This is a genomic window from Burkholderia sp. LK4 (genome assembly GCF_001043615.1).
Classification (GTDB): Bacteria; Pseudomonadota; Gammaproteobacteria; order Burkholderiales; family Burkholderiaceae; genus Burkholderia; species Burkholderia cepacia.
This window is the reverse complement of the sequence record NZ_LDUL01000038.1, coordinates 1-57,671: the sequence shown is the minus strand read 5'-3', so window position 1 is coordinate 57,671 and position 57,671 is coordinate 1. Positions and strand designations below refer to the sequence as shown.

Sequence of the window (57,671 nt, the reverse complement as noted above, 5' to 3'; positions counted from 1 at the left end):
GATACACGCCAGCACGCCATACCAGGCGACAAACAGCCCCCACTGCTGCAATGTCGGCCGGCCCAATGCCCACAGGCCTGTGATTATGCCCGCGAGCATCACGAGGTACCAGTAAATGGCGGTACGCCGATGACCAGTGCCGGAGCGCACCATGCGCTGATAGTAATGCTCCCGGTGCGCCTGCCAGAACTTTTCCCCGCGTAACAAACGTCTCGCAAGTGTTACAGATGCATCAGCAATAAAGGGCGAGAACACCATCGCCGGAAACCAGATCGGCCATACCCCGCCTCGCCAGCCCCAGTAGCCGAGCGCGCCCGCCATGAAGCCGAGCGGAATCGAGCCCGCGTCGCCCAGAAACAGCTTCGCCGGATGGAAATTCAGCAGCAGGAAGCCGAATGCGGCGCCCGCAATCGCCGCGCCGCCCACGGCGAGATCCGGCGCCGGCTGCACGCCGGCCAGCGCGGCCGCGGCGTAGGCGCCGAATCCGAACAGCGCCATGCCGCCGGCGAGACCGTCCGCGCCATCCATGAAGTTGTACAGATTGGTCAGCCAGACCATCCCGAAACCGACGCCGGCAAGGAGCCACCATGGTGCGGCGGCCGGATAGACGACGATCAGCGCGACGACCGCGACAAGGTGCGCGGTGAACCGGACCCGCGCCGGCAACCCACGCCGATCGTCGAGCTGCGACAGCGCGGCCAGCCCCGTGGCGGCAACGGCAACCAGCCACATCGACGGCGCGAGCCACAGCATCGCGATCACGCACACAGGCACGATGCCCCAGCCGCCAACACGCGGCGTCGGCAGCGTGTGCAGCGAACGATCGTTCGGAATGTCGGTTGCGAGTCGCCAGGCCAGCCCGGTGGCGAGCAGCGTCCGCAGGACGAGCGTTGTGGCGACGGCGGCGGCCAGAGCCACTCCGGTCGCCATGAGCCACGTGATAATCGCGGGATGCATATTGTCTATTTCTGTTTGTCGCGCGAACGATACCACGCGGCGGTCGCTTCGAGGCCCTGCCGCGTCGTATGAGGTGGTTGCCAGTCAAGCACGCGCTTCATGCGGCCGGCATCGAGCTGCAGGCTGCCTGTCAGGCGATCAACGGCGGCGCTGCGGCCGGTCAGCCTGCCGAGCGCGAGCAGCACCGTGACGGGTACCGGGAACAGCCGCGCCGGCCGGCCGAGCGCGTCGCCGACCATCCGCAGCAATCCGGCGACCGACGGCGCATCGTCGTCGGCGACATGAAAGCATTCGCCCGCGGCCCTCGGGTCGATTGCGCAACGCAGCAGCGCGTCCGCGAGATTGTCGACGTAAACGAGGCTGCGACGGGCGGCGATCGCGCCCAGCGGAAGCGGCAGTCCGCGCGACACGACGTCCATCATCTTCAGGAAGTTCGCTCGCACGCCGGGGCCGTAGACGAGCGGTGGACGGACGATGACCACATCGACACCCGCGTGCAACCCGAATTGCGCGAGTGCCTGTTCCGCGCGCAATTTCGAACGTCCGTATGGATCCTCGGGCGCAGGCGTGACGTCTTCCGCGAGCGGTACACCGCGATCGCCCTCGGCGACCGCCTTGATGCTGCTGGCGAACACGAAACGGCGGGCGCCGTGCGCGTGCGCGGCCTCGGCCACGCGCAGCGTCCCCGCAACGTTGGTCGCCTCGAACGCGGCATCCGGATCGGGCGACTCGTCGCGCATCACGTGGACGCGCGCAGCCAGATGGATCACGCAATCTGCTTCGAGATCGGCCGGCCACGCGTCCACGAGCCCGGCGAAATCCGGTGCGTCATGTACCCATTCGCGCACCCCGGCGACACACCCGCCGGGACGGCGCACCAGCGCCGTGACCGTATGTCCTGCCGCGAGCGCCAGCCGGCAGACCGCGCGGCCGACGAAGCCGTTGGCGCCCGTCACGACGATGCGGGTCACCAGAGCCTCCAGCCGAAGCGATTGTAGAACTTGAACGCCGACGCCGCGAACATGCGGATGTGTGCGAAGCCCTTGCGTGACGCGCCGCCGCCGTGGTGGATCACGCGCGCCAGCGGCACATAGACGGTGCGCGCGCACTGGCCGGTCCGCAAGCTGAGATCGTAATCCTCAAAGTACAGGAAATAGCGCGGATCGAAGCCCTGCAGACGTGCGAGCACGTCGGTACGGAACAGCATGAAGCAGCCGCTGACGATCGGCGGATCCCACACGACGTCCGTTTCGTTGATGCTGTCGCGCATCTCGTAGCTGGCCAGCCGCCGCTCGAACGGCTGGCGCAGAGGCGACGGCAGGAAGCCCCTGACCAGGAGATCCACCAACGCCGGATAGCGGCGGCACAGATACTGGATCCGGCCCGAATCGTCGCCGATGCGCGGCGTCAGCAAGCCTGCTTCGGGATGCGTATCGAGAAAGTCGAGCGCCTGCACGAGCGCATCCGGCTCGAGGTCGATGTCGGGGTTCAGGATCAGGTGATAGCGACTACGCGCCGCTTCGATCGCGAGGTTGTGCCCGCGCCCGTAGCCGACGTTGCCGTGACCGGACAGCACGCCGTACCCGATGCCGGCCTGCTCGAACGCGGCACGATCCGCCGCGAGGTCCGGCAAGCCGCCGTTATCGACCACGCACACGCTGATCGCGCTGGCACCGCGCACGGTCCGGAGACGCGCACATGCCGCGCGGAGACTGGAGAACGTACGCGCGAGGAGCGCCTCGTCCGGGTGGTACGTCACGATGGAAATCGACAGGATTTCGTCGACGGGATGCGGAGCGTGATTGACTGCTTGCGGATGAGATGTCACGTGCTGACTATCGTTAACATTTGGCGCGAGGGGAATCCGTCAGTGTGCGCAGCGATGCCTGCGCACACAAACTGGATTGCCATTTGTAGCAATTATGCCGTGGCGGCGGGCGCCACGGGCGTCCTGGCCGGAAAAAGGGCCGCAATACAGGCGTGTGCGGCCCCGCCCCGGCCGGCTCCGAAACGCCAAATGCTTCTGTATATAATGCGTCACCTCGATACGCATCCGCCAGTTGCACCCTATGTTTGATATTTCGGTGATTCTCAACGCTCACAATGAGGGCGGCATCATCAACCGGACGCTCCGGTCCCTCGCTGAAGCGGCAGACTTCGCAAGAGCCCGCGGTATCACCCTGGAAATTGTCGTCGTCCTTGACAACCCGAACGAAGCGACCCGCTCTGTCATCGCGTCGGCCGACCTTTCCAGTTTCGACGGAGTCCAGACGATCGAGGTATCGAACCGCTCGCTGGGTCTTAGCAGAAACTCCGGTTGCGAGATCGCGCAAGGCGAATATTTCGCCACGGCCGATGCCGACGATCTCGTATCGTTCAACTTCTTCGTCGAAGCGCTGGCCGCGGCGAAGCAGTACGGCAACGATGCGCTACTGTTCCCGCAGTACCTGATCGCATTCGGTTCGATGTACTTCATTACCGAATATGGCGAAGCGGACCTGATGCCGTTCCTGCTCGCGGACATCCATCCGTACGTGTCGCGCGTGTTCTTCCACCGCTCGACGTTCGATCGCCTCAAGTATGTGCACTGCGATACGCAGCGCGGCCACGCATTCGAGGACTGGCACTTCAATTCGTGCGCGATCGCGCTCGGGATGAAGGCACACTACATCCCCGACACTGTTCTTTACTATCGCCAGCGCCAGCAGAGCATCATGGCTGCCGCGCGCAGCCTGAACGTCGAGCTCGAAACGCCGGATACCGACCTGTTCGACCCGGCCGTTTACCTGCGTGTGTTCGCGGACGACTACCGTGCGTACCGCGCCGGCGAACGCATGTTGCCACCGTGGTACGACGTCAAGCAGAAATTCCTCGGCAGCCGGCTGCTGTCGGACATGACGGAGGCTGCCAACCGGATCGACCCGGCTGTCGACACGCTGGCGCTGCGGCACGGCAGCCAGACGAGCGCGATGTGGTCGACACCCGAACCGTCGGCGGTCTACTACGAGATGTGCGAGGCCATTCGCGACGCCGGCCCGATCACGGACGTATTCCTGATCCCGTTCCTGCCCGCGGGCGGCGCGGAGCGCTACATCCTCGACGTGATGAACGGCCTGCTGGCATGCGGCGCGTCGAAGCGTATCCTCGTGGTTTCCGGCGAGCCGATGGAAAAGCACGCGTGGTTGTCGCGGCTGCCCGACGCGGCGATCTTCGTCGACGTCGCAGTGCTCGGCAAGAAGCTCGAGGACCGCCAGCGCGATCGTATCACCGCACGCCTGATTCGCGCCGCGGCGCCCGACGCCCGTCTGCACATTCGCGCATGCGTGTTTTCCCATCGCATGCTGAGCCGCCATTTCGCGCAGTTCAGCGGGCGCGACGTCACGTACTACCGGTTCTGCGACACGCGTGTCTACGAAGACAACGTATCAATCATCTCCGGCGGCGCGGTGGAGTTCCTGACGAACAACATCCAGCACATCACGCGGATCGTCACCGACAACGAACAAACGGTCGTCGACGACGAATTCATCTTCGGCGCCAGCGCGTCCCGCTGGAACAACCTCCCCGCGCTGCTGCACGGCGTCAAGGAACCGACGCTCCACGCGACGCCGCGTCGTCGCCTGCTGTGGGCGTCGCGGCTGGATGGCCAGAAGCGGCCGCAACTGGCCGTCGCACTGTCGAAGTACTTCGCGCAGAGCGGTTCCGGCATCACACTCGACCTGTACGGCGGCATCACGCCGGGGTTCGACGTCGACCTGGCCGACGCAAACTATAAGGGGCCGTTTTCGGCGTTTGCGGATCTTCCGCTACACGAATACGATGCGCTCGTCTATACGTCATGGTTCGATGGACTGCCGAACGTCATTCTCGAAGCGATGGGGTCGGGGCTCCCGGTCATCGCACCGAACATCGGCGGTATCGGCGAAGCCGTGCTCGACGGCGAGACCGGCATCCTCATCGAGGCATCGAACGACCTCGACGAAGCTGTCGACGCGTATCGCGATGCCATCGAGCGCCTTTACGCCCAACCCGATTTGCTCGGAGCGCTGTCGAAGCGCGCGTCCGACTACGTTCACGACAAGCATGGCGACGCGCAGTACGTCGCGAACATTCAGCGAATATTCGGTATGAATGCCTCCCATCACGAATCCCACGAGCCCGCACCGGCATCCGCCGGCCAGACCGCCGCATCCGCGGAAAACCAGGAAGAACTGCGTCGCTTGAGGCGGGAACTCGCGGACGCACGCGCGAAGCTGCTCGTCCACGCACGTGAAGCCGACGTCCTCAGGAGCGAGTCGGTCGAACTGCGGCAATACGCGAACCAGTGGGTCGCGTTTCAGCGCGCCCGCATTTTCATCATCTATCGCGCGTATCTTCGCCTGCACCGGATTCCCGTGCTGGGCCCGCTGCTGCGGGCGATCATGCGGCCGTTTACCGGGAGGAAGTAACTGCGGCACGGCACCGGCCGACGGGCAAACCGTCAGGCCGGGCGCGCGTGCAACGCGCGCTCCACACTCCGGTCAGTCGTGCTGCGCCCGCCCGTACGCCACCATCACGCCGGGCTCTACATACCCGAGCAGACCCGCGTAGGTTTCGGCGCTCGTCCACACGATGCGATCGAAGTACGAATTGAATTCCCGCAGGAAATTGAGCACCGGTAGCGGCGCGTCCACCGCGACGACCATCTCGCATCGCCGCCCCTGCCGCCACACTTCCTTCAGTTGTTCGATCGACGGTATCGACTTCGCGTCGCTCGAAAAACGCGTGACCGGCCCGGTTCGGTCGCGTCCTTCGCAAAGCCACCTGCCGGCAAACTGCCGCCGGACGATATTGGTCCGCCTGAACTGGCCAACGCTGTCCGACGAGGTAACGGAGCGCGTATGAATCCGGTGCCGATAGAGTGGTTCATGCAGATACCGGAAATTGCCGAACTCCGCGATCTTCAGCGCCAGCTCCCAGTCCTGGATGCCTGAATAGGCATCGACCGATCCGCCCGCCTGCAGATACGCGCTGCGCCGAATCACCTTCAGGTGCGACGCTACCATGCCGTCGAGCAGGTCGCCCCTGATGCTCGCGTCGTTCCGGAACGCGATGCCGGGATAACCGCCATAGTCCGCACGCCGGATTTCGTCGCCACTTTCGTCGATGTCGAACCGGTCGGTGAACAGGTAATCGCACGGCTGCCCCTGCGCCAGTACCTGTGCGACGCGGGACAGCGCGCCGGGCGCCAGCGCGTCGTCGCAATCGACGAATGCAACATATTCTCCAGCCGCCTGTTCGACTGCTTCGTTCTGCGTGCGCGAAATACCCCTGTTTTCGCCGTTGAGGACGATTCGCACGTTCGGATGACTGCCCTGCAACGCATGCAGCAGTGAGGTCGTGCGTGCATCGGGAGAACAGTCGTCGACACAGATGATCTCGAATGCGACGTCCTGCTGCTCGATCACGGACAGTAGGCAGCCGTCGATGTAGTCGAAGTGGTTGTATGCCGGGATCACGACGCTGATCAGCGGTGTCGCCGACACTGGCATTTTCGCAATGGCGGCCTGCAGGCGCGCCAGCTTCCGCGCAAGCAGATCCGCGGGAGCGGCCGGCGACGTGGCAGCCCCCGATCCGGTTTCATGCGCATGGCCGCGCAACTGTGCGATTTCCTCGACGTACGCCGGGTGCTTTCGATAGAAATTCTCGAACCAGTCGACCGCAGACTCAAAAAACGCCGGTTCGCGGGCGGACACCATCGCGTCGATCTTGGCCGCAGCATGCAGCCAGCTCTTGCCCATCTTCACGTACGACCGGCGCATGCTTTGCGCATGCTGCCGGTAAATCGCAATGTGCGCGTTGAGGTACGCCATGCGCGCGCCGCGCGCGCTCAGGCCGCACCAGAACAGCCAATCTTCCTTCGCGCGCGCGGACGTGTCGAACGGCGCGTCCATCAGCACCGTTCGGCGAAACAGCGCACAGTGGATCGGAATCGCGAAGCCGCGCTCCCATTTGTACAGAAAATCGGACAGGCTGAGCGACGAGTGCGCGATCGCTTCGTCGTTTTTCGAGAAGACCGAGCGTGTATCGTCGCACAACAGGAAGTTGGACACCGATACGTCAAGTGCATTGGCGACCTGGAAATGCGCAACCTGCAGGTCGAGCTTCGGCGGAACGACGATGTCGTCTGCATCCAGCAACTGCACGAATTCGCCCGTCGCGGCAGCGATACCCGTGTTGCGCGCGCCCGAAAGGCCCGCGTTCTGCTGCGAAATCACCCGCACCATGGGCGACAGCGCTTCGGCTGCACGCAGATGGCTATCGGTCCTGGGTGCCGTGCTACCGTCATCGACAACGATGATCTCCAGCGGCCCGCGATACGCATCGAGCACCGACGAGATCGATTCATTCAGATACTGCGCCTGATTGAAACAGGGGATTACCACCGATACGAGCGGCAACGACGAATCTCGCGAGTCGTCAGCGCCCGATTCTTTCCGGTCAGCTCCCATAACCTTCCAACTCCTTGACATGCTCGACGAATCGCTGCCACGTATGGCGCCCGTCGATCAGCTCGACGAGCGCGCGGGCGCGCGCTTCGGCTTCCTGCGAATTCGAAATGACCAACTCCATCGCCGCGCGATAATCCGCGACCTCCGGCTTCTCCGACAGCGGATATCCGGTCGAATCGGATATCAGTTCGCCAACACCACCCACCGACGGCGCGATGATCGGCATGCCCAGCGCCCCGATCTCGAGCAGGATGTTCGGCATGCCTTCCCACTTCGACGTGAAGATGAAGCCCGTGTACGCTCGTTCGCGCACGAGTTCCTCCGGGGACGTGAACGGCCCCATCAGATGCAGATTCGCGAGATCGGGGAGTTGCTCGCTGACGTTCACAACCGCTTGGCCATAGACGTAGAAATCAATATGCGGGCATGCCCGCACGAGCGCCAACAGCAGGTCGACACGTTTCTCCTTGTCGAGTCGCCCGGCCCACAGAAATGCCGGGCGCTGCCCCGCCAGATCCTGCCCGCGGCTCGCGATGCGCGCTAACGCGCGCGTCTTCCAGCCGTCGGTCGCCATGCGGCTGGGGTTGTACACGGCACGCAGCTTGTCACCCTGCTGCCCGAGGTTGTATTCGGCGCGCGCATCGGTCACGAAGCGCTGGTTGTCGGACAGCAGCGCGGTCAGCGCCGGCAGCCCCGGCTGAAGGAAATAAGCGGCGTAGCCGATCTTGCTCTTGCCGTCCTCGGCGAACTGGAACGCAAAAATGCTGGCGAACAGACGCGTGATTTCCTGGAGCCGGCTTCCCTGCGAGATGACCGCGTTCCACGCGACTTCGCTATTGATGTTGTGGAACACGGCGGGCCGGATTGCCAGCAGCATGTCATACAGGAGCGCCTGCTTCAGCGCGTACGAATCGTCTTCGGTGAAATCGCGCAGAACGACTACATGCACGCCATCGATCCGCGCGACGCGCTCGTCGACCAGGTCGCGATCGGCGACGACGACCAGGACCTGACGATCGGGATGGATCTCGCGCAGCGCTCTGGAGAAATTGAGCGCGACATTCTCTGCGCCCCCCGTTCCGAGAAACGGCACCGCAATGACGTGGCTGACGTTTCGCACGCCCCGCTGCGCGAGGTCGAGCAGCAGGTGCTGCAGGCGCGATTCGCGAGCGTGATCGAGCAACTTTTCGCGCCGGACCGCCGAGCGCAACGCCTGACGAATCGACTTGCCTTGACGCAACGACGTGATAACCGGCGAAATGGCCTTGCGAACGCGCCACTTCGCCTCCTGGCTCACCGGCAGGCGATGGTAGACGCGTTGTGCAAAGTACAGAAGATGCTGGTATCGCGGCATGGTTAGATATCTTGAATCATTCGCTGATAGGCTATCGGCTCAGGCGCCGGTACAGATTATCCGCCTTGCCCCAGATGGTTCCCCTGACACGATCGAGTTCCGTCTGCGCGTCGGCCAGGCTGGCGGTGAGCCGCTCTTCCCGCTCGGCCGCGGCGCGCAGCGCCGCTTTCGCGTGTTCGAGTTCCGTGGCAATTTGCTCGCGCTCGGTACGCGCCTGATCCAGTTCGGCAAGCGCGCGGTCACGTTCGCCGCGAATCATCAGTTGAAACGTCGCGGCGTCTTCGGGCGCATGCGCTGAACCAGGGTACTCGCCCTCTAGCCGCGACAGGCGCTCTCGAACGGCGGCAAAAGCTTGCGGCGACCAGCCAGATGCGAGTCTCGTCACGAACGCGGTCAGTTCGCTGTTGAAGAACAGATGCGGCGGAATCCTGAACGTGTCCTCATGACGGTCGTACACGCGCAGCATCTCGATCAGTTCCAGAAACCGCCGCCAGTCGCCGTCGATTTCGAAGAAGCGCCCGACGAACGACTCCATGCTCTTGCGCAGCAAGTCGAAGCGCTCGATCCGCGCGAGGTAAGGATGCACGACACCGCCGGAGATGTCCGCATACTCCCACATCAGCGCATCGCGATTGCGGTGCGTGATGTTGCCGCCATGCGCACGGTAAAGCAGAAGTGCGTCTTTCATCACATGAAATCGTGCACCGCCGGCGAGCGAACGCAACCAGAAATCCCAGTCCGGCGAGTAAGTCAGATCCTCCCGAAAAAAACCGATTCGATCGTGCATGGACTTCCTGACCAGCACGGTCGAATGGCACAGGTGGTTTTCCCACACCCAGCTGTCGGGCGCATTGAGGTCGAGATCCTGATTGAACCACGGCGCATAAAAGCATTTGTCGACGTCGACCGGCTGGCTCGACGCATCGATTTCCGCCATGAAGCTGCCGCAGATGTCGACATCCGGATGGGTGTCCATGAACGCGACCTGCGCCGCCAGCTTCTCGGGCACGAACACGTCATCGGAATCCAGGCTCGCGATGAATTCACCGGATGCGAGACGCAGCGCCGTGTTGTACGCCGCGCACGCGCCCTGATTCCGCTCCTGACGCACCGCGCGAATCCGCGGGTCGTCGAACTGCTGGATGACCTCCCAGGAATCGTCGGTCGAGCAGTCGTCGACTATGATCAGCTCCCATGACGCGTACGTCTGGGACAGTACCGACCGAATCGTCTCCCCGATGAATCTGCCGTAGTTGTAAGACGTCGTGAGAATGCTGACACGCGGCCGCGATTCCCCGGTCGAATAATTATTGTTTGCCATTGCAGATGTATTGAATGATGTCGACGATGCGATTCGCGCCGTCCTCCCCGAGTTCGCCGTACAGCGGCAGCGCCAGCACTTCGCGGGACACGCGCGTCGCAACCGGCAGGCGGCCGGGATCAGCGCTCGGCAGGGCGCGATAGCAATTGTGCTCGCTGCAAAGCGGGTAGAAATAGCGCCGCGAAATCACGTTGAACTGCTTCAGCGTGTCGTACAGTTGGTCGCGCGACACGCCGCATGCCTGCGGATTCACGCGCACGATGAAGTACTGCATGCTGTGGCCGACGTTCGGCGGCAGCCGGAAGCACGTGATGCCGGGAATCTCGTCCAGGCGGCTCAGATAGACCTGTGCCACGCGCTGCCGCGCGGCGTGCTCCGCATCGTAATGGGCGAGATTGACGAGCCCCAGTGCCGCCTGCACTTCGTTCATCTTGCCGTTGGTACCCGGCATGATGACTTCGGTTTCGTTCAAGATTCCGAAATTCTTCAGCAAATCGACGCGCCGCTTCGTCGCTTCGTCCGCCATCGCCAGCCCACCGCCCTCGGCCGAGTGAAACAGCTTCGTCGCATGGAAGCTGTACATCGTCGCGTCGCCGAACTCGGCGACCGGCTTGCCGTCGATTTCCGTACCGAACGCGTGCGCGCCGTCGTAGAGCACCTTGACGCCATACTGCTCGCGGATGCGCTCGAACGCCTTCACGTCGCACGGCATCCCGTACACGTGCACGCCGAGCACACCCGTCGTGCGCGGCGTGATCAGCGCTTCGGCCACGGCCGGATCGATGGTCAGCGTATCCTCGTCGATATCGCAGAACACCGGCGTCACGTTGTTCCAGTGCAGCACATGCGGCGTTGCGGGAAACGTGAACGGGGTCGTGATGACCTCACCGGCGAGCCGCAGCGCCTGGCAGGCGACGAGCAGCGCACTCGTCCCATTGTTGAACAGCGAGAAGTGGCGGGCGCCGAGCCGCTTCGCGAGCGCTGCCTCCAGCGCGACGTGCTTCGCACCGCCGTTGGTCAGCCACGCGCTGTCCCAGATGTCTTCCAGTTGCGATGTAAATTCGCCGAGCGGCGGCAACATCGGTCTCGTCACATAGATCGGATTGGCGAAACCATCCGGCTTCTGTCTCATAGGGCGCTCCTGATTGATTCCTCGTGCGAATCCGCACGCCGGCCCCGGCGCCGGATCCACTGCCGGCCAACGCTGCGTCAGGCCACCGTCTTCGACAACAGACGCGTCTGAACCTTGTTGTCGAAATGCACGGCGCCATACAGCGGCAGGTAGGTGCCGCGCGAGACATTGAACTGCACGGCGATCGGCACATGATCGCACGTGTCGACCTGGCCGATGCTCAGGTCAGTCGGCACCGAAGTCGCCGCACTGATACTGTAGTCACCTCCGCGCAGCGATACCTTGAACGTCCAGTCGACCACGTGGACTTCGCCCGCGTGCAGGTCGTACAAATGCGCATGTTCGAGACCGGTGTCCGAGTACGCGATATCGAACCCGTTCTTGTCGCGCAGGTGATAGCCGAAAGCGAGCAGCGGCAGATCCTCCTCGATGCTCACGACCATTCTCAGCGTCACGGTGTCGCCGTACGTGACCTGGCGTGTCGCGCGGCCCTGTTCGTTCAGCAATTGCACGTTGACGAAGCTCGCGCGTCCATTACGGATCCGCTGGAACGCCGCCTGTTTCTGGAACTCGTCCGCGCCATCGTTGAGGTCGGCATCGAGCTCGGCGATCTGCGCCGCGGGTGCATCGGCGTCCTCGATCACGTGCTGCTTCTTGCGGACGTAGGACGAGTAATACGACTCGATCACGTGGTCCGTCGAACCGACGGCCAGCATGTTGCCGTGATCGAGCAGGATCGCCCGGTCGCACAGCGCCTTCACCGAGCCCGGATCGTGGCTGACGAACAGCAGCGTCGTGCCGCGATCCATCAGCTTCTTCATCACTGCCATGCACTTCGCCTGAAACAGCGCGTCGCCGACCGACAGCGCTTCATCGACGATCAGGATGTCCGGGTTGACGTGGATCGCGACCGAGAACGCCAGACGCACGTACATACCCGACGAATAGGTTTTCAACGGCTGGTTGACGAAATCACCGATCTCGGAGAAATCGACGATCGCCGGATATTTCTCTTCCAGTTCCTCCTCGCTCATCCCAAGAATCTGGCCGTACAGCATCACGTTCTCGCGACCGGTGAATTCGGGGTTGAAGCCCGACCCGAGTTCGAGCAGCGCGGCGACCTTGCCGTTCGTTTCGACGTTGCCGGCGCTCGGCGCGAGCGTCCCCGAGATCACCTGGAGCAGCGTGGACTTTCCGGAGCCGTTGTGACCGACGATTCCGACCGTTTCGCCCCGTGCGATGTCGAACGAAATGTCACGTAGCGCCCAGAACTCGCGGTAATACTGCTTGCGGGAGCCGAACAACATCTGCAACAGGCGGGCCCGCGGGCTATCGTAAATATGAAAGACCTTGCTCAAATCCTTCACGCTGACTGCGAGATCAGAGGACATCTGCGAATCCTTTCCTCGTGCGATTAAACCATTGGTAGCCCAGCGCCGCGACACCGATACTGACGACCATCATCAACAACACACCGGTCCAGCTTGGCACGGTCCCAAAGATCACGACGTTTCGGCTTTGCTCGATGACGAACGCGAGCGGATTCATGCCGACGATACGCTGGTAATGGGCCGGCAGCGAGCTCACCGGATAGAACACCGGCGTGAGGAACATCAGCACCGTCGTCACGAGCCCGATCGACTGGCCGATGTCCTGGATGAATACGCCCAGCGAAGCGAGGAACCAGCAAACGCCGAGGGTAAACAGGATGAACGGCAACACGATCAGCGGGAAATACAGGATCGTCGCATGCACGGGAAAACCCAGCACGACCATCGCGAGCACCAGCACGCAAAAGCTGATCCCGGCATGGAACAACGCGACGAGCAGCGCGACGACCGGCAGCACCTCGAGCGGAAACACGACCTTCTTCACGTAGTTCGCGTTACTGATGATGAGCGACGGCGCACGGTTCACCGCTTCCGAAAACACCTGAAACATGATCATCCCGACGAACAGCACGACGGCGAATTCGGTCTTCGAATCGGAGCCGGTGTTCCAGCGCGCCTTGAAGATCACGCTGAACACGAACGTGTAGACGGTCAGCAGCAGCAGCGGGTTGAAGAACGACCAGAGCAGGCCGAGCACCGAGCCGCGATACCGGCCGACCACCTCGCGGCGCGCCATTTGGAGAATCAGGCGGCGATGCCGCCAGATAGGAAGTGATGGTTGGATGAGTTCCCGCATGACAATCTCTAGCTAAGCCATACCGCATACACGACGCGGCATGAATTGTGATGTGCGCCGCCCGAACCGGGCGGCATCAGGCATCGAACAGTTCCGCGAGGACGAGTGCAAGCCCGTCCGACCACTGCGGTCGATGCAATCCGAAACGCTCGTCGAACCGCGTGTTGTCGAGCACCGAAAAGGTCGGACGCGCGGTCTTCGCCGGATACTCGGCCGCGGGAATCGGCTTCACCTCCCGGATCGCCAGATCGATCTGTGGGGACAGTCTTCTGGCGCCGGCAAAAATGGCTTTGGCGAACGCGTGCCAGGTCGTCTCGCCCTGCGCCGTCATGTGGTACAGGCCGCTCGTGAACGATCCCGCCCGACGCTCGGCAAGCGCTTTTGCCGCAGCGTGCGCGGTCAGATCGGCGATCATGCGCGCGCTCGTCGGCGCGCCGAACTGATCGCTGACGACGGACAGCGCCTCGCGATTCGCACCCAGCCGGAGCATCGTGCGCAGGAAATTCTGCCCGCGCGAGGCGTACACCCATGACGTACGGAACACGAGCCAGTCTCCGCCGGCATCGGCGATGGCCTGTTCGCCTGCCAACTTGCTCGCGCCGTAGACGTTCAGCGGGCACACCGCGTCGCTTTCGACATACGGTGTCCGCTTGCTTCCGTCGAACACATAGTCAGTCGAGAAATGGATCAGCAATGCGCCGCGCTCGCGTGCCGCCTGCGCGAGCGAGCCCACCGCATCGCGATTGACCGCGAAAGCGGCTTCGGGCTCGTCCTCGGCACGATCCACAGCCGTATAGGCGGCCGCATTGACCACGAGATCGGGCGCGAGCGTGTCGACGTATGCGTCGACGGCAGCCGCGTCGCCGAGATCGACGACGTGGCGAGTCGCTGCGACCACCTCACCCAGCGGCTGCAGCGCGCGGACGAGCTCCCACCCGACCTGCCCGTTCGCCCCGGTCACGAGAATCCTCATGCGTAGGTCTCCAGATCCGCCAAAACGGTACCGGCGAGATCTTTCGGCGCGACCACCGGATCCCGGTCGAGCGGCCAGTCGATGGCGACCTGCGCATCATTCCACAGCAGCACGCGTTCGAATTCGGGGTACCAGAAATCGGTCGTCTTGTACTGAAACGTCGCTGTCTCGGACATCACCAGGAAGCCGTGCGCGAATCCGGCTGGCACCCACATCTGAAGGTGGTTTTCCGCGGACAGTACGCTGCCGACCCATTTTCCGAACGTCGGCGACGAACGGCGCAGGTCGACGGCAACGTCGAAAACTTCGCCTTCGACGACGCGGACCAGCTTGCCCTGCGCATGGCTGATCTGATAGTGCATCCCGCGAAGCACCGATTTACCGGAGCGCGACTCGTTGTCCTGAACGAACTCGACATCCGCAACCTGCTCTCGGAATTCCCGCTGATTGAAGCTCTCGAAGAAGTACCCGCGAGCATCGCCGAAGACCTTCGGCTCGATCAGCTTGACGTCTGGAATTGCCGTGGAAGTTACCGTGATTGCCATAGGATCTTGTCCGTCAGTAGGTTCTTCAGATATTGCCCGTACCCGTTCTTGGCGAGCGGCGCGGCGAGTTCCAAGAGGCGCTCGGCGTCGATCCAGCCCAGTCGGTATGCAATTTCCTCCGGACACGCGACCACGAGGCCCTGGCGCTTCTGCAAGGTCGCAATGAATGCCGCAGCCTCCATCAGCGAATCGTGCGTGCCCGTATCGAGCCACGCATAACCGCGCCCCATGATCTCCACCTGCAGCTTGCCCGCCGCGAGATAACGGGAATTGACGTCGGTGATTTCGAGTTCGCCGCGCGCCGACGGCTTGATGTCGGCCGCAATGTCGCACACATCGTTGTCGTAGAAATACAGGCCGGTCACGGCGTAGCGCGAGCGCGGCTGGAGCGGCTTTTCCTCGATCGACAGCGCGCGCATCTGGTCGTCGAATTCGACAATGCCGTAACGCTCCGGGTCCTGCACATGATAGGCAAACACGGTGGCGCTTTCGGTGCGCGCGTTGGCCGCGAGCAACTGCTTGGCGAGATCGTTGCCGTGGAAGATGTTGTCGCCGAGCACGAGCGCGCTCGGATCGTTGCCGATGAAGTCCCGCCCAATGATGAACGCCTGCGCGAGCCCGTCCGGCGACGGCTGGACCGCGTACTGCAGGTTCATCCCCCACTTCGAGCCATCGCCCAGCAATGCCTGGAAGCGCGGCGTATCCGCTGGCGTCGAAATGACCAGCACGTCGCGAATGCCCGCGAGCATCAGCGTCGAAAGCGGGTAGTAAATCATCGGCTTGTCGTACACCGGGAGCAACTGCTTCGACACCGAGTAGGTAATCGGATACAGTCGCGTGCCCGAGCCGCCGGCGAGGATTATGCCTTTGCGTGCCATCGATCAAGCCCTCACGTGCGTTGCGCGTAATTGGTTTCGACCCACCTGCGGTAATCGCCCGACGCGACTTCGTCCACCCATGGCTGGTTCTCGAGGTACCAGCGTACGGTCTTCGCGAGCCCCGTCTCGAACGTCTCCGCGGGCTTCCAGCCGAGCTCGCGCTCGAGCTTGCGCGCATCGATCGCGTAACGGCGGTCGTGGCCCGGGCGGTCCTTCACATAGGTGATCTGCTCGCGATACGAACCCGCCGCCTTCGGCCGCGCCGCGTCGAGCAGATCGCACAGCGTATGCACGACATCGAGATTCTTCTTCTCGTTCCAGCCGCCGATGTTGTACGTCTCGCCCGGCACGCCGCGCGCAAGCACTTCGCGGATCGCGCTGCAGTGGTCGCCGACGTACAGCCAGTCGCGCACGTTCTGGCCATCGCCGTAGACCGGCAACGGCTTGCCCGCGAGTGCATTCGCGATCATCAGCGGAATCAGCTTCTCCGGAAACTGATACGGGCCGTAATTGTTCGAGCAGTTCGTCGTGAGTGTCGGCAGGCCATACGTATGGTGATACGCACGCACCAGATGATCGGAACCAGCCTTCGTCGCCGAATAGGGGCTGTTCGGTGCGTACGGAGTCGTCTCCGAGAATTGCGGATCGGTCGCTGACAGCGATCCGAACACCTCGTCGGTCGACACGTGCAAGAAGCGGAATTCCACCTTCTCCACGTCGCTCAACCCGTTCCAGTGCGTGCGTGCCGCCTCGAGCAGCGTGAACGTGCCGACGACGTTGGTCTGCACGAAATCGGCCGGCCCGTGGATCGAGCGGTCGACGTGGCTTTCAGCGGCAAAGTGGATCACGGCCCGCGGCTTGTACTCGGCGAACAGCGCATCAAGTGCTGCGCGATCGCAAATGTCGACCCGGGCGAACACATGATCCGGGCTTCCGTCCAGTGGTGCCAGCGTCCGCAGGTTGCCTGCATAGGTCAGCTTGTCGACATTGAGCACGGCCTCACCAGAAGCAGCCATCCAGTCGAGTACGAAATTGGCACCGATAAAACCCGCGCCGCCGGTAACCAGGATCATGAAGCTTCCTCTAGTAATAGTGTGCGGCGCGCCTGGCAGGCGCTCGTCGCACTTCTTGTCATGTCACAGTGGCCAAGTCTCGGCCGATCAGGCCCGGCATTTTAACCGGTCGCCATGACCGGCAAAGTCACGAGATGTTAATTTCGGAGCGAAAATGTCAATTATAGGAATCCAGTCGACGTCAATTCCACGCTGCTAACAACTTGATACAGCGCCCCGGCCCTTTGCGTCACGAAAAATCGCATGCCTCACGGACGGCCCGATGCGGAACGACCTTTGCATTACGCCTGTGTTTATGCGACTTTTTTCTCAGTTCACCCGATTCCTCACGATCCGACCCTCATGCATTCGACCCCCATCGCCATCGGCGACATCCAGGGCTGTCATTCCGCTCTCCAGTCGCTGCTCGACAAGCTGTCCCCACCTGCCGACACCCCGCTCTGGATCGCCGGCGACGTCGTCAACCGCGGGCCCGGCTCCCTTGCCGCCCTGCGCGCCGTTGTCGACCTCGGCCCGCGCGCGACCGTCGTGCTCGGCAATCACGACCTCCACCTGCTTGCGGTCTCCGCCGGCCTGCGCACCGAGCGCCCGGGCGACACCATCGGCGAAATCCTCGACGCCCCCGACGCCGACGCGCTGCTCGACTGGGTCCGCCACCGCCCGTTCGTGCATGCGGAAAACGGAATGCTGCTCGTGCATGCGGGCGTGCTGCCGCAGTGGGACACCACGCTAGTGCTCGAACTCGCCGACGAACTCCAGCGCGCGCTGCGCGCGCCCGACTGGCGCGACACGCTGCAGCAGTTGTACGGCAACGAGCCGAATCAATGGAGTCCCAACCTGAAGAAACGCGACCGGATGCGCGTCGCGTTCAACGCATTCACGCGCGTGCGCTTCTGCACGCCCGACGGCGCGATGGAATTCAAGGCGAACGGCGGCCCCGACAGTGCGCCGCCCGGCTACCTGCCGTGGTTCGACGTACCGGGGCGCCGCACGGAGGACGTGACGGTCGTGTTCGGGCACTGGGCCGCGCTCGGCCTGATGCTGCGCGAGAACGTCGTCGCGCTCGATTCGGGATGTGTGTGGGGTAACCAGCTGTCGGCCGTGCGGCTGACGGCCGATCCGGCGCAGCGCACGGTCACGCAGGTGCAGTGCGAAGCATGCCGCTCACCGGGCGGAGAGTGACGAGAGATTGATTCGCGGGGCCGGAGGTGGATCGGCCCCAATGCGTCAGCCCTCTCGCCCCGGCACGGGCGCGTCGGCCGCCTCGTTCCCCGCTTCGCCGCCACCGACCTCGGTCGCCGGATACGCATGCTTCGCCAGTTCCGCGAGCGACTCGGCCGACGGCTTGCCGACCTTCTCCTGCAGCGTCGCGAGCGCGGCCGCGATCGCATCGCGCGCCGCGGCGGACGTCGCCCGCCGGTCGCCGCCCGGCGCGATCGGCTCGCACACGTAAAGATGCGCGACGATCGGGCCGCCGCGCAACACCATGTCGAGCGACTTGCCGAGCGCCAGCTCGCCCGTGTAGGCCGGCGCGACCGACTGCCGCCGCTGCGCGTCCTCGTACATCAGGCAGATCGGCTGCACCGCGCAGCCCGCCGATACCGCGGCCTGGAACAGGTTCGCATGGAACGGCAGCAGTTCCTGCCCGTCCGTCGTCGTGCCTTCCGGAAACACGCACATCAGCCCGCCGTTGCGCAGGCGCTCGGCCATTTCGTGCATGACCCGCATCGCCTCGGTGCGCTTCTCGCGCTGCAGGAACACGGTGTCGAGCTTCTCGGCGAGCCAGCCGACGACCGGCCATTGCCGCACCTCGGCCTTCGACACGAACGGCGTCGGCCGCCACGCGTTGATCGTGTAGATGTCGAGCCAGGACACGTGGTTGCCGACCACGAGCGCGCTCGCATCGAGCCGCGCGCCGTCGTTGTGGACGACGAGGCGCATCCCGCAGATCCGCAGCAGCTTGAGCGACCAGCGGCGCGTCATCTCGGCACGCCGCGCGGGCATGACGTGCGAAAAACGCAGCGCGACGATCGCCATGCCGCGCAACAGGTGAAAGACGAGACGCAGCTTGCGAAGGGCAATCATGGCGAAGGTCCGGCGTGGTTCAGGGGCGCTCGAACGCGATCTGTCCGGCGACGAGCGTCGTGCGCACGCAGGCGGGCAGTTCGTAGCCGAGGAACGGCGAGTTGTGGCCCTGGCTCTTCAGCGCACGCGGCTCGACGCGCCAGTGTGCGCGCGGGTCGAACACGCACAGGTCGGCCGCGCCGCCTTCGGCGAGTCGGCCGGCCGGCAGCTGCAGCACGTCGGCCGGCGCCGACGTGATGCGGCGCAGCGCCTGCGCGAGCGGCGTACGCGTCTCGTCCGCCCACTTCAGCGTCAGCGACAGCAGCAGCTCGAGCCCCGTCGCGCCCGGCGTCGCTTCGCCGAACGGCAGCAGCTTCTCGTCGTCGTCGACCGGCGTGTGGTCGGAGCAGATCGCGTCGATCGTCCCGTCGGCGAGCGCCACGCGAATCGCTTCGCGATCGCGCTCGCTGCGCAGCGGCGGATCGAGCCGGAACTGCGAATCGAAGTAGCCGATGTCGACATCGATCAGGTGCACGTGATTCACGCCGACGTCGCACGTCACGGGCAGCCCCTCGGCCTTCGCCGCGCGCACGAGTGCAAGGCCGGCCGCCGACGACAGCCGCGCGAGGTGCACGCGTGCGCCCGTCACGCGCATCAATTCGAAGATCGTGTGCAGCGCGATCGTCTCGGCCGCGACCGGCACGCCGGACAGCCCGAGCCGCGACGCAAGGGCGCCGCTCGCGGCAACGCCGCCACGGCCGATGAATGCGTCCTGCGGGCGCAGCCACGTGGTGTAGCCGTAGGTGCTCGCGTACTGCAGCGCACGCAGCAGCACCTGCGTGTCGCGCACCGGCACGTTGGCATGCGTGAAGCCGACGCAGCCGGACTCGGTCAGCGCGACCATCTCGGTGATCACTTCACCCTTGAGGCCGACCGTCAGCGCGCCGAGCGGATGCACGTTCGCCTGGTGGAGGTTGCGTGCGCGGAACTTGAGCATCTCGACGAGGCCCGGCTCGTCGAGCACGGGGTCGGTATCCGGCGGGCACACGAGGGTCGTGACGCCGCCCGCGACGGCCGCGGCCATCTCGGACGCGAGCGTCGCCTTGTGCTCGTAGCCCGGCTCGCGCAGCCGCGCGCACAGGTCGACGAGGCCGGGCGCGACGATCAGGCCCGATGCGTCGATGGTCTTCCCGGCGTTGAAACCGGCCGGCGCGGCGTTGCCGGTGTCGGCAATCGCGGCGATCTTGCCGTCCGCGACGAAAACGTCGGCCTGCCGTTCGGTGCCGGCGACCGGGTCGATCAGCGTGCCGCCTTTGATATGAATCTTCATGCGCTGTCTGTGAATGCGTTGAATGCGTTGAGTGCCTGGATCAGGATGCGCGAAAGCGGGCTCAGTCGCTGTTGCCGGCGACGATGCCCATCACCGCCATCCGCACGGCGATGCCGAACGTGACCTGGTTGAGGATCACCGACTGCGGGCCGTCGGCGACCTGCGAGTCGATCTCGACGCCGCGGTTCATCGGGCCGGGGTGCATCACGATCGCGTCGGGCGCGGCGAGCGCGAGGCGCTCGGGCGTCAGGCCCCAGGTCTTGAAGTACTCCTGCGCCGACGGCAGCAGCGCGCCGCTCATCCGCTCGTTCTGCAGGCGCAGCATGATGATCACGTCGACGCCCTTCAGCCCTTCGTCGAGGTTGTGGAACACCTTCACGCCCATCTGCTCGAGGCCGCCCGGCAGCAGCGTGCGCGGGCCGATCGCGCGCACTTCCGGCACGCCGAGCGTGGTGAGCGCGTGGATGTCGGAGCGCGCGACGCGCGAATGCAGGATGTCGCCGACGATCGCCACGCGCAGCTTCGTGAAGTCGCGCTTGTAGTGACGGATCGTGTACATGTCGAGCAGGCCCTGCGTCGGGTGCGCATGACGGCCGTCGCCTGCGTTGATCACGTGCACGTGCGGCGCGCAGTGCTCGGCGATCAGGTATGGCGCGCCGCTCGACGCGTGACGCACGACGAACAGGTCGGCATGCATCGCCGACAGGTTGTTGATCGTGTCGAGCAGTGATTCGCCCTTGCTCGTCGACGACGCATTGATGTTCAGGTTCAGCACGTCGGCCGACAGGCGCGTCGCGGCGATCTCGAAGGTCGTGCGGGTACGCGTCGAGTTCTCGAAGAACAGGTTGAACACGGACTTGCCGCGCAGCAGCGGCACCTTCTTCACTTCACGGTCCGTCACGCTGACGAACTGCTCGGCCGTATCGAGGATGTGATTGACGATCGAGCGCGGCAGGCCCTCGATCGACAGCAGGTGCTTCAGCTCGCCGTTTTTCGTGAGCTGCGGATTGCCCTTCAGGAAGCCGTAGCGGAACCGGTCGGGGCTCGCGACCGCAGCGGGATTGCCGGTGCGGCCAGTGGTGTCGGTGGTCATGGTGTGCGTGATTCCAACTATGCAAACGGGCCGCGGTGCAAACCAGCGGCCCGGGATACGGTTCGCGTGCCGCTCAGGCGCCGTGCGCCTCGACGCGCAGTGTGAACTGCGCGTCGTCGCGCGCGAGCACGAGCGTCGCGCCGGCCGGCACGTCGAGCGTGCCGCCCGCGAAGCGCGCGGCGACCGGCAGCTCGCGGCCGCCGCGATCGGCGAGCACCGCGAGTTCGACCGCGGCCGGACGGCCGTAGTCGAACAGCTCGTTGAGCGCCGCGCGCACGGTGCGCCCGGTATACAACACGTCGTCGACGAGCACGATGCGCGCACCGTCGACTTCGAACGGCAGCGACGTCGGGCTGGCCTGGCTGTGCAGCCCCTTTTTCGCGTAATCGTCGCGGTGCAGCGCGACGTTCACGACGCCGAACGCCGGCGCGCCGAGATCGCGCGCGAGGCGCTCGGCGAGCCATGCGCCGCCGCTGTGAATGCCGGCGAGCCGCGGGCCGCCCGGTTCGGCGAACGCCGTGCCGTACGCGGCGCGGATCTGGTCGAGCAGGACGCGGTAAAGCGCCTCGGCGTCAATGGTGCTCATGGTCGGACAATTGATCGAGATACTGTTGAAGGATGACGCGCGCGGCCTCGGCATCGAGCATCTCGGCCCGGGCACGGCCGCGCACGTTGCGCTCGCGCAGCCCGGCCTCGGCCTCGACCGACGAATAACGCTCGTCGACCCAGGTGACGGGCAGCCCGAAGCGGCCGTTCAGCTGGTTGCCGAAGCGCTTCGCCTGCTGCGTCATGTCGTGCGGCGTGCCGTCCGGATGCATCGGCAGGCCGACGACGAGCGCGTCCGGCCGCCATTCGGCCAGCAAGTCGCCGACCGCCTTGAAGCGGTGTTCGCGGTTCAGGTTCTGGATCACGACGAGCGCACGGGCCGAGCGCGTCAGCGCATTGCCGATCGCGACCCCGATACGTTTTTCGCCGTAGTCGAACGCGAGCAGCGTCGCATCGCGCGCGCTCGCGCCACTCATGCGTGCCCTGCTTCGCCGGACAGCATCGACGAACTGACGCCGAGCAGGCCGAGCGCGGCTTCGAAGCGCTCTTCGGCCGGCGTGTCGAACACGATGCGCGGATCGGCGGCGACCGTCAGCCAGCCGTTGCGGGAAATTTCTTCCTCGAGCTGCCCGGCCCCCCAGCCCGCATGGCCGAGCGTCAGCAGGAAGCGTTTCGGGCCGGTGCCCGTCGCGACCGCCTCGAGCACGTCCTTCGACGTGGTCATCTCCAGCCCGCCCTCGACGGACATCGACGAGTTGTAGCTCGCGCCCTCCACCGGCTCGTGCAGCACGAAACCGCGTTCGGTCTGGACCGGGCCGCCGAAATACACCGGAATGTGCAGCAGCGGCTCGATGTCGAGCTTCAGGTCGATGCGGTTGAACAGCGATTCGAGGTCGATGTCGGTGGGACGATTGATGACGAGGCCGAGCGCACCGCGCTCGCTGTGATCGCAAAGATAGACCACCGTTCCCGAAAACGTCGGATCGGCCATGTTCGGCATGGCGATCAGGAACTGGTTGGTGAGATTGATGCGATCGGAAGGCTTTGACATGGTTTGAATTTTAGCAAAGACGCCGCGGCCTGACCGGGCCGCGATCAACAAGCAACGCCGCGCCGCGCTGGCAACGGCGCGCACGGATCACATGGCACTCTAACACGCGCGCGGGCGCTGTCGGCAGCGTGTTGCGGGCCCGCGCGGCAAGGGCCGCCGCCGCGTGTTCGCCCCCTTGTTCGTCAGGCCCGGCCGAGCGCCGCGCCTAGCGCGCCGGACGCCGCGGTGAGGTCCGGCGGCGCAACGCCGGCCGCAATCTTCAGCAGCGCCGCGCGCAGCATGTCGGACGCATGCCCGTGCGCATCGAGGCCGCCGTCGGCGAGCGGCACGCCGTGCGCCGCACGCCGCCACGCCAGGCCCAGCGTGTCGGCGAGGAGTGCCGCATGGCCGAGCCCGAGCGCGCATGCGGCCGTGCCGACCCGGTAGGCGGCGGCGGACGCGTGCCATGCGGCGCCCGGGTCGGCCGCGGCCGGGTTGGCTGCGAGGTCGGCCATCGACGCATCGGCCGTCTGCAGGAAATCCTCATAGGCGTGCGCATTGACCGTCACGACGCCGAGCGCGCGGGTCGGCGCGGCGGCAACCGCATCGTGCTCGGCCCGGGCGGCATCGGCCTCCCACAGCGCCTCCGATGCGGGCGTGCCGGCGACGTGCCAGTCGACCGTCAGCCCGTAGTCGTGCAACACGTCGACGAGTGCGACATCCTCGGCTGCCGCGCCGAACAGCGCGAAATCGCGCCACAGCAGCGCCACCGTCTCGCGCACGAGTTCCGGCGGCGCACTGCGCCGGCCCTGCGCGTGCTCGCCGAGCAGCAGGTTCGTCCGCGCGAGAAAGCGCTTCAGCTCCGGCGCGCCGCTGGCGCGCAGCGCGCGCACGCACGCGGCCGCGAGCCGCCAGAAATCGTAGGGATCGTCGCCCGCGAGCGCCGCCAGCATCGCGTCGAGTTCGGCGAGTGCCGCATCGGGCGCGCCGTGCTCCGCGCGCAGCACGCCAAGCAGCGCCTGTTCGTAGCGGGCACGAATCCGGGTCGCAAACGCATCGGGCAACGCGCGCAGCGTGGCCGGCGGCACCGCGCGGCCGACGAGCGCGAGCGCGTCGAGCGGCGCGCTCGCGCGCAGGTCGGCGGCGCTTTGCGCGCGCAACGCACGGAAATGCTCGAAGAGAACGGGCGAGCACGCGAGCTCGCGCAGGTTGTGACGGCCGACGGCCGCGCGGAAATCGCGCAGTGCGGCCCGCCAGCCAGCCGAAGTCGGCTCGACGGCGACGAGCGGCACGGCGGCCGACAACTGCCCCGCGAATCGCGCGGCCGGCAGCCAGCCGGCTTCCGCCAGCACGGCCGCCGCGGCGGACAGCGGCGCGGCAGCGTCGTCGCGACGCTCGAATGCGTCGGCAGCCGCCGCAAGCCACGCGTCGGCCGCGCGCACGGCCCCGCCGCGCGGGTTGGGCAATGCGTCAGGGTGGGGAACGTTCGCCGGTTCGGGCCTCATGCACACGCGCGCCTGTCATCGTCAAGTCGCTCGCGCAGGCCTCGGCGCGCGAGCGCCGGGCCGATGCGAGGCCTGAGCGGTGTGCCGTGGGCCGAGGGTCCGGTCAGATCTGGACCATCTCGAAGTCTTCCTTGCGGGCGCCGCATTCAGGACACGTCCAGTTGATCGGGACGTCTTCCCAGCGCGTGCCCGGGGCAATGCCCTCTTCGGGCAGCCCGGCTTCTTCGTCATAAATCCAGCCACAAATCAGGCACATCCAGCTCTTGTATTCCATCTTAAGCCGCGTCGGGAAAGTCGGTAAATTCGGGAGCCATGATGGTACCGTGTCGGGGCCGGACTGCCTAGCAATCGCGCTGGAGTAAGGCGACTACGTTGCGCTGCGCTAAAAAATCCGTCGTGCGGGCCGGATTCCGCCGCATAATGGCTGAAAAGTGCGGCCTGCCGGGCAACACAGGGCCGAAAACGCCCATTTCGCCTCGCCGTCCGCATGTCCGTCGCTTTCCCGTTTTTCTCTTGCCCCATTTTTACATGTCCAGCAACGCCCCTCCGATCGTCCTCACCTTCGGCCTGTCCGATCCCACCGGCGGCTCCGGCCTCCAAGCCGATCTGATGACCCTGGCGAGCATGGGCTGTCACGGCGTGTCCGTCCTGACGGGCTACACGGTGCGCGACTCGGCCGCCTGCGACGAAGTCACCGGTCTCGATCCCGACGTGGTCGCCGCCCAGGCGCGCATGCTGCTCGAAGACATGCCGGTTGCCGCGTTCAAGATCGGCGCGGCGACGCGTGCGGAAGTCGTGAGCGCGATCGCCGAGGTCGTCGCCGACTACGACGGCGTGCCGCTCGTGCTCGCGCCGGACTTCACGCTCGACGACGAACACGTGCTCGCCGCCGACGACCTGCGCGAATCGATCGCCGATCTTCTGGCGCCGCAAACCACGCTGCTGGTTGCCGACTACGCGACGCTGATCGCGCTCGCGCAGCCGGACGGCGACGCCGAGGCACCGAATCTCGACGCGGCCGTGTCGCACCTGCTGTCGCAGGGCTGCGAGTACATCCTGTCGTCCGAAACCGGCTCGCACCGGCTCGTCAACACGCTGTACGGCGAAGAAGGCCAGCTGCGCGAGGACATGTGGGATCGTTCGCCGCATCGGCTGATGGGCATCACCGACACGCTGGGCGCGGCCATCGCGGCACTGCTCGCGAACGGCCAGGAGCCGCCCGAAGCGGTTCGTGAGGCGCAGGAATACCTGTACCAGGCCGTGCGTGACGCGTTCCGGCCCGGCATGGGCGCGTATTTGCCCGACCGGTTCTTCTGGGCGCGCAGCAATGAAGACGCGGATACGCCGCCGGCGGTCAAGGTCGACCCGGTGCCGAGGACGTCGCACCGGCATTGAGCCGGACACGGCGGGCACGTCCCGCCGTCGCGGCGAACCCGCGGCGCCATCCTTGCCGCACCCGGCCGTCTCGCGCCCGCCGCCGATTCGACGGCACCAATAAAAAAAGACCCGCATCGCTGCGGGTCTTTTCTTTTGGCTGGAACGCGCATCGCTGCGCGTTCCGGACACCATCGACCGAAGTCGATTACATGTCCATGCCCATGCCGCCCATGCCGCCCGGCATGCCGCCCGGCATCGGTGCGTCTTCCTTCGGCAGTTCGGCAACAGCTGCGTCCGTCGTCAGCAGGAGGCCTGCAACCGAAGCTGCGTTCTGCAGCGCGGTACGCGTCACCTTGGTCGGGTCGACGACGCCGGCTTCGACCATGTCGACGTACTCGCCCGTTGCTGCGTTGTAGCCGTAGTTGCCCGTACCTGCAGCAACTGCCGCCACCACGACGCTGGCTTCTTCGCCGCCGTTCGTGACGATCTGGCGCAGCGGCTCTTCCATTGCGCGCAGCACGATCTTGATGCCGGCGTTCTGGTCGGCGTTCGCGCCGGTCAGGCCTGCGATCGCGGTGCGAGCGCGGATCAGCGCAACGCCGCCACCTGCCACGATGCCTTCTTCCACAGCTGCGCGCGTTGCGTGCAGTGCGTCTTCGACACGTGCCTTCTTTTCCTTCATTTCGACTTCGGTCGCTGCGCCGACCTTGATCACTGCAACACCGCCGGCCAGCTTGGCCACGCGCTCTTGCAGCTTTTCACGGTCGTAGTCCGACGTCGCTTCTTCGATTTGCGCGCGCACTTGCTTCACGCGTGCTTCGATGTTCACGGCTTCGCCTGCGCCGTCGATGATCGTCGTGTTTTCCTTGCCCACTTCGATGCGCTTCGCCTGGCCCAGTTCTGCCAGCGTTGCCTTCTCGAGCGTCAGGCCGGTTTCTTCGGCGATCACTTGGCCGCCCGTCAGGATCGCGATGTCTTCCAGCATCGCCTTGCGACGATCGCCGAAGCCAGGCGCCTTGACCGCAACGGTCTTCAGGATGCCGCGGATGTTGTTCACGACCAGCGTTGCGAGCGCTTCGCCTTCGATGTCTTCAGCGATGATCAGCAGCGGACGGCCAGCCTTCGCGACTTGCTCGAGCACCGGCAGCAGATCACGGATGTTCGACACCTTCTTGTCGTGCAGCAGCACGAACGGGTTGTCGAGGACGGCGACTTGCTTTTCCGGGTTGTTGATGAAGTACGGCGACAGGTAGCCGCGGTCGAACTGCATGCCTTCGACGACGTCGAGCTCGTCGGCCAGCGACTTGCCGTCTTCGACGGTGATGACGCCTTCCTTGCCGACCTTGTCCATCGCTTCAGCGATGCGATCGCCGATCGACGTGTCGCTGTTCGCCGAGATCGAGCCGACCTGTGCGATTTCCTTGTTCGTCGTGCACGGCTTGCTGATCTTCTTCAGCTCGTCGACAGCCGCTGCGACTGCCTTGTCGATGCCGCGCTTCAGGTCCATCGGGTTCATGCCCGATGCGACGTACTTCATGCCTTCGCGAACGATCGATTGCGCGAGGACGGTTGCCGTCGTCGTGCCGTCGCCTGCGTTGTCGCTGGTCTTGGAAGCCACTTCCTTGACCATTTGCGCGCCCATGTTCTGGAGCTTGTCCTTCAGCTCGATTTCCTTCGCGACCGACACACCGTCCTTGGTGACCGTCGGGCCGCCGAAGCTGCGCTCGAGCACCACGTTGCGGCCCTTCGGACCCAGCGTGACCTTGACTGCGTTGGCGAGAATGTTCACGCCTTCGACCATCTTCGAACGGGCGGAATCGCCGAATACGACGTCTTTAGCTGCCATCTTCTAACTCCTTGAATTCTTGGGAATATGTACCGTCGGTGGACGCTTACTTGGCGTTGACCACGGCCATGATGTCTTCTTCGCGCATGACCAGCAGTTCGCTGCCGTCGACCTTCACGGTCTGGCCTGCGTACTTGCCGAACAGGACGCGATCGCCGACCTTCACGTCGAGCGCGATCGGGGCGCCCTTGTCGTCACGCTTGCCCGGGCCGACGGCCAGGACTTCGCCCTGGTCCGGCTTTTCAGCAGCGGCGTCGGGGATCACGATGCCCGAGGCGGTCTTGGTTTCCTGATCCAGGCGCTTGACGATCACGCGATCGTGCAAAGGACGAAGGTTCATATTCACTCCTCTCTTGACTGAGATTGAAGAACGCTTAGGGAATCTGCCCGGCTTATCGCCCGGCAGAGAATTGTTAGCACTCTCGTGCAGCGAGTGCTAATTATATGGACGGGTTTTGACAAATTCAAGAAGGGAAACCGGACGAATTTTCAGGGCGGAGACGCAGCGCAGAAAGCGCGCGGAAACGGCAAAAAATCCTTTCACAACAGCCCCTTACATTCACTTCCCGGCCAACCTGGCAGGCCCGCGCGGCCCAGAAATCTCATCCAGCCCCGTTGGGACACCGGGAAAGCACGGAGTTCCTGCGATCGACGTCATCACACAAAAACTTCCGTAACGGCACCGCTTCCGTCCGCTCACACGCTCCCTCCGGCACCAGCCGGATGCCTCCCGTGCCCCGCCCCGCGGATCCATCGCTTCACATCGAAGCATTCATTTCCATTACGCCGATATTTACGGTTTACCTCTGCACCAAACACGCCAAACGCCCTGTCCGTAAGCCTCTGGATTACATTCGGTAATTTAATGCGAATCATTCTCGTTTACATTGACTTTCCCATTTGACACTCCTACGATGCGCCGCGTTGCGCTTCGCTTCTTGCCCTGGCCAATCGGAGCCGAGCGTCCGGACAGCGATCGACAAGCAGGACTCCACACCAATTAGAAGCAGGAATTTGATATGAAGTTTGCGTCGTTCCAGGGAGACAGCGTCCGTGCCCGGATGCGCCCCGCCGCCTGCGCGGCCATCCTTGCATGCGCGTCGTTCGCGAGCGGCGCCGCTTTCGCCGACGTACCCGTCGACGCACAACCCGAAGCACCCGAGGCCGACCTGGCGATCCAGGCGAAGCCGACCAACATGTGGACCGGCATCTGGACGCGCCAGAGCCTGCTCGGCGACATGGGCGGCATCCGCCCGTGGCTCGGCAAGTACGGCGCGACGCTGCAGATCACCGAAACCAGCGAATACCTCGCGAACCTGCGCGGCGGCCTGAACCGCGGCGGCGCCTACGACGGATTGACGACGGCCACGTTGACGGTCGACACGCAGAAGGCGATCGGCCTGGCCGGCGGCACGTTCAACGTCAGCGCGCTGCAGATCCACGGCACCAACCTGAGCGCGCGGAACCTCGGCACGCTCAACACCGCGAGCGGCATCGAGGCGCAGGGCACGACGCGCCTGTGGGAGCTGTGGTACCAGCAGTCGTTCCTCGACAAGCGCGTCGACGTGAAGATCGGCCAGCAGAGCCTGGACCAGGAATTCATGGTCAGCACGTATGCGAACACGTTCGTCAACACGATGTTCGGCTGGCCCGCGCTGCCGTCGTACGACCTGCCCAACGGCGGCCCCGCGTATCCGCTCGCGGGCCTCGGCGTGCGCGTGCGCGCGCAGATCACGCCGAAGCTCACCGCGCTCGCGGGCGTGTTCGACGGCGACCCGCTCGGCAACAACCCGAACAACCTCAGCGGCACCAACTTCAACCTGCACAACGGCACGCTCTATATCGGCGAGCTGCAGTACGCGCTGAACCAGCCGTCCGACGGCGAAATGGACACCGGCCGCTCGAACGGGCTGCCGGGCACCTACAAGATCGGCGTCTGGTATCACAACGGCCGCTTCGCGGACCAGAACGTGGGCACCGACGGGCTGTCGCTCTCCGATCCCGCGTCGAACGGCAACGCGCAGCAGCACCATGGCGACTACAGCTTCTACGCGGTGGCCGACCAGATGATCTGGCGCCCCGACCCGACCGGCCCGCGCAGCCTCGGCGTGTTCGCGCGCGTGATGGGTGCGCCGGGCGACCGCAACCTGGTGAGCTTCTCGGCCAATGCGGGGATCGTGCTGAAGGCGCCGTTCGAAGGCCGCGACAACGACAGCGTCGGCCTCGGCGTCACGTACATCCAGGTCGGCAACCACGTGACCGACCTCGACCAGGCCGCGCGGACGTTCGCGACCGGCCCGTACGGCGTGCGCACCCGCGAGACGACGCTCGAGGCGACCTACCAGTACCAGGTGAACCCGTGGTGGATCGTCCAGGCCGACGCGCAGTACACGTTCAACGCGGGCGCCGGCCAGAACCCGAGCGACGCGACGCAGCCGCTGCGCAACACGTTCGTGCTCGGCGCGCGTACGACGATCACGTTCTGAGCGACGCGCCCACGCTACCCGTTTTTCGCGCGCCGCCCGGACGGCGCGCCCTCCAGGAGATTCACATGATTCAATCCGCCCCGCTTCGCCGCTTCGCGACGGGCGCATTGGCCGCCGCCGCGCTGACGGCCGCCGCCGGCGCACTCGCCGAGCCGCAAGGTTTCCTCGAGACGCTGCATCGCCACACCACGCTCGTCAACACGGTGCCCGACAACGGCGACCAGAACCCGTACGCGATCGCGGTCGCGCCAGTGTCGGCCGGCACGATCCAGGCGGGCGACGTGCTCGTCGACAACTTCAACAACTCGGCGAACCTGCAAGGTACCGGCAGCACGATCGTCGACTACCGCCCGTCGACGAAGCAGCTGAGCCTGTTCGCATCGATCCCGCGCGACCTGAAGGCGTGCCCGGGCGGCATCGGCCTGTCGACGGCGATGACGATGCTCAAATCCGGCTGGGTGATCGTCGGCAGCACGCCGAGCAACGACGGCACGACGAACACCAAGGGTGCCGGCTGCCTGATCGTGCTCGATCCGCAGGGCAAGATCGCATCGACGTGGTCGACCCCGAACATCAACGACCCGTGGGGCAACATGGCCGTGGTCGACCGCGGCGACAGCGCGACGCTGTTCGTCAGCATGGCGGGCTTCGGCGTCGGCCGCGCAGACGGCAACCCGCCGGTCTACAAGCAGGCGACCGTACTGCGCCTCGATCTCGACGTGCCGGCGGGCAAGCCGCCCGTGATCAAGCAGGAAACGGTCGTCGCGAGCGGCCTTGGCGCGCAGGCCGACAAGGGCGTGTTCCTGGTCGGCCCGACCGGCCTCGCGTTGTCCGGCGACCAGAAGAAGCTGTACGTGTCGGACGCGATCGGCAACCGGATCGTCGAGATCGACGACCCGCTCACGCGCGACACCAGCGCGGGCGTCGGCCGCCAGGTCACCGCCGACGGCTTCCTGCGCCGCCCGCTCGCGCTCGCGACCGCACCGAACGGCCACCTGCTCGCGACCAACGCGCAGAACGGCCAGGTCGTCGAGATCGACCCGGTCGCCGGCAAGCAGCTCTACGCGCGCTGGATCAACACCGACAAGGCACAGTCGCCCCCCGGCAACGGCAACCTGTTCGGCATCGCAATGACGCCCGAGGGCGACGGCTTCTACTACGTCGCGGACGACGTCAACACGCTGTTGCTCGCGAAGTAACGGAACGAACCATGGCAGACGATCACAACCAGCCGCCCCGCCCCGCACGGCGCGGCTTCCTGAAGGCGGGCGGCGCCGCGGTGGCCGCCGGCCTCGCGGCGGCGTCGATACCGGCCGCGAAGGCGGCGGATGCCGCCGCCGTACCGGCCTCCGCGCACGACGGCGTCGAGCCGTTCTACGGCCAGCACCAGAGCGGCATCACGACGCCGCAGCAGCGCCACGCGTATTTCGCGGCGCTCGACCTGACGACGGCGCAGCGCGCGGACGTCATCGCACTGCTGAAGACCTGGACCGACGCCGCCGCGCGGATGACGCGCGGCGACACCGCGCAACCGCTCGCCGCGACGGGCAGCGACGAAGTCGCGCCGGCCGACGGCGGCGACGCGCTCGGCCTCGGCCCCGCGCGCCTGACCATCACGTTCGGCTTCGGGCCCGGCCTGTTCGCGCTCGCGGGCAAGGACCGCTACGGCCTCGCGAAGCATCGCCCCGCCGCGCTCGTCGACCTGCCGCGCTTCAACGGCGACCAGTTGCTGCCCGAGAAGACCGGCGGCGACCTGTTCATCCAGGCGTGCGCGGACGACGCGCAGGTCGCGTTCCACGCCGTGCGCCAGCTCGTGCGGCTCGGCGCGAACGCAACGCAGATGCGCTGGGGCCAGGCCGGCTTCACGTCGGGCAAGCCCGGCGAGACGCCGCGCAACCTGATGGGCTTCAAGGACGGCACGATGAATCCGCCGATGTCCGATCCGGCCGCGATGAACGAATTCGTGTGGGCCGGCAGCGAAGGCCCGGCATGGATGAACGGCGGCACCTACACGGTCGTGCGCCGGATCCGCATCACGCTCGAACACTGGGACAACACGGAGCTCGGCTTCCAGGAACAGGTGGTCGGCCGCCACAAGTACAGCGGCGCGCCGCTCGGCCAGAAGCACGAGTTCGAGGCGCTCGACCTCGACGCGGCCGACAAGGACGGCAACCCGGTGATCCCGGACAACTCGCACGCGCGCCTCGCATCGCCGCAGGTCAACAACGGCGCGCAGATCCTGCGCCGCGCGTACTCGTACAACGACAGCACGAGCTTCTACATCGAGCGCTGGCCGCCGTGGCGCCAGCAGACCGAGTACGACGCGGGGCTGATGTTCGTCGCGCACCAGCGCGACCCGCGCAAGGGCTTCATTCCGATCAACGAGAAGCTCTCGAAGCTGGACATCATGAACCAGTTCACCACGCACGTCGGCAGCGCGATCTTCGCGTGCCCGCCGGGCGCGCAACCCGGTTCGTACATCGGCGCCGCACTGTTCGAGGCATGACGTCGCGCCACGCCAGCCAACGCACACCTTTTCCGGCCCGGCCGGATGCAACCTGCTGAAAACGACATGATCACTTCACCCGTTAGCCGCCCGCTGCGGCACCTGATTTCCGCGGCGGCCGCCGCGCTGATGCTGACCGGCGCGCTGCACGCCACCCGCACGCATGCCGCGACGCTCACGCTGTACAACGCGCAGCACGAGCAAGTCGTGAACCAGCTCGTCAAGGACTTCGAAGCACAGAGCGGCATCACCGTGAAGGTGCGCTCGGGCGAGGGCCCCGCGCTCGCCGCGCAGATCGTCGCGGAAGGCGACCGCACGCCGGCCGACGTGTACTTCACCGAAAACTCGCCGGAGCTCGTGCTGCTCGATCGCAAGGGCCTGTTCGCGAAGACCGACGGCGCCACGCTGCAGTCGGTGCCCGCGCGCTTCAACCCGGCCGACGGCAACTGGGTCGGCGTGCTCGCGCGCGAGAACGTGCTCGTCTACAACACCGCGAAAATCCAGCCGCAGCAGTTGCCCGCGTCGCTGCTCGATCTCGCGAAGCCCGAATGGAAGGGCAAGGTCGGCGTCGCGCCGAGCGACGCGGACTTCCTGCCGCTCGTGAGCGCGGTACTCGCGCTGCACGGCGAGGCCGCGACGCTGCAATGGCTGAAGGGCCTGAAGGCCAACGCGCAGATCTTCGACGACGACGAAGGCGTGACGGCGGCCGTCAACCGCGGCGGCGTGCTGACCGGCATCGTCAACAACTACTACTGGGACCGCCTGCACGCCGAACTCGGCGACAAGTCGACGCGCAGCGCGATCCACCATTTCGGCCACGGCGATGTCGGCGGTGCCGTCAACGTGTCCGGCGCCGCGGTGCTGAAAGCATCGAAGCACCAGCCGGAAGCGCAGAAGTTCGTCGCGTATCTCGTCAGCGAGCGTGCGCAGAAGCTGATGGCGGGCGGCCATGTCAGCTTCGAGTATCCGCTGCACCCGGGCGTCGCCCCCGATCCGATCCTGAAACCGTTCAACGAACTGAGCCCGCCGGCGCTGACGTTCGAACAGCTCGGCGACGACAGCCAGGCCGGCAAGCTGCTGCGTCAGGCCGGCCTCCTCTGAGCATGAGCGACGCCGTGTCCCGCACGGCGCGCACCGCGCGCGACGACGAGCGCACCGCGACACGGCGGCGCCCGTCGCGCGCGCTCGTCGCCGCGGCCGCGTGCGGGCCGCTCGCGATCCTGTTGCCGCTCGGCTTCACGCTGTACCGCGCGGCCACCTTCGGCGTCGACGATGCGATCGAGCTGCTGTGGCGCCCGCTCGTCGGCGAGTTGCTCGTCAACACGCTGTCGATCACGCTCGCCGCGACCCTCGCGTGCACGCTGCTCGGCACGGCGCTCGCGTGGTTCATCGAGCGCACCGACCTGCCGGCCCGGCCGCTGTGGACCGCGCTGGCGGCCGCGCCGCTCGCGGTGCCGCCGTTCATCACGAGTTATGCGTGGGTGTCGCTGAGCCTCGACCTGCAGGATTTCCTCGGCGCGCTGATCGTGCTGACCTCCGCGTACTTCCCGCTCGTCTACCTGCCGGTGGCCGCCGCGCTGCGTGAACTCGACCCCGCGCTGGAGGAAAGCGCGCGCACGCTCGGCTGCTCGCCGTGGCATACCTTCTTCCGCGTCGTGCTGCCGCAGCTGCGCCCCGCGCTGTGCGGCGGGATGCTGCTCGTCGCGCTCGGCGTGCTGTCCGAGTTCGGCGCATTCCAGTTGCTGCGCTTTCGCACGTTCACGACCGAGATCTATGCGGAATACCGCACCGCGTTCGACGGCGGCGGCGCGTCGCTGCTCGGCTGCGTGCTGATCGCGCTGTGCCTGCTGTGCCTCGCGATCGAGGCTCGCGCACGCGGCCATGCGCGCTACGGTCATACGCACCGCGCCGCACGCCGCGTCGCGATGCGTTATCCGCTCGGCAACCTGCGCGGCCCCGTCACCGTCGCGTTCGCCGCGCTCGCAGCCGCGACGCTCGGCGTGCCGCTCGCGATGATCGGCTACTGGCTCACGCAACAGGGCGCGGCCGCCGTCACACCCGCCGACGTGTCGCCCGAGCTGCTGTGGCAGGCCACGCTCGCGTCGTCCGGCTACGGCCTCGCGGCGGCGGCCGTCACGACGCTGCTCGCGCTGCCGCTCGCGTTCCTGCTGGTCCGTTATCCGGGCCGCGTCGCCACCCTCCTCGAGCGCACGGCGATGACCGTGCAGGGCGTGCCGGGCATCGTCGTCGCGCTGGCGATCGTGTCGATCACGGTGCGGCTGCTGCAGCCGCTCTACCAGAGCGCACCGGCGCTCGTCGCCGCGTACGCGATCCTGTTCCTGCCGCTCGCGGTCGTCAGCGTGCGCGCCGCGCTGTCGCACGTGCAGGTCCGGCTCGAGGAAACCGCGCGCTCGCTCGGCCTCGGCTGGCGCGCAACGCTCACGCGCGTCGTGCTGCCGCTCGCGGCACCCGGCCTCGGCGCGGCCGCGACGATGGTGTTCATCTCGGTCGTGACGGAACTCAACGCGACGCTACTGCTGTCGCCCATCGGCACCCGCACGCTCGCGACGCAGGTGTGGAGCGATACGGCGACGCTCGCGTTCGCCGCCGCGGCGCCCTATGCGGCGCTGCTCGTCGCGCTGTCGCTCGGCGCATCGGGACTGCTGTTCCTGCTGCTCGGCCGCGCGTCGGTGCGCAACTGAGCGCCGCCCTTTTTCCCCGGAACCGCCCATGAGTGAACTACGCATCCGCGGCCTGTCCAAATCGTTCGGATCGCATACCGTCCTGCACGACATCGACCTCACGGTGCGGCGCGGTTCGCGCCTCGCGCTGCTCGGCCCGTCCGGCAGCGGCAAGACCACCCTGCTGCGCGTGCTGTGCGGCTTCGAGCGCGCCGAGCGCGGCACCGTCGAAATCGACGGGCGCCGCGTGGCCGCGCTCGACCTGCACCTGCCGCCCGAGGCACGCCGGATCGGCTACGTGCCGCAGGAAGGCGCGCTGTTTCCGCATCTGTCGGTGGCCGACAACATCGCGTTCGGGCTGCCGCGCGCGGCGCGGCGGCGCCATCATCGCGTCGACGAACTGCTCGAGATGGTCGGGCTGCCCGCATCGTATGCGAGCCGCGCGCCGCAGCAACTGTCGGGCGGCCAGCAGCAGCGCGTCGCGCTCGCCCGCGCGCTCGCACCGGAGCCGTCGCTCGTGATCCTCGACGAACCGTTCTCCGCGCTCGACACGTCGCTGCGCCACGAAACGCGCGGCGCGGTCGCGGATGCGCTCGCCGCGGCGGGTGCGACATCGGTGCTCGTCACGCACGACCAGCCCGAGGCGATGACGCTCGGCGACGAAGTGGCGGTGATGTGGCACGGCCGCCTCGTACAAACCGCCGCGCCGCAGACGCTGTACCGGCAGCCGGTCACGCGCGACGTCGCGTCGTTCGTCGGGCAAGCCGTGCTGCTCGCCGGCCGCGTGCGCAGCATGCGCATCGCCTGCGCGCTCGGCGAACTGCCGCTCGTCGCGCCGCTGCCCGACGGGCCGGCCGACGCGATGCTGCGTCCCGAGCAGATCGGCATCGTGCCGGTCACGCAGGCCGACGCCGCGCGCGGCCACATGGCGCGCGTCGAAGCCGCGCAGTTCGCGGGCCAGGATGCCGACGTGGTCGTGCGCCTCGATGCCGATCCCGACGTGCTCGTGCGCGCTCGCGTGCCGGGACACCGGTGTCCGGCCGTGGGCGAACGTGTCGCCCTGGTGGTGGATGGCGCGGTGATGGCGTACGCGCGCTGAGCGGCGCGGTGCGGCGTTTGGCGTTTGGCGTTTGGCGTTTGGCGCTTTTACACGCGTTCACGCACGTTCAGGCATCGGCGCAACCCGCATCCGGCAACGGCCGGAAAATCCGGCCGTCCGTCTCGACGGCCGCGCCCAGCAGCCGCGCGAGCCCCTTCGCGCCTTCGCGCATCACGACGTCGTGATTCCATCGGAACATCGGCCGACCCAGCGGCTCCAGCCAGTTCATCCAGCGCACGTGCGTGCGGATGTGCCAGTCGTAGCTCACGATCGTGCGCGCGCCGTCGGCGGCGAACGACCAGCATCCGTCGCCCTCGATCGCGCCGCTCGCGCGGCCTTCGAGCGCATGACGCGGCTCGACGCGTCGCACGCGCATGTTGAAGGTCAGCCGGTACGGCAGCGCGCCCTTCCACGTGTACCGGTGCAGCGCGCCGACGCCGCGCACGTCGCCCGGCTCGATCTCGACGGTGCGCACGGCGCCCTTCCACCAGTCGGGCCAGCGGTCGACCTGGTAGATCGCGTCCCACACCGCCGCGAGCGGCGCGTCCACGCGCCAGGTCGTCGAGAACCTGTATTCCGCCATGCAGCCTCCGGCATGCCCGTCAGGGGCATGAGTCAGTGCACCGTTCAGGGCGCGAAGAAACGTTCGGGAAACGCGACGTCGATCTCGACGTCGTCGAGCGTCACGGTCTCCAGCGGCACGTCGCCATCGTCCGCGAAGCTGACGACCTTCAGCGGAAAACCGTCCTCGGTATCCAGCCAGAGCCGGTAGCGATGCACGCCGTCGACCGCGTGCGCGGGCGCACCCGTGACCGACACGCGCAGCGCGGTCCGGCCGCCGACGGCCTCCTCGCCTTCGGTCACCGTCGAGCCGCCTTCCTGCAGCGCATGAACGTTGCGCAACAGTTCGCCGACGTCGGACCGGTCGACCCGGTGGCCGCTGCGGTCGCGCACGAGCGGATTGGACGGCGACAGCGTCAGCGCGGGCGGTGCATGCGCGCCGAACGGGCGCAGCCGCACCTTGCCGTCGCCGGGATCGTACGCGAGCACCGCGCCGTGATGCGGCGACACGAAATCCATCCGGACGAAGCCCGGTTTCAGGTACGCGTAGCGGAATTCCGTGTGTTCGCCGCTGCGCGCGGACGAGCGGATCGTCGCGCGGTACGAGCGGACGTGGTCGAAATGCGCCTGCGCGACGGTCACGGGATCGGCGGTCATGCTCGCTCCTATCAGGCTCGCGGCCAGCAACGCGGCGATCACGGCGCCGCCTCGACATCGAGCACGCCTTCCATCCCGCGCTCGCGATGGCTGCTGAAAAACAGCAGCCGATGCGTGCAATAGTAGGCGAACCGGCCCGGCTGCGCCGGCGTGAAGCGAAACGTCTTCGGCGTCGTGCCGAGGTCCATGTGCACCACGATGCCGGCCTGCGGCGCATCGATTTCGAAACTGTGCGGCACCAGGCCGGGCTCGGCCGACACGGTCAGCTCGACCGGCACGTGCGCCCTCACGATCACGTGGTTCGGCCGGAAGAAATAGCTGCCGCCGACGATCGCGACCCGCTGCACGCCGTCGGCGTCGACGGGCACGCGCACGGGTGCGTCACCTTCCGCCCGGGCAAGCGGCGTGCCCGCGGCGAGTGCCGCCAGCAACGGGATCAGCACGAGCCCCTTCGTCATCGTCATCGTCATCTTCATCGCTTGCTCCGTACCGGCGCCGCCGCGTCACCCCTTCCACGCGTCGGTCTGGCCGCCGAGCTCACCGCACGCTTCGATCGCGAGTTCACGCAGGCGCCGTTCATCGCCCCGGCCGGACAATGCGTAACCCATCCCGCGATCCGACCAGAAATACGTGTAGCGGTCGCCGGCCGACATCGCCCGCGGTGCGACGCGCCGTGCGTCGTAGGCCGTCATGTAAAGCGTCACGCGCTCGCCGTCCGCGCGCTGGTACATGAGTTGCGCGGCCGGCCCCGCGTCGCCCGGGAGCAGCCGGCCGCCGAGCAGCGCGTAGCCGTATTCGTCGAGCGACGGCGCGCGCACGGGCCGCCCGAGACGCGCGGACAGCCACCCGGCGAGGCGTTCCGAGTCGCCCGCTCCGACTTCGACCGGATGTTCGCGATCGGCCACGTACGTCGCGTACGCGACATCCGCGCGCGCGGCGAACGCCGGTTCGCTGTCGAGCGCGACCCAGCCCGCGTGCAGCGCGATGCCGATCAGCAGCCCGGCCGCGAGCCCCGCGAGCGCATAGGCGATCCCGCGCCGACGCGGCGCGCGGCGCTGCACGAACAGCGCGGGCGCGGCACCCGGCAGCGGAAACAGCGCCTGCAGCGCGTCGCGCTGCGCCCGGTAATGCGCGAATCGTTCGGCCTCCTCCGGATCGGCCTGCACCCGCTCGAGCATCTCGTTTCGCTCGCGCCCGGACAGCTCGCCGTCCAGCAACGCGGACAGCAGTTGCGCCGACGCATCGTCGTCCCGTTCGTCGTTCGAAGGTTTGCGCGGTTCGTCCATCATGTCTTCCCGATCACCCGTAACGCGGCCGTGCCGTGCGCCGACGGCTCGTCCGACAGCATCGCGCGCATCTGCCCGCGCGCCCGTGCGAGGCGCGACATCACCGTTCCCACCGGGACACCGAGCACCTGTGCAGCATCGCGATAACTCAACTCCTCGAGCGCGACCAGCAGCAACACCTCGCGCTGCTCGACCGGCAGCCGGTACAGCGCGCGCTGCACGTCGCGCAGCACCAGCCCGCCGATCTCGCCGGCCGGCGCGGCCATCGTCTGCCACGGCGCCGTCGCATCGTCGACCGCGATCTCGTGCCGCGCGCGCAACTGGTCGATGAAGCGGTGCCGCAGCAGCGTCAGCAGCCACGCGCGCAGGTTGCCGCCATCGCGCGGCGGGCGGTTCAGTGCACGCTCGAGCGTGTCCTGCACGAGATCGTCCGCCCAGGCGCGGTCGCCCGTCAGCGCACGCGCATAGCGCGTGAGATGCGGCAGCCACACCAGCAGATCCGATTCATAGCTCATCAGGATGCCTCGCGCACCGCCACGCGGTCACGGGCGCGCAACGTGCCACATGCCGCCGATCCCGTCGCCGCCCGCGTCGCCGGGCTTGCGATCCTGCTTCCAGCGATACAGCGGGCGCCCGCGATACGCCCATTGCTTGCGGCCGGCGTCGCGCGCGACGAGACTCAGCGCACCCGCGGCCTTGTCGTACGCGTCGGCGAGCGCGGGCGGCCAGTTGGCCGCGCACGCGCTGTCGCACGCGCTCTTGCCGGGCGCGTCGCGATCGAACACGTAGAGCGTCATGTGATCTTCGTCGACCAGTTTGCCGTCGCCGGCACGGGGCGGTTCCGCGGCAGCCGGCCGCACGATAGCCGCCGTCAGCGCGGCGGCAACGAGTATCCGTTTCATGTCCTTTCTCCTTGGCACGGCATCGCGACACGGCGGCACCGGCAGGAACGATCGGCTTCGTCACGACGATTATCCCGCCGGCCGGCGCTGCCGGGATTCGGTATGTAAACGGACGAAGGAGGCCGAATATTCCGCGTCGGCCGCGACCGTTCATGCCGCGACCATTCATGCGACAAAAGAAAGCCCGCCCCAAAAAGGACAACGCGGCATGACATCCCTGTCATGCCGCGTTGCGCGACCCGTTGCGCTCGGCGGCCGATATCGCGCCGCCGAGCGTGTCCGGCCGTTTACTTCGGCAGTGCGCCCGTCAGCGACTGGAGCAGCGACGACACCGGTGCGAGCGGGTTGCCCGGCGCGCTGTTGCCCGAATGCGGCGTGACCGACAGGCCCGGCGCGGAGCCGAGCGCCGTGCCCACCGTCGTGCCGACCGCGTTGACAACAGTCGCCGTCGCGTTGCCGCCCGTCGTCAGCAGCGAGCCAACCGCACCCGCCGTGCCGCCGGCTGCGTTCGCGCCCGAGCCGAGCAGGCTGCCGCCCGCCGCTGCCGTCGAACCGGCCGCGCCCGACAGCGCGCCGGCCGCCTGCCCGAGGGCCACCGGACCGTTCGCGAGTGCGCCCGTCACCGAACCGAGCGCACCGGTCAGTGCGCCGGCCGCGTTGCTGCCGCCCGTCAGGCCGCTCACGAGGTTCGTGATCGGTGCGATCGGGTTGTTGCCCGCCGCGCCCGACAACGTGCCGACGACCTGGTTCACGACGCCTTGCACCGGCGCCAGCGGGTTCGACCCGCCGAGGTTGCCGAGCGTACCGACCACCTGGTTCACGACGCCCTGCACCGGCGCCAGCGGGTTCGTGCCGCCGAGGTTGCCGAGTGCGCCCACGACGGAGCCGACCGCGTTACCCAGTGCATTCGTGGCCGTGCCGACCGCATTGCTGTTGCCCAGCGTGCCGACGACCTGGTTCACGACACCCTGCACCGGCGCCAGCGGATTCGAGCCGCCGAGGTTGCCAAGGCTGCCGAGTGCGCCCGTCACCGAGCCGAGTGCACCGGTCAGCGCGCCAGCCGCGTTGCCGCCCGTCGGCAGTGCGTTCTGCAGGCCGTTGACGAGGTTCGTGATCGGCGCGATCGGGCTGCCGCCACCGGCGCCGGACAGCGTGCCGACGACCTGGTTCACGGCGCCTTGCACCGGCGCCAGCGGATCCGAGCCGCCGAGCGTGCCCGCGAGCTGCGTGACGACACCTTGCACCGGCGCCAGCGGGCTGCCCGCGCCGCCGACGTTGCCGAGCGTGCCCGTGATCGTGTTGACCGCGTTGCTCAGCGTGCCGGCCGGGTTGCCGCTGCCGAGCGCACCCGTGACCTGGTTCACGACACCTTGGACCGGGGCCAGCGGGTTCGAGCCGCCGCCGATGCCGCCCAGTGCGCCCGTGACCGTGCCGAGTGCGCCGGTCAGTGCGCCTGCGGGGTTGCCGCCGCCGAGCGCACCCGTTGCGGTACCGAGTGCGTTGCTTAGCGTCCCGGTCGCCGTGTTCAGTGCGCCGGTCAGCGCACCCGCGGGATTGCCGCCGCCGATAGCGCCCAATGCGCCGAGCGCCCCCGTCACGTTGCCGATTGCACCGGTTACCGTGCCGGCCGGATTGCCAGCACCGAGCTCACCCGCCACGGTACCGAGCGCCCCCGTCAACGCACCAGCCGGGTTACCACCGCCGAGTGCACCCGTCACTTGATTGACGACACCTTGAACCGGCGCCAGCGGATTCGCCCCACCACCGACATTGCCCAGCGCACCGGTCACCGTACCGAGTGCCCCCGTCAACGCACCTGCCGGGTTGCCGCCACCGAGTGCGCCCGTGACTTGATTCACCACGCCCTGCACCGGCGCCAGCGGATTCGCCCCACCACCGACATTCCCCAGCGCACCGGTCACCGTACCGAGTGCCCCCGTCAACGCACCTGCCGGGTTGCCGCCACCGAGTGCGCCCGTGACTTGATTCACCACGCCCTGCACCGGCGCCAGCGGATTCGCCCCGCCACCGACATTCCCCAGCGCACCGGTCACCGTGCCGAGTGCCCCCGTCAACGCACCAGCCGGGTTGCCTCCACCGAGTGCGCCCGTGACTTGATTGACGACACCTTGAACCGGCGCCAGCGGATTCGCCCCGCCGCCGACATTGCCCAGTGCCCCCGTCACCGTGCCAACCGCATTGCCCAACGCACCCGTCGCCGTATTCAGCGCACCGCTCAACGCGCCAGCCGGGTTGCCGCCGCTCAGCGCACCCGTCACCTGGTTCACCACACCCTGAACCGGCGCGAGCGGCTGCACCGTGCCGCCGCCACCGCCGAGTGCACCCGTCACCGCCCCCACGGCGCCCGACAGTGCCTGGCCGGGATCGCCAAGGGACGTCTGGATCGCGCCCGCTCCGCCCGCCGCCACAGTGACCGAACCCAGCGGCGACGTCCCCGTCGCGACCAGCCCGACCGAGACGCTGTTCGTCGGCGGGTTGACGATCACTTGCGGGATCGGCAGCCCATCAAGGGGCCCCGCCACCGCGGAACCCGAAGCCAGTACCCCGAACACCGTCGCGACCGACAGCGCTGCACCCGTCAATTTCAGATTTTGTCCCATCTTTGTTTTTCCCCATCTCGGTTGGCACAACGTTGATAAAGCATGGGGACGGATTGCACGAAGTGTGCCAATTCGAAAAACCGGATGGATTCGTCTGTCTATTGGCAAGCAATAACGCTTTTTTAATCGATTTCAGACGAAAAGCACGACTCCGGCATCACAATCATCTGATGAAAAAGCGCGGCGAAGCCCGGATGTAACGTAACGTTTGCGAGCCCCGTGGTAACGTGTTCCGGTACATTCCGCGTAACACCGGAACGCGCCGCCGGGGTGGTGCATCAGACCGTCACGAGCGGCGGCCGATTACACATTTCAGCAAAATGAAAATGCATTGATAAATCGCCGATTTGCTGATTTTCTTTATTTGGCGATCATCTTTCTTGCCGATTACGCAGATCATTTCCGATTGCGTGATTTCCGGTAATTCGGATAGCAGAATGAAACATTGTAAAGGCCGCGTCGCAACCGGCGCGCGCGAGGCTGCGCGCGCCGCGGGATCAGCCGAAGCGTGCGGGCCGGTAAGGATGGGGATCGATATAGGTCGGCGCGCCCGTCATCATTTCGGCGAGCAGGCGCCCGGTCGCGGGGCCGAGCGTGAGCCCGTGGTGACAATGGCCGAATGCGAACCACAGGTGACGATGGCGCGGCGCGGGCCCGATCACCGGGCGCATGTCGGGCGTGCACGGCCGCATCCCGAGCCACGGCTCGGGATCGAGCCGCTCGCCGATGCCGAACGCGTCGCGCGCCAGCGGTTCCGCACGCGCGAGCTGCACGCCGGTCGGCGGTGCGCCGCGCAGCGCGATCTCGACGCCGGTCGTGAGCCGCAGCCGTCCGCCTTCCATCGGCGCGACGACGAAACCTTCCTCGGTATCGCACACGGGCACGTTCAACGGTGCACGCGTCGGCCGGTAGTGCATGTGGTAGCCGCGCTTCGCGCGCAGCGGAATCCGGTAGCCGAGCGGCGCGAACACGTGATCGGACCACGGCCCGAGCGCGACCACCGCCGAGCGCGCCGAGACCGGCCCATGTTCGGTACCGACCTGCCAGCCGTCCTCCACCTGCACGAGCGTCTTGGCATCGCCGAGCACGAACGTGCCGCCGTCGCGCTCGAACAACCGCGCGTAGGCCTTGGTCAGCCCGCCCGGGCTCGACACGGTCTTCGGGTCCTGCCAGTGGAATGCGCCGCAGAACGCGTCGCTGACGCCGGGCTCCGTCGCGCGCAACGCACGTGCGTCGAGCACCGTCATCCGCAAGCCGTGCGCGTCGGCCACGCGCTGCTGCACGCGCGCTTCCGCATCGAACAGCGCGGGCGACCGGAACGCTTCGATCCACCCGCCGTCGTGCACGAGCGGCTGCGCATCGGTACGCGCGAGCAGCGCGTCGTGCTCGACGACGCTCGCCGCGACGAGCGGCAGCAGGTCGCGCGCGGCGGCCGCGAGCCGCTGCGGCGACGATTCGCGCCAGAAGCGCGCGAGCCAGCCCGCATACGCGGGCAGCGCGCGGTAGTCCCAGTAGAGATCGACCGAGCGGTTGCGCGCATAGCGCAGCAAAGTGCCGAGCCGGCGCGGAAACGCGTACGGCACGACCGACGAGCGTTCGATCAGCCCCGCATTGCCGTGGCTCGTTTCCTCGCCGGGCGCGCGCCGGTCGACGAGCGCGACACGCAACCCGCGATCCTGCAGATGCAGCGCCGACGACACGCCGACGATGCCGGCCCCCAGAACGATGACGTCGAAATCCATGGTTCCCCGTACTGCGTCGAGATTCGATGCGGCACGCGCCGGCCCGGCGGCCGGCGCGCGGCGGTCATTACTTCGCGACGATGTCGCGCTTGAAGTACTTCTGCGACAGCGCGCCGAGCGTGCCGTCCTTCTTCAGCGCGTCGAGCGCGCCGACGATCTTCGCCTGCAGCGCCTTGTCGTTCTTGCGCATCCCGAAGCCCGTGCCTTCGCCGAGCGTCGCCGGATCCTTCAGCGGCTCGCCGACGATCTGGTAGTCGCGGCCGGCCGGCTTGTCGAGGAAACCGTCCTGCGCGGTCTGCGCTTCCTGCACCGCCGCGTCGAGACGACCCGCGACGAGATCGGCGTAGATCTGGTCCTGATCCTGGTACGACACGACGGCCACGCCCGCGTTGGCCCAGTGCGCCTTCAGGAAATCCTCCTGTGACGAGCCCTGCAGCACGCCGACGTGCTTGCCGCGCAGGCTCGCGACGTCGGGCCGCAGCGGCGAGCCGTGCTTCGCGACCATCACGATCGGCACCACGTAGATCGCCGGCGTGAAGTCGATGCTCTGCTTGCGCTTCGCGGTGATGTTCATCGCCGAATTGATCGCGTCGAACTTGCGCGCCTGCAGCGCCGGAATCAGGCCGTCGAACGAATTCTCGACCCACACGCACTTCATGTTCAGCTTCGCGCACACCGCGTTGCCGATGTCGACGTCGAAACCCTGCAGCTGACCGGCCGGCGTCTTGCTCTCGAACGGCGGATAGGCGGCTTCGATCCCGAAGCGCAACGTGGTCTGTTCGGCGTGGGCCGTGACGGCCGCACAGGCGAGCGCCGCAGCGGCGCAGAGGGAGAGCTTCCAGTTCATGACGGTCCTTCCGTTCTGGATTGAGGCGATGAAGATCGGTACACGACGGCCGCGGCCGGGCGCCGGATCGGCATTCGAAGCGGGCGGTCGCCACGCGGCGGTGCATCGTGTCCTGCACGCGAAATATAGACTCAAAGTCTACGATAGACTATAGGGGATACGAGAATCGTGCCCCGATACGCGGCATCGGAAATTCATCCGACATCGAAAACACCCTTGATTTATCGATGTTTTTCCAGAATCTCGCGATGACACGCAGTCTCGAAAAGAAAAATTCTCCCGATTCCGTTTGTCTATATTAGACTTTTCGTCCATCACGAACACAGCCGGACACGTCGCTCGAGACAGTCCTGTCCGGCCCCGACCGGAGATGTCCTCATGACGCAAACCGCCCCGACCCTGCCGCTGACCGTCGACGAAGCCGCGGTGCGCGCGGCCCTGCCGTCGCTCGACGTGCTCGGCACGCTGCGCAGCATGTTCGCGTCGCTCGCCGCGGCGCGCGCAGTGCAGCCGCCGCAAACGCTCACGCTGTTTCCCGGGCAGGCCGGCGACTTCATCACGTATCTGGGCGCGCTCGCCGACGCGCAGGTGTTCGGCGCGAAGCTGTCGCCGTACGTCGTGACGGGCGGCAAGCCCATCGTCACCGCGTGGACCGCGCTGATGTCGATGCGCACGGGCCAGCCGCTGATGTGGTGCGACGCGGGCCTGCTGACGGTCGAGCGCACGGCCGGCACGACCGCGCTCGCGGTCGATTGTCTCGCGCCGCGCAACGCGCGCCATCTCGCGATCGTCGGCGCGGGCGCGGTCGGCCTCGCGCATCTGCGGCACACCGCGGGACTGCGCGACTGGGAGACGATCCGCGTGTACTCGCCCGCGCTCGCCGGCGACGCGGGGCAGCAGGCGGCGCTTGCGCAGCTCGACCCGCGCGCACGCGCCGCGGCGAGCGTCGAAGCCTGCGTGCGCGACACAGACGTCGTGATGCTGTGCACGTCGTCGGGCACGCCCGTGCTCGGCGACGGGATACTCACGCGTCCCGCGCTCGTCACGTCGATCAGCACGAACGTCGCGCGCGCGCACGAGATCCCGCCCGCGTGGCTGCCCGGCATGGACGTGTACTGCGACTACCGGCACACGACGCCCGCGAGCGCCGGCGAAATGCAGATCGCGACGGCCGAGCACGGCTGGGAAGCCGCGCGGATCTCCGGCGACCTGCCCGCGCTCGTCGCCGGCACCTGCCCGGCACCGTCGTACGCGCGTCACGCATTCTTCCGCTCGATCGGCCTCGGGCTCGAGGACATCGCGATCGCGCACGCGCTGTACACGCACCTGACGCGCGCATGAGCGGCACGCGAGCGCGGGGCCGATACAATGGCGCAACCGCCGCGGCGGCCGCGCGCGGGCGCACGGGCATGCCGACCACCGGCGCGCCGCCTCGCCGGCTCGATGGGCCGCCCGGCCCCCGCCCACCCGAGATGGCGACACCGATGCGCAAGAAGAAATCCCCCGTCAAAGACCTGCTGCTCACCCGTTATGCGCCGATCGCCGACGGTATCGCCGCGCTGTTCTTCCCGTACGCGGAAGTCGTGATCCACGACCTGCACGACCAGACCGTGCTGTATCTCGCGAACAACCTGTCGAAGCGCGAGGTCGGCGACGATTCCGCGCTGGAGGAAATCGATCATTCCGCGCGCGAGCGCGTGATCGGCCCGTACGAGAAGCTGAACTGGGACGGCCGGCGGATGCGCTGCGTGAGCAACGTGCTGTTCGACGACGAAGGCCACCCGGCCGGGATGATGTGCATCAACTTCAACATCGCGGTGTTCGACGAGGTGCGCGCGACGCTCGACCTGTTCATCAAGGGTGCGGGCGTGATCGCACAGCCGGACGAGCTGTTCCGCGACGACTGGCAGGAGCGCATCAACATGTTCCTGCACGGCTGGCTGCGCGAGCGGCAGGTCGGGCTGAACGGGCTCACGCGCGAGCACCGGCGCGAGCTCGTCGAAGCGCTGTACGCGGAGGGCGCGTTCCGCGGCAAGAGCGCGGCGAACTACGTCGCGAATGTGCTCGGGATGGGCCGCGCGACGGTCTACAAACACCTCAAGCACCTGAAGGAAACGCAGGGCGACGCGTAAGCGAAACGCGGGGGCGGGCGGGTTCGCCCGTTCGTCGGGACGCGCGGCGGCGGCCGGTATCGGCCATCGCTATCGGTGCGCCGCTTCCGTGTCTATGCTTCGTGATGCGGCGGGCGCCCGTTTCACGCGCCCGCCCGGCCTGGACGAAGCGTCGAAGCACAAGTGATATAGTCCCGGTTACACTTTTTTTGCTGCCCGGAACCGCCCATGACGACCGCTCCCGCCCCGATTGCCCGCCCGACCCTGACCGTCGAAATCTGGTCCGACCTGATCTGCCCGTGGTGCTGGATCGGCAAGCGCCGCTTCGACGAGGCGCTCGCCGCGTTCGCGCACGCCGAGCGCGTCGACGTCGCGCTGCGCGCATACCGGCTGATGCCGGGCCAGCCGGTCGAGCCGGTCGAGGCGATGCTCGCCGGCAAGTACCGGATGTCGCCCGCGCAGGTCGACCAGATGCTGCGCCAGGTGACCGATGCGGCCGCGAGCGTCGGGCTGCGGTACGACCTGCCCGGCACGCTCGTCGGCGACACGCTCGACGGCCACCGGCTCGTGAAGCTCGCGGAAGCGACGGGCCGCGCGCACGCGCTGACCGAGCGGCTGTACCGCGCGTATTTCTGCGAGCACGGCTCGCTGTTCGATCACGCCGAGCTCACCGAATTCGCGGTCGAAGCGGGGCTCGAGCGCGCGGCCGTCGAAGACGTGCTGCGCAGCGACCTGTATCGCGACGAAGTCGAAGCCGATATCGCGCGCGCCGCGCAGATCGGCGGGCGCGGCGTGCCGCTGTTCGTGTTCGGCGGCCGTTACGCGGTGTCGGGCGCGCAGCCGGCCGACGCGTTCGCGCAGGCGCTCGACCAGGCATGGCGCGACGGCATCGTCGAGCTCGACGGCAGCGACGCGGCCGCCTGCGGCCCCGACGGCTGCGAACTGCCGGCGCGCACATAACGCCCGTCGCATCCGTCACGCGCGTCCCGCCCGGACGCGCGACTACGCATCGCTCCTGCCACAAACCGGCAGGAAGCCCGCGCCGAGGGGGCCTACAATGCATCCTTTCAAATAACTATCAGAAGGCTGCAAGCCCATGACCCACGGGATCCACGGCGAGAAGCGCTGGTACGCGCTGATCGTCCTCTGCCTCGGCGTGCTGATGATCGTGCTCGACAGCACGATCGTGAACGTTGCGCTGCCGTCGATCAGCACCGACCTCCATTTCACCGAAACGGCCCTCGTGTGGGTCGTCAACGCGTACCTGCTGACGTTCGGCGGCTGCCTGCTGCTCGGCGGCCGGCTCGGCGACCTGTATGGCCAGCGGCGCATGTTCCTCGCCGGCCTCGTCGTGTTCACGCTCGCGTCGCTCGCATGCGGCCTCGCCCAGTCGCAGACGATGCTGATCGCCGCGCGCGCGGTGCAGGGGCTCGGCGGCGCGGTGGTGTCGGCCGTGTCGCTGTCGCTGATCATGAATCTCTTCACCGAGCCCGGCGAGCGCGCGCGGGCGATGGGCGTGTACGGCTTCGTCTGCGCGGGCGGCGGCAGCATCGGCGTGCTGCTCGGCGGGCTGCTGACGAGCTCGCTGTCGTGGCACTGGATCTTCCTCGTCAACCTGCCGATCGGCATCGCCGTCTATGCGATGTGCGTCGCGCTGCTGCCGCGCCTGCGCGCGCCGGCCGGCACCGCACGGCTCGACGTCGCGGGCGCGGTCACCGTGACCGCGTCGCTGATGCTGGCGGTCTACGGGATCGTCGGCGGCAACGAAGCCGGCTGGCTGTCGACGCAGACCGTCGTGCTGATCGGCGCCGCGGTCGCGCTGCTCGCCCTGTTCATCGCGATCGAGGCGCGCGCCGCGCATCCGCTGATGCCGCTCACGCTGTTCGCCGCACGCAACGTCGCGCTCGCGAACGTGATCGGCGTGCTGTGGGCGGCCGCGATGTTCGCGTGGTTCTTCCTGTCCGCGCTGTACATGCAGCGTGTGCTCGGCTACGGGCCGCTGCAGGTCGGTCTCGCGTTCCTGCCGGCGAACCTGATCATGGCTGCGTTCTCGCTCGGGCTGTCCGCGCGCATCGTGATGCGCTTCGGGATCCGCGGCCCGATCGCGGCCGGCCTGCTGATCGCGGCCTGCGGCCTCGCCCTGTTTTCGCGCGCGCCGGTGGACGGCGGCTTCGCCTGGCACGTGCTGCCCGGCATGACGCTGCTCGGCATCGGCGCGGGCGTCGCGTTCAACCCGATGCTGCTCGCCGCGATGAGCGACGTCGATCCGGCCGATTCCGGGCTCGCGTCGGGGATCGTCAACACCGCGTTCATGATGGGCGGCGCGCTCGGTCTCGCCGTGCTCGCGAGCCTCGCAGCCGCCCGCACCGACGTGCTCGCGGCCGCGAACGCCGCGCCGCTCGACGCACTGAACGGCGGCTACCATGCAGCCTTCGCGTTCGGCGCGGCATTCGCTGCCGCCGCCGCGCTGATCGGGCTCGCGCTGCGCATCCGGCGGCAGGACGCCGTCGAAGATGCCGGCCCCGCGATGCACTGACGCCGACGAGCCGCAGGCGGCGGATGAATCCGGCCGTCTGTATCGAACCTGGGGCGCGCACCGTCGCGCCCTTTTTCTTCTTCCGGGTGCCGCGCACCGCCCGTCCTGTCGTCGCAGGCCGGCACCGGCCACCACGTTGGCCCTGCTCGTTCAAACGCCCGTTTCAGCGCCGCCTGCCGCCCGCGCCTTCCCGGCCGATTTTTAACGCAGTCGTACACCGACCCGCCACATTTGCGACAATGGCGGACTTTGACCCACGCGCCGCTACCGCCGAACGCCGCATAACCGCCTCCTTCCGATGTCGCTTCCCCATATCGATCTGCTGTACTCGTTGTCCGGCCTGTTCGTCGGCATCCTCGTCGGCCTGACCGGCGTCGGCGGTGGTTCGTTGATGACGCCGATCCTCGTGCTGCTGTTCGGCGTCCACCCCGCGACGGCGGTCGGCACCGACCTGCTCTATGCGGCGGCGACCAAGGCCACCGGCACGCTCGTCCACGGCCTGAAGGGCTCGATCGACTGGCGCATCACGGGCCGGCTCGCGACAGGCAGCGTGCCGGCCGCGGCCATCACGCTGTGGTGGCTGCACACGCACGGGATGAATACGCCGGGCACCGCGCGGATGATCCAGCTCGTGCTCGGCGTCGCGCTGCTGCTCACGTCGCTCGCGCTGATCTTCCGGCCGCAGCTCACCGCGTTCGCCGCGCGCAACCCGCTCACACCGAGCCCCGCGCGCACGCTGTGGTCGACCGTGCTGACGGGCGCCGTGCTCGGCGTGCTCGTGTCGATGACGTCGGTCGGTGCCGGCGCGATCGGCGTCACCGTGCTCCTGCTGCTGTATCCGATGCTCGCGACGACCCGCATCGTCGGGTCCGACATCGCGCACGCGGTACCGCTCACGCTGGTCGCCGGCATGGGCCACTGGCTGCTCGGCTCGGTCGACTGGTCGATGCTGCTGTCGCTGCTGCTCGGCTCGTTGCCGGGCATCGTGCTCGGCAGCCTGCTGTCGGCGCGCGCACCCGAGCGGCTGCTGCGCAACCTGCTTGCCGCGACGCTCGTCGCAGTCGGCGTGAGGCTCGTGCTCGCGTAGGCGGCCCGGCGCAGTGCTCCGCCGTGTCGTGAATCGACACCCGCTCGTCTCCGACAAAAGACACCGTCCCCGTGGGTGAACCGCCTTCCCCACATGGGTTGACGGAGTCCCGAACAATTCTCAGGGCGTACCCGTCAGCGCACGCGCAACGGGCAGGTATTTGGTCAGGATGCCCAGCATCGTCGCGGCCTCGGCCTTCGACACCGTGGGAAACGGAGAAACGTACGACGTGCCGTTGCGGCGCTCGTGTGCCTTCGTGATGAACGCAAACTCCTGAGGACTCACGCCCAGCGAGGTAGACACGCGTTGGATTGCCAGGTTACGGCCGGCATCTTTGGTTCGCACCTCATAAAACTCCAGGATCGCCTGTACCACCTGAAAGTAGCCTTCATAGGCCAAGGTAAATACTTGCAAATGCCGGGCGGAATCCAGCTCGGCGGCAGTGGCCTTGTAGTCCGCAGCATTGCGCAGGAAGCCCTCGATTGCTCCGGTGTCGGCGCAACCGCATCGAAGGCTTTCGCCCTGATGAGGTTTTCGTATTCGGTCGGACGCGGCATCACAATATCCTCAGCGTGGGGCCTTGAGCGATCTGGGCCATGACAGGGTCGGCGTCTACCAGCGCAGCCCATTCGGCCGGCTCGTACAAAGAAAAGTTGACGGGACGCAGCAGACTTTGCTCGACCACGTGCAAGGCTTCAGATAGCTCGAGGAGCGGGACGTTCCCGATGACGATCAGATCGATGTCGCTATGGCCGCTGTCGGAACCCTTGGCCACCGAGCCGAACACGAATGCCGTGGTGATATGCGCCGCAAACGGCGATAAGGCTTCCTTCAACGGCTCTGCAACGGCGAACGACTTGCGTGCGATGCTGACAAGTTCCGGATAGAGGACGAATTCCGTATTCGCGCGGATGCTCCTTTGTCGGCCTCGACGGGCGTCCTCGGTGAGTACGCCGACTTCCACCAGCCGATCCACCTGCTTTTGAGCACTTCCGCGCCCGCTGTCTGCCAGACGCAGCAGTTCCTGTAACGTATAGCTTCGATCGGGTTGCAGTAGCGTCGCACCCAACACCCGCTGCATGCCCGGTGTGAAGAGAAAATCAGCAAGACCCATGCGAATCCTCATAATAAGGACAATTGTCCTTATTATGAGGATTTACCGGAAAATCCTCAATAGAGGGCTATTCATCCCTCTTTTAAGGATTCGACAAGGACGCGCCGGCCCCAAACAAGACGATGCCCCGGAAGTCCATGACTCACGGGGCATCCTGAAAAACGACAGCACCGCCATCGACGCGCGCCACGTGACGAACCGGAGCGCGTCGATGGCGGTGCCTTTACATCGCTTCGGACGGCAAGCCGCCCGCTCCGCTTACTGCCCCTGCTGCTGCAGTTTCTGCTGCTTGAGCTGCTGCGTGCGCGCCTGCAGCTTCAGCACCCGTTGCAGCGCAGTACGGTTCGCGAGGATCCCGTCGTAGAAGTTGGCGAGATCGCCCTTCAGCGCGGTCCGCGACGCGTCGTTCAGGTAGATCATGTGGCCCGACGGGTAGTTCTTGATCGTCAGGTTCTGCGCCTTGAGCGTCGGATCGAGCGGCATCTGCGCGAGCGTCAGCTCCGTCTGGTGGAACGGCGTGACGGCGTCGAAATAGCCGTTCGCCGACAGCACCTTCAGGTCCGGGTTCACGCTCATCGTCGACGCCAGGTCGCCGGCCGTGTACAGCGTGTTGCCGCCGCCCTTGTTCGCGCCGGTCGGGTCGGTGTGGCTGAAGTCCCAGTTGTTGAAGACCTGGTCGTTCAGGTCCACGAACGACGACGTCGACATGTACTTGAGGTCGGTGTTGATGTAGCTGTTCCACAGCACCGTATACGCGCCGCCGACGTTCGTGATCGACGGATCGTTGCTGCCCGAGTTCGGCAGGATGTACGGCGCGATGCCCTTGCCCGTGAAGTTCGCGCGACCGTCGTACTGGCCGATCTGCGTGCCCGGCACGAGCGTCAGGAAGAAAGTGTACGGCGGGTTGTCGTCCGACGACGGCACGTTGCCGAGCGCGGCCGGGTTGCCGAACGTCTGGATCAGCGACGTCGGGTCCGTGCCGATGTACGCGCCCATCTGCTGCGCGGTCTGCAGGTTCAGGTTCAGCCGCACGTTCACGAAGCCGCCGTCCTGCGGGTTCGGCTTCTGCGCAAGCGGCGCGAGCGTGTTGTCCGCGTAGTTGCGAGCCTGGACCATGTACGCGTCGAGATCGGTCGGCGTCGGGTTGAGCGTCGTCTTCTTCCAGTAGAACGCGTCGGCCGCGAGTGTCGGGAACGTGCCCGGCGCGGACAACGCATTCGCGTAGTCGAGGATCGACGACTGCAGCGTGATCCCGTTCAGGTCGATGCCGTCCTCGTGCAGCACCCACGACACGACCGCGCTGCGCGCGGTGCCGTACGACTCGCCGTACAGGAATTTCGGCGAATTCCAGCGCGAGTACTTGGTCAGGTAGCGCTGGATGAAGCGGTCGATCGAGCGGGCGTCCTGGTCGGTGCCCCAGAAGTCCTTGTTCTTCGCCGGGGCGATCGCCGCCGAATAACCGGTGCCGACCGGGTTGATGAACACGAGGTCGGTACGGTCGAGCAGGCTGTCCGGGTTGTCGAGCAGCTTGTACGGCGCGGGCGGCGTGAAGTTCGGGAACGACGACTGCAGGCGCTTCGGCCCGTACGAGCCGAGCAGCAGGTAGACCGACGACGAGCCGGGGCCGCCGTTGTAGAAGAACGTGACCGGGCGCGGCTTCGACGGGTCCGGATTGTCCTGCGTGTACGCGACGTAGAACATCTTCGCGTTCGGCGCCGACGTGACCGGGTCGATCGTCGTCAGGTGGCCCGTGGTGGCCGTGTACTTGACGGTCTTGCCGCCGATCGTGACCGAACGGTGGACGACGGCCGCCCCTTCCGTGGAATCCGTGACCGCGTCGTTCGGCCCGGTGCCGTACACGTCGGTGTCGACGTACGGCTGGTCGGCCGCCGCGGCCGTTGCGCTGGTGTTGGCCTGCGTGCTGGCGCCGGCCGACGTCGCGGCCGCGGCGGCGGCCGAAGCAGCCGGGCTCGGCCCGTCGTCGCCGCCGCACCCCGTGACGAGCAGCGCCGCGGCCGCGGCTGCGGCGAGCGGCACGCTCAGTGTCGTTCCGAATAGCGCGAAACCGTCTTTCAAGGACTTCCGTGTCGTCATTATTGCCTCTCGAACAGAACGATAAATACCGCCGGTCGCAAAGGATCATTTGCGCCGGCGCTCCGCACCAGGAATGCATTCGTTATGCGACGCACTCCGAGTTTTTTACCGGATCGGCGAATACCGATCGGCACGATTTACCCCACCCATGTTTTTTGCAACCGCACAATGGAATCAATTCCATTGCAAACGGCAATTCAATAATCCGCAGCAATACGAATTCATTGCGCGAATTTGCATGCACACAAAATCGACGGCAAAAACACACCCCGCAAGGACCGCCCGACAAGGGCGCCTCGCTTCGAACAGACGAACGATCCCCCTCGGCGAGATACCGATTAATCGCAGAACAGCGATCAACCGTGACTCGAGCCGATCTAACAAAATCGAAAGGATCGATTAACTAAACGGAAAGGAATATCTTCGTATCTGTAATTTATTAAATTAAGTGAAAATACCGGCGCATATTAGGGTTCTGATTTAGCGCCGTAAAGTAAGAATTTGTTACAGCGCTCGCCATTCGGACAAAAGCCAATCCGGGACCGATTCCATTCGCTCAAAGAAAAAAGCCGGACGGCTGTCCGGCTTCGTGCGGGCGGCGCGGCGGGCGCCGTCAGAGCGGCACGTCGATCGTGCCGGCACCGGTCGTGATCGCGTTCGCCCCCGGCGCGGCCGAGATCGGCGGCAGGTTCGCGCTCGTCAGCGCGGGCGCGGCGCCCGGCGTGCCGCCGCGCGGCACCGTGCGGATCACCTGCGACGGCGGCAGCGGCGCACCGTTCTTCAGGTGCCGCCACATCAGGTTCAGCGCCTGCACGTTGTAGTAGTGAACCGGCACGAAGCGTGTGTCGAAGCCCGGCACCGGCAGGAACGCATCGAAGTGCTGGCCGTTCGTCACCTCGTAGAACACGAGCCGGCTGCGCCCGCCTTCGCTGATGCCGTTCTGTGCGACGTACGCGCGCGATGCGTGGTTCACGGGCACCAGCGCATCGCTGCGGCCCTGGACGATGATCGCCGGCTTGCCCTGCAGGTTCGCGTTCACGCGCACCGCGTCGACGTTCGCGGGCATCCCGAGCATCCCGTTCGTCCAGAGCTGGCGCAGGCACAGCGCGCCCGCGAAACTCGCATCGGGTGTCGCGAGCCGGTGGTCGATACCCGCGCCCGTGTTGAACACCAGGTTGATGCCGGCCGTCGGCGGCACGCCGTTGCCGGCGCCGAAGACGGCCGGCATCGGCGACGTGGCAGGCGCGGCGACGGCGCCCGTTGCCGGGTTCGTCGTCGCGAAGCTGAAATTGCACAGGTTGTCGGTGACGCGCGAGCGCGTGTACGCGTTCGCATACGTGACGGCGATCGCCGGAATCGCCTGCGAATCCCACATCGGCGCTTGCAGCAGGTCGGAATCGGCAAGGTAGCCGGCCGCGTGGAGCTGCGCGAGCGCGTCGGCGGCCTGGCTTTGCGTATCGGCCCCCGCCACGAGCCCGGCCGCGGCGAGCGTCGCGCAGCGCTGCGTGCGGATCGACTGCGTGGTCGCCGCCGGCAGCGCGCTCAGGTACGGCGCAGCGGCGAGCGACGCCGACGCGGCCGCGCACGGCTGAAGCAGGTTCGCGAGGGTCGCGTAGTCGGCCAGCGGCCGGCCGAACGACGGCACCGGCTGGCCGCCCGAGCGCACGACCGCATTCGGCGCCATCCGCACGTTGATTTGCGGCTCGCCGACCACGACCGCGGTGATCCAGCCGCGATTGTCCTGCTCGGCCGCCGCGAGCGACGCGCCGCCGCCGTTGCTGACCGACGCGGCGATCGTCGTGATGTCGCCCGCGCGATAGCGCACGCCGTGATGCGAGCTGTCGATCAGCGGGCCGAACTGCTCGTTGAGCGCCCAGTACGCGAACTCGACCGACTGCAGCGTCACGCGCCCCCAGTCCTGCTCGGGATTCTGCTGCGAATGCGCGTGCTTGAACGCATAGCGGTTCGGGAAGCGGGAATTGAAGGTGGCGAGATCGCCGCTCGTCACGTTCGCGGTGAACAGGCTCGCGGTGCCGGCCAGCACCGCGTTGGCGAGCGTGCCGTCGATCAGCGTGACGGTGTCCGACATGAGTTCGTGCGCGCCGTTGCCGCCGCCCTTGTCGTTGTAGGCGACCGCGCAGCCGCGCTTGAGCGCCCATTCGCCGGCTGCGGAAATCGCGCCGTACACGCCGCGCGAGCCCGACGACGTCGCGGTGACGATGCACGGCTGCGCGGGATTGAAGCTGGCGGGCACCTGCACGAGCAGCGTCACGTTCTTGCTGCCGCTGCCGTCGTCGGAATACGCGAGATATTCGGTGCCGGGGATCTTGCCTTCGCCGAGCGTGTCGTTGCCGTCGAGATCGACGTTCGGCCCCCAGAAGCGGCCGTAACCGCCGTTCGCGCTCATGTCGACGAGCGCGCGATAGTTCGACCAGATCGCCAGGCGGCGCAGCTCGGCGCCAGTCGGCCGGGCGGCGTTCGCGAAGCCGGGGGCGGTGGCCGAGCCGAGGCCCGTCTTGCCGAGGCCGGCCGTCAGCAGATCGTCGCTCGCGCCGTCATAGGCTGTCGTGCGCACGTTGCCGGACACGAAACCGGGCAGCCGGTTGCGCTCGGCCGATTCGTCGCCGTTACAGGCGCCGAGTAGCGCGATCGCGGCCAGCGCCGCGCCGAAAACCATCCGCCTGCCCCACCCGAGCCTCGTCATCGCCGCCCTCTCGATATCGTTATCGGTCCGCCGCCGCTTCATGCGGCTTGCGGCCTCTCAAGCGCAAACGGGCCCCGGCATGCCGGGGCCCGCCTGGAAACGGGCGCACGCGGCGCTCGCGCGCCGCCGCCCGGCATCACTGCTGCTGAACCGTCAGCTTGTTCGTGACCGACGTCACGCCCGCCACGCCCTTGGCTGCAGCTTCGGCCTTGTCGATCTGGTCCTGGGCCGGCATCGTGCCTTCCAGCGTGATCGCGCCGCCCTTCGAACGCACGACGAGGTTCGACACGTTCACGCCCGATTCCTTCGAAATCGCCTTGCGCACCGTATAGCCGAGCTTGCGGTTCGCCTTCTTCGCGGTTTTCGCGGCGGCCTTCGGCGCGCTGGTCGCTGCCGCGGGCGCTTCCGTTGCCGCCGCATCGCTCGACTGCGCATACACGCTGCCCGACAGACAGGCCGCCACGGCGGCGACACCCAACGCTCTCAACACGATCGACTTCATGCTATCTCCTTATCACTCCGGAACGGCCGTGCACAGTACGGCCGGATACCCCCAAAAACAGCCGGCCCGCGCGCGAACGGGCGGGACAGCCGGTGTTTTCCACGGCGATACGAGAGAGGCAAGACGGGCTGGCGGACGGCGCACGCGAGAGCGGGCCGGCCGGGCCGGACAGCCGCCGGCCGGACGCGCCCGGTCTCATTGCGTGCCGGGTCGCGCGCGAATCGGGCGCGGCTGCGTCGCACAATGTAATCCAGCGCCCGCGGAAGCGCAAAGCTTTTGACGCGGCGGCCCCCGCCGCTGTCGTCGCGCCGCACTCGCGCACGCACCGCGAAACCGGGTACCATCGCCGCGAGAATCCGCCTCGTCCGCGCCGACCGTCACCGATACGTCACGCCAGCGTCATCCGCCGCCCCCCAATGAAGCCAGCCCGCCC

51 protein-coding genes (1 of these 51 running past the window's edge) are annotated in these 57,671 nt (G+C 66.8%); 14 read left to right on the top strand and 37 right to left on the bottom strand.

Annotation, left to right across the window (positions count from 1 at the left end):
- The 3 genes in view from VK92_RS20175 to VK92_RS20165 are tightly spaced (at most 5 nt apart) and all read right to left on the bottom strand, a layout consistent with a single transcriptional unit that may run on beyond the window.
- A protein-coding gene (locus VK92_RS20175) for an MraY family glycosyltransferase (protein ID WP_048024248.1) crosses the window boundary here: on the bottom strand, positions 1 to 957 show its 5' portion. Its footprint begins 60 nt before the window's first position; the window shows 957 of its 1,017 coding nt (coding positions 1-957); it begins with the start codon at positions 955 to 957; its stop codon lies off the left edge, out of view.
- A gap of 5 nt (positions 958 to 962) precedes the next feature.
- Positions 963 to 1,928, bottom strand: coding sequence for a UDP-glucose 4-epimerase family protein (locus VK92_RS20170; protein WP_048024250.1), 966 nt, complete (start codon positions 1,926 to 1,928; stop codon positions 963 to 965).
- Positions 1,925 to 2,785 carry a glycosyltransferase family 2 protein gene (locus VK92_RS20165; protein WP_048024252.1) on the bottom strand — a complete coding sequence of 287 codons (861 nt, stop codon included), beginning with the start codon at positions 2,783 to 2,785 and terminating at the stop codon, positions 1,925 to 1,927. The genes VK92_RS20170 and VK92_RS20165 overlap by 4 nt, the downstream gene beginning before the upstream one ends.
- Positions 2,786 to 3,041: 256 nt before the next feature.
- Here VK92_RS20165 and VK92_RS20160 point away from each other — a divergent pair, with 256 nt between their 5' ends.
- A complete protein-coding gene (locus VK92_RS20160; protein WP_165589128.1) occupies positions 3,042 to 5,405 on the top strand; it encodes a glycosyltransferase in 2,364 nt (787 codons plus the stop codon).
- 72 nt (positions 5,406 to 5,477) lie between these two features.
- Here VK92_RS20160 and VK92_RS20155 read toward each other — a convergent pair whose 3' ends face one another.
- The 10 genes from VK92_RS20155 to rfbB all read right to left on the bottom strand — a co-directional run bounded on the left by VK92_RS20155 (position 5,478) and on the right by rfbB (position 16,911).
- Entirely contained in the window at positions 5,478 to 7,448 is a 1,971-nt protein-coding gene (locus VK92_RS20155; RefSeq protein ID WP_048024254.1) for a glycosyltransferase family 2 protein, read from the bottom strand.
- Positions 7,438 to 8,802, bottom strand: a complete 1,365-nt coding sequence (locus tag VK92_RS20150; protein WP_048024256.1) for a glycosyltransferase family 4 protein — start codon at positions 8,800 to 8,802, stop codon at positions 7,438 to 7,440. Before VK92_RS20150 ends, VK92_RS20155 begins: the two co-directional genes overlap by 11 nt.
- A gap of 31 nt (positions 8,803 to 8,833) precedes the next feature.
- On the bottom strand, positions 8,834 to 10,123 hold the full coding sequence (locus tag VK92_RS20145) for a glycosyltransferase family 2 protein (RefSeq protein WP_048024259.1): 1,290 nt from the start codon (positions 10,121 to 10,123) through the stop codon (positions 8,834 to 8,836).
- Positions 10,110 to 11,255, bottom strand: a complete 1,146-nt coding sequence (locus tag VK92_RS20140; protein WP_021161721.1) for a DegT/DnrJ/EryC1/StrS family aminotransferase — start codon at positions 11,253 to 11,255, stop codon at positions 10,110 to 10,112. The genes VK92_RS20145 and VK92_RS20140 overlap by 14 nt, the downstream gene beginning before the upstream one ends.
- Before the next feature lie 77 nt (positions 11,256 to 11,332).
- Positions 11,333 to 12,646 (bottom strand): ABC transporter ATP-binding protein, encoded by a 1,314-nt coding sequence (locus tag VK92_RS20135; RefSeq protein ID WP_021161722.1) that lies wholly within the window; start codon positions 12,644 to 12,646, stop codon positions 11,333 to 11,335.
- A complete protein-coding gene (locus tag VK92_RS20130; protein ID WP_042976531.1) occupies positions 12,636 to 13,442 on the bottom strand; it encodes an ABC transporter permease in 807 nt (268 codons plus the stop codon). Before VK92_RS20130 ends, VK92_RS20135 begins: the two co-directional genes overlap by 11 nt.
- 76 nt (positions 13,443 to 13,518) lie before the next feature.
- Positions 13,519 to 14,415: a dTDP-4-dehydrorhamnose reductase gene (gene rfbD, locus VK92_RS20125; RefSeq protein WP_048024261.1), complete on the bottom strand. Its 897-nt coding sequence runs from the start codon at positions 14,413 to 14,415 to the stop codon at positions 13,519 to 13,521.
- Complete coding sequence (gene rfbC / locus VK92_RS20120; RefSeq protein WP_021161725.1) at positions 14,412 to 14,960, bottom strand: dTDP-4-dehydrorhamnose 3,5-epimerase; 549 nt, start codon at positions 14,958 to 14,960, stop codon at positions 14,412 to 14,414. The genes rfbD and rfbC overlap by 4 nt, the downstream gene beginning before the upstream one ends.
- Positions 14,945 to 15,838: a glucose-1-phosphate thymidylyltransferase RfbA gene (gene rfbA, locus VK92_RS20115; RefSeq protein WP_048024263.1), complete on the bottom strand. Its 894-nt coding sequence runs from the start codon at positions 15,836 to 15,838 to the stop codon at positions 14,945 to 14,947. The genes rfbC and rfbA overlap by 16 nt, the downstream gene beginning before the upstream one ends.
- An 11-nt stretch (positions 15,839 to 15,849) precedes the next feature.
- Positions 15,850 to 16,911: a dTDP-glucose 4,6-dehydratase gene (rfbB, locus tag VK92_RS20110; protein ID WP_021161727.1), complete on the bottom strand. Its 1,062-nt coding sequence runs from the start codon at positions 16,909 to 16,911 to the stop codon at positions 15,850 to 15,852.
- Positions 16,912 to 17,253: 342 nt separating this feature from the next.
- Between rfbB and VK92_RS20105 the strand changes: the two genes are divergently transcribed.
- Complete coding sequence (locus VK92_RS20105) at positions 17,254 to 18,093, top strand: symmetrical bis(5'-nucleosyl)-tetraphosphatase (protein ID WP_048024266.1); 840 nt, start codon at positions 17,254 to 17,256, stop codon at positions 18,091 to 18,093.
- Positions 18,094 to 18,138: 45 nt separating this feature from the next.
- On the opposite strand, the gene VK92_RS20100 is transcribed toward VK92_RS20105, so the two are convergent.
- The 8 genes from VK92_RS20100 to VK92_RS20065 all read right to left on the bottom strand — a co-directional run bounded on the left by VK92_RS20100 (position 18,139) and on the right by VK92_RS20065 (position 24,753).
- A complete protein-coding gene (locus tag VK92_RS20100; protein ID WP_048024268.1) occupies positions 18,139 to 18,996 on the bottom strand; it encodes a lysophospholipid acyltransferase family protein in 858 nt (285 codons plus the stop codon).
- 19 nt (positions 18,997 to 19,015) lie between these two features.
- Positions 19,016 to 20,305: a dihydroorotase gene (locus VK92_RS20095; protein ID WP_048024269.1), complete on the bottom strand. Its 1,290-nt coding sequence runs from the start codon at positions 20,303 to 20,305 to the stop codon at positions 19,016 to 19,018.
- A gap of 61 nt (positions 20,306 to 20,366) precedes the next feature.
- A complete protein-coding gene (locus VK92_RS20090) occupies positions 20,367 to 21,398 on the bottom strand; it encodes an aspartate carbamoyltransferase catalytic subunit (protein ID WP_048024270.1) in 1,032 nt (343 codons plus the stop codon).
- A gap of 73 nt (positions 21,399 to 21,471) precedes the next feature.
- Positions 21,472 to 21,984 carry a bifunctional pyr operon transcriptional regulator/uracil phosphoribosyltransferase PyrR gene (gene pyrR / locus VK92_RS20085; protein ID WP_048024273.1) on the bottom strand — a complete coding sequence of 171 codons (513 nt, stop codon included), beginning with the start codon at positions 21,982 to 21,984 and terminating at the stop codon, positions 21,472 to 21,474.
- The gene (gene ruvX / locus VK92_RS20080; RefSeq protein WP_027788201.1) at positions 21,971 to 22,420 is read right to left on the bottom strand and encodes a Holliday junction resolvase RuvX; all 450 of its coding nucleotides are present in this window, start codon (positions 22,418 to 22,420) and stop codon (positions 21,971 to 21,973) included. Before ruvX ends, pyrR begins: the two co-directional genes overlap by 14 nt.
- Positions 22,417 to 22,995, bottom strand: a complete 579-nt coding sequence (locus VK92_RS20075; protein ID WP_011351143.1) for a YqgE/AlgH family protein — start codon at positions 22,993 to 22,995, stop codon at positions 22,417 to 22,419. The genes ruvX and VK92_RS20075 overlap by 4 nt, the downstream gene beginning before the upstream one ends.
- Positions 22,996 to 23,177: 182 nt before the next feature.
- Entirely contained in the window at positions 23,178 to 24,479 is a 1,302-nt protein-coding gene (locus VK92_RS20070; protein ID WP_048024275.1) for a hypothetical protein, read from the bottom strand.
- Positions 24,480 to 24,582: 103 nt separating this feature from the next.
- Entirely contained in the window at positions 24,583 to 24,753 is a 171-nt protein-coding gene (locus VK92_RS20065; RefSeq protein ID WP_004186709.1) for a rubredoxin, read from the bottom strand.
- 254 nt (positions 24,754 to 25,007) lie between these two features.
- On the opposite strand from VK92_RS20065, the gene VK92_RS20060 reads away from it, so the two are divergent.
- Entirely contained in the window at positions 25,008 to 25,874 is an 867-nt protein-coding gene (locus VK92_RS20060; protein WP_027788204.1) for a hydroxymethylpyrimidine/phosphomethylpyrimidine kinase, read from the top strand.
- A gap of 187 nt (positions 25,875 to 26,061) precedes the next feature.
- Here the strand turns inward: VK92_RS20060 and groL are convergent, their stop codons facing one another.
- Positions 26,062 to 27,702, bottom strand: a complete 1,641-nt coding sequence (gene groL / locus VK92_RS20055) for a chaperonin GroEL (RefSeq protein ID WP_021163332.1) — start codon at positions 27,700 to 27,702, stop codon at positions 26,062 to 26,064.
- 46 nt (positions 27,703 to 27,748) lie between these two features.
- On the bottom strand, positions 27,749 to 28,042 hold the full coding sequence (groES, locus tag VK92_RS20050; RefSeq protein ID WP_039361157.1) for a co-chaperone GroES: 294 nt from the start codon (positions 28,040 to 28,042) through the stop codon (positions 27,749 to 27,751).
- A gap of 679 nt (positions 28,043 to 28,721) precedes the next feature.
- Here groES and VK92_RS20045 point away from each other — a divergent pair.
- From VK92_RS20045 to VK92_RS20020, 6 genes are all read left to right on the top strand, one after another.
- Positions 28,722 to 30,188 carry a carbohydrate porin gene (locus tag VK92_RS20045; protein WP_048024278.1) on the top strand — a complete coding sequence of 489 codons (1,467 nt, stop codon included), beginning with the start codon at positions 28,722 to 28,724 and terminating at the stop codon, positions 30,186 to 30,188.
- A 65-nt stretch (positions 30,189 to 30,253) separates the two neighbouring features.
- Positions 30,254 to 31,387 (top strand): hypothetical protein, encoded by a 1,134-nt coding sequence (locus VK92_RS20040; RefSeq protein WP_048024281.1) that lies wholly within the window; start codon positions 30,254 to 30,256, stop codon positions 31,385 to 31,387.
- Between the two features lie 11 nt (positions 31,388 to 31,398).
- A complete protein-coding gene (gene efeB / locus VK92_RS20035) occupies positions 31,399 to 32,694 on the top strand; it encodes an iron uptake transporter deferrochelatase/peroxidase subunit (RefSeq protein WP_048024283.1) in 1,296 nt (431 codons plus the stop codon).
- A gap of 66 nt (positions 32,695 to 32,760) precedes the next feature.
- Positions 32,761 to 33,795, top strand: a complete 1,035-nt coding sequence (locus VK92_RS20030) for an iron ABC transporter substrate-binding protein (RefSeq protein WP_048024285.1) — start codon at positions 32,761 to 32,763, stop codon at positions 33,793 to 33,795.
- A 2-nt stretch (positions 33,796 to 33,797) separates the two neighbouring features.
- Positions 33,798 to 35,396 (top strand): ABC transporter permease, encoded by a 1,599-nt coding sequence (locus VK92_RS20025; protein ID WP_048024287.1) that lies wholly within the window; start codon positions 33,798 to 33,800, stop codon positions 35,394 to 35,396.
- Positions 35,397 to 35,424: 28 nt separating this feature from the next.
- A complete protein-coding gene (locus tag VK92_RS20020; protein WP_048024288.1) occupies positions 35,425 to 36,474 on the top strand; it encodes an ABC transporter ATP-binding protein in 1,050 nt (349 codons plus the stop codon).
- Between the two features lie 67 nt (positions 36,475 to 36,541).
- On the opposite strand, the gene VK92_RS20015 is transcribed toward VK92_RS20020, so the two are convergent.
- The 9 genes from VK92_RS20015 to VK92_RS19975 form a co-directional block, all read right to left on the bottom strand.
- Positions 36,542 to 37,057, bottom strand: a complete 516-nt coding sequence (locus VK92_RS20015; protein WP_048024289.1) for an SRPBCC family protein — start codon at positions 37,055 to 37,057, stop codon at positions 36,542 to 36,544.
- A gap of 44 nt (positions 37,058 to 37,101) precedes the next feature.
- Entirely contained in the window at positions 37,102 to 37,734 is a 633-nt protein-coding gene (locus tag VK92_RS20010) for a LolA family protein (RefSeq protein WP_027788221.1), read from the bottom strand.
- Positions 37,731 to 38,162, bottom strand: a complete 432-nt coding sequence (locus tag VK92_RS20005; RefSeq protein ID WP_419761814.1) for a quinol oxidase — start codon at positions 38,160 to 38,162, stop codon at positions 37,731 to 37,733. The genes VK92_RS20010 and VK92_RS20005 overlap by 4 nt, the downstream gene beginning before the upstream one ends.
- 33 nt (positions 38,163 to 38,195) lie before the next feature.
- Positions 38,196 to 38,981, bottom strand: coding sequence for an anti-sigma factor family protein (locus tag VK92_RS20000; RefSeq protein ID WP_048024292.1), 786 nt, complete (start codon positions 38,979 to 38,981; stop codon positions 38,196 to 38,198).
- Positions 38,978 to 39,493 carry a sigma-70 family RNA polymerase sigma factor gene (locus VK92_RS19995; protein WP_021164148.1) on the bottom strand — a complete coding sequence of 172 codons (516 nt, stop codon included), beginning with the start codon at positions 39,491 to 39,493 and terminating at the stop codon, positions 38,978 to 38,980. Before VK92_RS19995 ends, VK92_RS20000 begins: the two co-directional genes overlap by 4 nt.
- Before the next feature lie 27 nt (positions 39,494 to 39,520).
- Entirely contained in the window at positions 39,521 to 39,880 is a 360-nt protein-coding gene (locus VK92_RS19990) for a COG4315 family predicted lipoprotein (RefSeq protein WP_048024294.1), read from the bottom strand.
- 287 nt (positions 39,881 to 40,167) lie between these two features.
- Complete coding sequence (locus VK92_RS19985; RefSeq protein WP_048024296.1) at positions 40,168 to 42,501, bottom strand: beta strand repeat-containing protein; 2,334 nt, start codon at positions 42,499 to 42,501, stop codon at positions 40,168 to 40,170.
- Positions 42,502 to 42,998: 497 nt separating this feature from the next.
- Positions 42,999 to 44,243 (bottom strand): NAD(P)/FAD-dependent oxidoreductase, encoded by a 1,245-nt coding sequence (locus VK92_RS19980; RefSeq protein WP_048024298.1) that lies wholly within the window; start codon positions 44,241 to 44,243, stop codon positions 42,999 to 43,001.
- A 67-nt stretch (positions 44,244 to 44,310) separates the two neighbouring features.
- Positions 44,311 to 45,090: an ABC transporter substrate-binding protein gene (locus VK92_RS19975; RefSeq protein ID WP_027788228.1), complete on the bottom strand. Its 780-nt coding sequence runs from the start codon at positions 45,088 to 45,090 to the stop codon at positions 44,311 to 44,313.
- Between the two features lie 378 nt (positions 45,091 to 45,468).
- Between VK92_RS19975 and VK92_RS19970 the strand changes: the two genes are divergently transcribed.
- The 5 genes from VK92_RS19970 to VK92_RS19950 all read left to right on the top strand — a co-directional run bounded on the left by VK92_RS19970 (position 45,469) and on the right by VK92_RS19950 (position 50,824).
- Positions 45,469 to 46,431, top strand: coding sequence for an ornithine cyclodeaminase family protein (locus VK92_RS19970; RefSeq protein ID WP_048024300.1), 963 nt, complete (start codon positions 45,469 to 45,471; stop codon positions 46,429 to 46,431).
- A complete protein-coding gene (locus VK92_RS19965) occupies positions 46,428 to 47,222 on the top strand; it encodes a helix-turn-helix transcriptional regulator (RefSeq protein WP_082160866.1) in 795 nt (264 codons plus the stop codon). Before VK92_RS19970 ends, VK92_RS19965 begins: the two co-directional genes overlap by 4 nt.
- A gap of 207 nt (positions 47,223 to 47,429) precedes the next feature.
- Positions 47,430 to 48,161, top strand: a complete 732-nt coding sequence (locus tag VK92_RS19960) for a DsbA family oxidoreductase (RefSeq protein ID WP_048468189.1) — start codon at positions 47,430 to 47,432, stop codon at positions 48,159 to 48,161.
- Between the two features lie 136 nt (positions 48,162 to 48,297).
- Complete coding sequence (locus VK92_RS19955) at positions 48,298 to 49,737, top strand: DHA2 family efflux MFS transporter permease subunit (protein WP_048026827.1); 1,440 nt, start codon at positions 48,298 to 48,300, stop codon at positions 49,735 to 49,737.
- A 298-nt stretch (positions 49,738 to 50,035) separates the two neighbouring features.
- A complete protein-coding gene (locus VK92_RS19950; RefSeq protein WP_048026828.1) occupies positions 50,036 to 50,824 on the top strand; it encodes a sulfite exporter TauE/SafE family protein in 789 nt (262 codons plus the stop codon).
- Between the two features lie 120 nt (positions 50,825 to 50,944).
- Here the strand turns inward: VK92_RS19950 and VK92_RS19945 are convergent, their stop codons facing one another.
- The 5 genes from VK92_RS19945 to VK92_RS19925 all read right to left on the bottom strand — a co-directional run bounded on the left by VK92_RS19945 (position 50,945) and on the right by VK92_RS19925 (position 57,238).
- Positions 50,945 to 51,238, bottom strand: coding sequence for a hypothetical protein (locus VK92_RS19945; protein ID WP_230965917.1), 294 nt, complete (start codon positions 51,236 to 51,238; stop codon positions 50,945 to 50,947).
- 142 nt (positions 51,239 to 51,380) lie between these two features.
- Positions 51,381 to 51,938, bottom strand: a complete 558-nt coding sequence (locus VK92_RS19940; protein ID WP_048026831.1) for a nucleotidyltransferase domain-containing protein — start codon at positions 51,936 to 51,938, stop codon at positions 51,381 to 51,383.
- Positions 51,939 to 52,196: 258 nt separating this feature from the next.
- Complete coding sequence (locus VK92_RS19935) at positions 52,197 to 54,032, bottom strand: S10 family peptidase (RefSeq protein ID WP_048026829.1); 1,836 nt, start codon at positions 54,030 to 54,032, stop codon at positions 52,197 to 52,199.
- Between the two features lie 613 nt (positions 54,033 to 54,645).
- Entirely contained in the window at positions 54,646 to 56,736 is a 2,091-nt protein-coding gene (locus tag VK92_RS19930; protein ID WP_048026830.1) for a D-(-)-3-hydroxybutyrate oligomer hydrolase, read from the bottom strand.
- Positions 56,737 to 56,872: 136 nt separating this feature from the next.
- Entirely contained in the window at positions 56,873 to 57,238 is a 366-nt protein-coding gene (locus VK92_RS19925; protein WP_021157129.1) for a BON domain-containing protein, read from the bottom strand.
- Positions 57,239 to 57,671: the final 433 nt, after the last annotated feature.

Bases quoted from the DNA above. Each gene is read 5' to 3' on its own strand.
- VK92_RS19935 (WP_048026829.1), bottom strand. From the start codon at position 54,032: ATGACGACACGGAAGTCCTTGAAAGACGGTTTCGCGCTATTCGGAACG.
- VK92_RS20025 (WP_048024287.1), top strand. From the start codon at position 33,798: ATGAGCGACGCCGTGTCCCGCACGGCGCGCACCGCGCGCGACGACGAG.
- VK92_RS19995 (WP_021164148.1), bottom strand. From the start codon at position 39,493: ATGAGCTATGAATCGGATCTGCTGGTGTGGCTGCCGCATCTCACGCGC.
- VK92_RS19930 (WP_048026830.1), bottom strand. From the start codon at position 56,736: ATGACGAGGCTCGGGTGGGGCAGGCGGATGGTTTTCGGCGCGGCGCTG.
- VK92_RS19985 (WP_048024296.1), bottom strand. From the start codon at position 42,501: ATGGGACAAAATCTGAAATTGACGGGTGCAGCGCTGTCGGTCGCGACG.
- VK92_RS20065 (WP_004186709.1), bottom strand. From the start codon at position 24,753: ATGGAATACAAGAGCTGGATGTGCCTGATTTGTGGCTGGATTTATGAC.
- VK92_RS20020 (WP_048024288.1), top strand. From the start codon at position 35,425: ATGAGTGAACTACGCATCCGCGGCCTGTCCAAATCGTTCGGATCGCAT.
- VK92_RS20045 (WP_048024278.1), top strand. From the start codon at position 28,722: ATGAAGTTTGCGTCGTTCCAGGGAGACAGCGTCCGTGCCCGGATGCGC.
- ruvX (WP_027788201.1), bottom strand. From the start codon at position 22,420: ATGAGTGGCGCGAGCGCGCGCGATGCGACGCTGCTCGCGTTCGACTAC.
- VK92_RS20090 (WP_048024270.1), bottom strand. From the start codon at position 21,398: ATGACCACCGACACCACTGGCCGCACCGGCAATCCCGCTGCGGTCGCG.
- VK92_RS19925 (WP_021157129.1), bottom strand. From the start codon at position 57,238: ATGAAGTCGATCGTGTTGAGAGCGTTGGGTGTCGCCGCCGTGGCGGCC.
- VK92_RS19980 (WP_048024298.1), bottom strand. From the start codon at position 44,243: ATGGATTTCGACGTCATCGTTCTGGGGGCCGGCATCGTCGGCGTGTCG.
- groL (WP_021163332.1), bottom strand. From the start codon at position 27,702: ATGGCAGCTAAAGACGTCGTATTCGGCGATTCCGCCCGTTCGAAGATG.
- VK92_RS20005 (WP_419761814.1), bottom strand. From the start codon at position 38,162: ATGACGATGACGATGACGAAGGGGCTCGTGCTGATCCCGTTGCTGGCG.
- VK92_RS19960 (WP_048468189.1), top strand. From the start codon at position 47,430: ATGACGACCGCTCCCGCCCCGATTGCCCGCCCGACCCTGACCGTCGAA.
- VK92_RS19990 (WP_048024294.1), bottom strand. From the start codon at position 39,880: ATGAAACGGATACTCGTTGCCGCCGCGCTGACGGCGGCTATCGTGCGG.
- rfbA (WP_048024263.1), bottom strand. From the start codon at position 15,838: ATGGCACGCAAAGGCATAATCCTCGCCGGCGGCTCGGGCACGCGACTG.
- VK92_RS20155 (WP_048024254.1), bottom strand. From the start codon at position 7,448: ATGGGAGCTGACCGGAAAGAATCGGGCGCTGACGACTCGCGAGATTCG.
- VK92_RS20060 (WP_027788204.1), top strand. From the start codon at position 25,008: ATGTCCAGCAACGCCCCTCCGATCGTCCTCACCTTCGGCCTGTCCGAT.
- VK92_RS19975 (WP_027788228.1), bottom strand. From the start codon at position 45,090: ATGAACTGGAAGCTCTCCCTCTGCGCCGCTGCGGCGCTCGCCTGTGCG.
- efeB (WP_048024283.1), top strand. From the start codon at position 31,399: ATGGCAGACGATCACAACCAGCCGCCCCGCCCCGCACGGCGCGGCTTC.
- VK92_RS20100 (WP_048024268.1), bottom strand. From the start codon at position 18,996: ATGATTGCCCTTCGCAAGCTGCGTCTCGTCTTTCACCTGTTGCGCGGC.
- VK92_RS20145 (WP_048024259.1), bottom strand. From the start codon at position 10,123: ATGGCAAACAATAATTATTCGACCGGGGAATCGCGGCCGCGTGTCAGC.
- VK92_RS20015 (WP_048024289.1), bottom strand. From the start codon at position 37,057: ATGGCGGAATACAGGTTCTCGACGACCTGGCGCGTGGACGCGCCGCTC.
- rfbC (WP_021161725.1), bottom strand. From the start codon at position 14,960: ATGGCAATCACGGTAACTTCCACGGCAATTCCAGACGTCAAGCTGATC.
- VK92_RS20000 (WP_048024292.1), bottom strand. From the start codon at position 38,981: ATGATGGACGAACCGCGCAAACCTTCGAACGACGAACGGGACGACGAT.
- VK92_RS20105 (WP_048024266.1), top strand. From the start codon at position 17,254: ATGCATTCGACCCCCATCGCCATCGGCGACATCCAGGGCTGTCATTCC.
- VK92_RS19940 (WP_048026831.1), bottom strand. From the start codon at position 51,938: ATGGGTCTTGCTGATTTTCTCTTCACACCGGGCATGCAGCGGGTGTTG.
- VK92_RS19965 (WP_082160866.1), top strand. From the start codon at position 46,428: ATGAGCGGCACGCGAGCGCGGGGCCGATACAATGGCGCAACCGCCGCG.
- VK92_RS20070 (WP_048024275.1), bottom strand. From the start codon at position 24,479: ATGAGGCCCGAACCGGCGAACGTTCCCCACCCTGACGCATTGCCCAAC.
- VK92_RS20095 (WP_048024269.1), bottom strand. From the start codon at position 20,305: ATGAAGATTCATATCAAAGGCGGCACGCTGATCGACCCGGTCGCCGGC.
- rfbD (WP_048024261.1), bottom strand. From the start codon at position 14,415: ATGAGGATTCTCGTGACCGGGGCGAACGGGCAGGTCGGGTGGGAGCTC.
- groES (WP_039361157.1), bottom strand. From the start codon at position 28,042: ATGAACCTTCGTCCTTTGCACGATCGCGTGATCGTCAAGCGCCTGGAT.
- VK92_RS19955 (WP_048026827.1), top strand. From the start codon at position 48,298: ATGACCCACGGGATCCACGGCGAGAAGCGCTGGTACGCGCTGATCGTC.
- VK92_RS19950 (WP_048026828.1), top strand. From the start codon at position 50,036: ATGTCGCTTCCCCATATCGATCTGCTGTACTCGTTGTCCGGCCTGTTC.
- VK92_RS20030 (WP_048024285.1), top strand. From the start codon at position 32,761: ATGATCACTTCACCCGTTAGCCGCCCGCTGCGGCACCTGATTTCCGCG.
- VK92_RS19970 (WP_048024300.1), top strand. From the start codon at position 45,469: ATGACGCAAACCGCCCCGACCCTGCCGCTGACCGTCGACGAAGCCGCG.
- VK92_RS20150 (WP_048024256.1), bottom strand. From the start codon at position 8,802: ATGCCGCGATACCAGCATCTTCTGTACTTTGCACAACGCGTCTACCAT.
- VK92_RS20135 (WP_021161722.1), bottom strand. From the start codon at position 12,646: ATGTCCTCTGATCTCGCAGTCAGCGTGAAGGATTTGAGCAAGGTCTTT.
- VK92_RS20140 (WP_021161721.1), bottom strand. From the start codon at position 11,255: ATGAGACAGAAGCCGGATGGTTTCGCCAATCCGATCTATGTGACGAGA.
- pyrR (WP_048024273.1), bottom strand. From the start codon at position 21,984: ATGAGCACCATTGACGCCGAGGCGCTTTACCGCGTCCTGCTCGACCAG.
- rfbB (WP_021161727.1), bottom strand. From the start codon at position 16,911: ATGATCCTGGTTACCGGCGGCGCGGGTTTTATCGGTGCCAATTTCGTA.
- VK92_RS20040 (WP_048024281.1), top strand. From the start codon at position 30,254: ATGATTCAATCCGCCCCGCTTCGCCGCTTCGCGACGGGCGCATTGGCC.
- VK92_RS20075 (WP_011351143.1), bottom strand. From the start codon at position 22,995: ATGTCAAAGCCTTCCGATCGCATCAATCTCACCAACCAGTTCCTGATC.
- VK92_RS20130 (WP_042976531.1), bottom strand. From the start codon at position 13,442: ATGCGGGAACTCATCCAACCATCACTTCCTATCTGGCGGCATCGCCGC.